This window comes from Sphingomonas anseongensis (assembly GCF_023516495.1).
Taxonomy (GTDB): domain Bacteria; phylum Pseudomonadota; class Alphaproteobacteria; order Sphingomonadales; family Sphingomonadaceae; genus Sphingomicrobium; species Sphingomicrobium anseongensis.
The window spans coordinates 55,348-110,434 of sequence record NZ_JAMGBC010000001.1 but is presented as its reverse complement, the minus strand read 5'-3'; the positions used below and the strand labels follow the sequence as shown (position 1 = coordinate 110,434).

Genomic DNA, 55,087 nt, shown 5'->3' with positions numbered 1-55,087 from the left:
GCTTCTGGCCAAACCGCGTGATGCGCTTCGGATCACTCAGCAATTGCTGAGGCATGGGACGAGCGAGGAGATCATCGAGCGGATGGAGCTTGAGAGCAGCCACTTTTCCGAGCGGCTCCAGTCGGCCGAAGTCAGGGACTCCATCGCCGCCTTTTTCGAAGCTCGCCGGAGCGCTTCCGCTCACTGAGAAAGGTAGACGACCTTCGACTTGGTGATCGTAATCGACGGTCCCTGGAAGAAGAGGAAATCGGTCGGCTGCGAATAGCTGACCGTTATCGTCTTCGTTCCCGCGCCCGCGTTAGTGGTGATTGTTGGAGTAGCCCAGGTGCCATTGCCCACACCGAACTTGTGCGACGTGATCTGGGCTTGCAGCTGGGTGTCGGTCGGAGTCGGGAAGATGGTCGCCGCCCGGGCCGCTTCTCCCAGCGCCTGCTGAATGCCGGCATTCGCCTGGAACATGAGCGCGACCTGGAACATGCCCCAGATCATCACGATCAGCGCGGGCACGGCGATCGCGAACTCCAGCGCTGCCGCGCCCCGGCTGTTCCTCAGAAGCTTGCGAAGCCGGGTCTTCATTGCGTGCGCACTCCTGCGGTCGCGCGGACCGTCACGGTGCCGTTGGAGTTGGCCCCAGGGAAGAACCTGGTGCCGAACAGGGGCGTGAAGCTCTGCGACACGGTCACCTGCACGTAGCGCGCGTACGGATCCGTCGCGTTGGCACACGTTCCGGTATCATAGTCGAGGTGGACGCCGTCGGCGTTGCATTCGAGCCAGGAGTTGACCGTGGCGGCCGAACCCGTTCCGGCTGCCGTCTGAGCCTCCGCCTGGTAAACGGAATTGTTCGTGGTCTTGTAGTCGGACACCTGGATCAGCTCGATCGTGTGCTGGGCGGCCTGCTCGACCTGAAGCTTGGTCGAATAGGACCGACTGAGGTCGACAGTCCCCACAAGCAGGGTCGCGAGCACCGGCGTCACCAGTGCCATTTCGATCAGCGAGTTGCCTCGCTCGTCTCCCCAGATCCGCATCATGCCACCAACTTCACGATCTTGTTCGTGACCGTCTGGTTGGCGCTGCAACCGGTCGTGCTGTTCTGGAGGTTGGTGTTGCCCGAGAAGGTGGCGGTGTAGGCGACCACCATGGCGCACTTGGTCATGTTCCCGGAGCTTCCCGTGAACGTCACGTTCCCCTTCGGGAAATACATAGCTCCGTCGTAGTTCGACGTGTTGTTGCCGTTGATCTCGTTCGTATTGTCGGTCGTCGCGTTCGACGCCTGGATGAACAGCATCTTCGAGTAGGTGCCGCTCGTCGGAGCGACCAGCTGGACGATCGAATTGCCGTTCGTCTTGATGCTTCCAGGCGTGGTTCCGGTCAGGATGATCGTCACCCCGGTGCCGGTGACGGTCACGCCGCCCGCGACGCTGAAGTCGGTGCTGTCGAGAAAATAGGTCCCGGCGGCAAGATTGTAGGTCTTGTTGCCGGTGAAGGAGAAATCCTTGTAGCAGCCGGGCGTCAGGTTCGTGCTGCCCCCGGTCACCTGCTTGTTGCAGGTCATTCCGCTGGTGCTGGTGGGATATTTCCCCGCGAACGGATCCGGCATCGCCGAATGGTGCGGCCGCAGCGACGTGACCCCGGTGATCGCGCTCGGAAGCGTGCCGACCCCGGCAACGACCGGAGCGATGAAGTTGTAGCTGGCGCCGTTGGTGGCAACGGCGGGATTCGCATTTGCGTTGGAGATTCCGCCGCAGCCCAGGTTCGCGCTCGAGCTGCCGCCGATGTTGATTCCGGCGCCGCCGCTCTTCTTCAGCGCAACCAGGCAATATTGGCCGTCATCAACCATCGCCGCGGTCGCGCTGGCAGTGATCAGGGGCGCCGACGACACGAACAGCGACGAAAAGCCAAGGGTCTTCTGGACCCGAAGGGTCACCTGCACCGCATAGGAATAGGTGCCTACCGTTGGATATGCGATCTGCGGGTAGCCGCTCGCAAGGGTGATACCCGTCTTGTTGTTGTTGGCGAGATCGCCATTGACCGCGGCGGGAACGGCCGAATCCTGAAGCTTGGCATAGACGCCGGCAAATGCCGCGGAATCCGCCGCACGCTGGAGCTCGCGCTTCCACACGACCCACTGGATCGTGTCCGTCGCCAGGCCTGCGGCGCCGACCACGAACGGAAGCGCCGCGCCGGCAATGATGAGCGCGTTGCCGCGGCGGTCTCTCCACAGCTTTCCAAGGAATCGGATCATATTGGCGTCCCCAGGCCCAATTTCAGCTTTGGCGACGTCTATCGCCCCTCAAGGTGATCAAATCGTGCAGGTGAATGGTTAACAGCAGGTAACCCCTACTCCGCAAAGGACCGGCTTGAACGCTAGCGTGTTACACCTATAATACAGTTGAAGGCGCTTGCATGGGCGGCGCGCGGCGGTGAAAGTCGCCAGGACGCCAGGCGAGCACGAGAAAGGGCAGACGAACATGGCCAAGGAAGCCACTGAAACCGCGACCAAGCTCAAGCTCGACCCGCCGGAAGCTCTGCAGGCAGTCGCTCCAGCCGAGGCGGCCGGCCTGGTGCCGCTCAAGGCCGAGGAAACGACCGAGCTCGACAAGAGGGTCGCCGACTTCGTCAACGAGCTCGCCAGTCTCGATTCCAACAGCCCCGAATTCGGCAAGAAGGTCGACCAGCTGACCGCGATGGGCCGCAAGGAGATCGCCGAGGCGGCCGGAGCGTCGAACCGCTTCCTCGACCGACCGGTCAAGGCTATCGACAAGGACACCGGGATCGGAGCCGACCTGACCGAGCTTCGACGGACCGTCGAATCGCTCGACCCGAAGGAAGCCACGAAGACCCGCAAGCTCCTTGGGATCATCCCGTTCGGGAACAGGGTCGACCGCTATTTCGACAAGTATCGCAGCTCGCAGACGCACATCTCGAAGATCCTGAGCAGCCTCGGCAACGGCAAGGACGAGCTGCTGATGGACAATGCGGCCATCGACACCGAGCGAGCGAACCTGTGGAAGACGATGCACAAGCTCGAGCAGATGGTTCACATCTCGAAGACGCTCGACCAGCAGCTCGAGGACAAGGCCAACGACCTCGACGCCACGGATCCGGCCAAGGCCAAGGCGATCCGCGAAACCGCCCTCTTCTACACTCGGCAGCGCACGACGGACCTGCTGACCCAGATGGCTGTGACGGTGCAGGGCTATCTGGCGCTCGACCTCGTCAAGAAGAACAATGTCGAGCTGGTGAAGGGAGTCGACCGGGCGTCGACCACCACAGTCGCAGCGCTTCGCACCGCGGTGACGGTCGCCCAGGCTCTCACCAACCAGAAGTTGGTGCTCGAGCAGATCGGCGCCCTGAACACGACCACTGCCGGGATGATCGACACGACCGGCGAAATGCTCAAGACCCAGACGGGAGCGATCCACGAGCAGGCTGCAAGCTCGACCATCCCGCTGGAGACGCTGCAGCGAGCGTTCCAGAACATCTATGACACGATGGACCAGATCGACCGCTTCAAGCTCCAGGCGCTCGACAACATGAAGCAGACGGTCAGCACGCTTTCGAGCGAGGTCGAGAAGTCGAGAGGCTATATCGCCCGAGCCGAAGGCGTGGAGAAGGGCCGGCTGGCAGGAACCACCTCGCCGCTGACTCCGATCGAGGCGAAGTGACGGACGTAAATACCAAAGTTGAACGGGCGCTCGCGCGCTTCGACAGGGTTACCCGGGCGCTCGACGAGCGCGACGGCGCTTCGCGTGAGGCGGCGAAGCGCGAACGGCAAAGGCTGAACCGCGATCTGGGCAAGAGGTTGGCCCGCGTGGGAGTCGCGATCGGCGTCATCAGCGTCATCGCCATCGGGGTAGGATTGATCATTCCGATCGGGATGTTCGGCTTCCTTGCGGCGGTCGGCCTGGCCATCGGAATCGCAGCGCTTCTTGCGTTCATGCCCGGCGAGCGCACTGCGAAAGCGCCGACAGCCGACCTGCCCAACGGGCAGATGGTGCAGCGCTTCGATTCCTATCTCTACCGCTCTCGCGCGGTGCTTCCGGCGCCTGCCCGGGCAGAGATCGATGCGATCAGCGCGCGGCTTCCGTCGCTCAAGCAGTCACTCGACCGGGTGGAGACCCTCGACCCGAAGGCGCAGGACGCGCGGCGGCTGATGTCCATCCACCTTCCCGGCCTGATTGACCGCTATCTGAACGTGCCGCCGGAGTTTCGACGCCAGGCGGATGGCGAAGGCCTGACCGTCGACCAGCGCTTGGTGGAAGGCCTGTCCGCCGCCCGGACGGCACTCGACGAAATCTCTCAGGAGCTTGCGCGCAACGACCTCAATGCCTTCGAGACGCAGGGCCGCTTCATCAAATCGCGCTACGGCGAGGAGCCGATCGAAGGCTGAAAACACAGCCGCTAGGCGCTTGGGCAAGTTCAGGAAAAGCTTGCAGGGCGAGCGTTGCGAGGGCAGTCCATCGGCGTAAGCTTCAGGGGGGCTGCTGAATGTCGTTGCGATCGCTGCGACTGCGCGCGTACCGGCAGCTCGAACCCACTGCCTGGACGAGCAAAGGACTGTCGCCGACCAACTGGGTCCTGGCGTCCCTGATCCTCATCGCGGTGATGAACGCGATCCTCGAAACCGAGCCGCTGGTAGCGGCCGGCCGCGAGCGCATGTTCGACGATCTCGAAGTCATCGTCGCAAGCATCTTCTCAGTGGAATATGCAGCCCGCGTGTGGACGGTGGTCGAAAATCCGGCCTTCGCTCAATATCGCTTCCCGCGCCTTCGCTACATGGTCTCGGCGATCGCGATCATCGACCTTGCGGCAATCCTGCCCGCCTTCTTCGCCTTCGGCGGCGCGTCGAGCGTGGTCCTCCGCTTCTTCCGGGTGTTCCGGATGATCCGGCTCGCCAAGCTCGGCAGGACATCGCGCGCATGGCGGACGATCCGCGAGGCAATCTACGAGCGGCGCTATGAATTCGGCTTGGTCCTCGGCCTAGTCGCGGTCGCCGTGCTCATTTCCGGATCGCTCCTCTATTGGGCGGAAGCTGACGCCCAGCCCGACAAGTTCGGAAGCATTCCACGGGCGCTCTGGTGGGCGATCGTTACACTGACGACGATCGGCTATGGCGACGCCTACCCGATCACGCCGCTCGGCAAGGCCTTGGCTGCACTTATCGCGCTAACGGGAGTCATGCTGATAGCGCTTCCCACCGGCCTCTTCGCCGCATCATTCACCGAGGGAATCGAGAGGCACCGCGACCGCGCCGACCGCCGCGAAGGCCCCGATGCCTAACCGTCGGAGCCTCGAGCAATGACCGCGCAGGCGGCGATCAGGGCGAGGTTCCAGACACGCTGGCCGGGGATGAAGCTTCCCAAGCGCCTGCCGCCGTTCAATACCGCCACTTACCGCATCTTCTCGGCGATCTGGATCGCCGCCCTGCTTCTGGCGGTATTCGGTCCTACGCTCGCGCTGTACGACCGCTACACCTCGCCCGGCGACAATTCGCAGCTGATGCTCGGCGCTCGCGCCGGCTTCGCAGTCGCTCCCCAGGATGCGACCAAGGTACGCTTCACGGTAGGGCCGGAAGCGCGCGCGGCAGGTCTTCGCAAGGGCGACGACATCGTCGCCATCTACGGCCTCCCGCTGCCGGACAAGATGCCGGTGACCGAGCAAGTCCTCGCGCAGCGCGCAGACGACCCTGCCTATATCGCGATGGGCAACCTGCTCTACGGGACTGAAAAATTGCCGTTCCCGCTGACGGTGCACTCGACAAACGGCAAGGTGCACGAAGTCACCGTCACCACCAGCGAGGACCACATCAGGGCCGCTTCGAGCGAGCATGGCGTGCCTCCCGTTCTCCTGAGCTTCATCGATGTCGTCCACGTCATCTTCTACCCGTTCCTGATCTGGGCCGCGTGGATCCTGCATCGGCGAAACTCCCGCGATGCCATCAGCTCGATCCTCTCGCTCGCGATCCTGCTGATGATCGGGTCCGAGCTTCCGGCGTCAAACTTCCTGTCCAGCATCGGCGTGCCGAGGCCGGTTCACGTCGCCATGTACGACATTGGCAACGTCCTTCTGATCGCCGGAATCCTGCTGTTTCCGCATGGCAACCTATCGCCCAGGCTGGCCGCGCTCGTCGGCATATCGCCGCTGCTGCTGGCGCTGTCGGGGCGGCTGTACGAAGCCTATTTCCTGATGCTCCTGATCATCGCGGTTCTGATCCAGATCCGCTGCCTGAGGACGACGGAGGCCCAGGACCTGAAGCAGCAGATCCGCTGGGCGCTGTTCGGCTTCACCGGCTACGCGACGTTCAAGGCGATTTCCTATCTCGCGGACGTCTTCAAATATTCGACCGGGAGCTTCGGCGGCCAGCTCGGCTTCGAGCTCACCGCCGGGCTCAGCTTCGGGCTGTCGATGCTGGTCTTCCAGCTGGGGCTTCTCGTCGCGCTGATCCGCTACCGGCTCTACGACGCCGAAGCGATCATCAGCCGGACCGCGACTGCGGCGATCCTGACGTTCGCGATCGGAGGCACGTTCGCCGCGGTCATGGAGGGGATCATAACCGGGCTGCAGTTCCTCTACCCGGAGAGCGAAGCCAGCCAGACGATCGCGGCGATGGGCGGAGCGGTGGTGGCAGCGGTGTTCATCGAGCCGGTCAACCGAAAGACGCACGCCTGGGTCGAGCGGCGATTCCACAAGGCGCTCCTGGAGATCCGCGAGAAGGTGCCCGAGCTGATGCGCGACACGCGCGATTCGGCGACCCTGGACGACTTTCTCGACGGTGTCCTCGAGCGGCTGGTGACGGGAGTTTTGTCGGTGCGCGGAGCGGTGATCCTTGAAGGCCAGGTCCGGCAGACGGTCGGGATCACGGCTACCGAGGTCATGCGTTGGCACGAGGAGAAGAAGCCGGAGTTCGACCACAATGTGCTCGACTGCATTCCTGGGGATCATGTGTTCCCGCTGCGGCTGGAGGTCGAGATCAGCACCGGTGCCTTCGGCTGGCTGCTAATCGGGCCGCGTCCCGACGGCACAATCCCCGGCGAGGACGAGCAGGAAGAGCTGGAGAAGATCGCGCATACGTTGGGCCGGTCGATCCGGATCGTGCTCAGCCGCGAACAGGACCGGGAAGAGATGCTTCGGCTGGTCAGGATACAGAGCGAGCGAATCGACCGGATCGAGCAGTTGCTGAAGCTCAAGCACCAATAAGGGACAGGGCCGGTCGCGGCTTTCATTGACCGGGGCATTCGGCGCTAATAATCTGATTAAATTCAGGGAGTCGGGCATGTCGCGTTTAATTCTAGCCGTCGCGTTATTGGCAGCTTCCCCAGTGATTCCGGTGCTTCCATCGCAGGCTGCAGTTGCCGCGGACACTGCGCCAAAGTGCGCGGACACCACGCAGAAAAAGGCGAAGCGGTCGATGTTCGGCAGCATCCTAGGCAGCGTTGCCGGCGGCGTGCTCGGATCCGTCGGCGGAACTGCCGGCGCGGTCGCGGTCGCGGCTCTCCCTGCGGCATCCTACCTCGGCGACGAATTGCTCAAGATGCTCGACTGCAAGGAGCAGCAGCAGGCGGCCAAGGCGACCGATGAGGCCATTCGCGGCGGGGTCGGCACCGAAAGCGCTTGGCAGAGCGAGACTCGGGCCAACGTCCACGGATCGTCCAAGGTCACCGGGCAGGAGCAACTCGCCGACGGCGGCCAGTGCCTGACGGTGACCGACGTGGTGATCGTCGACGGCGAAGAAACCACCGTTCCAAAGAAGATGTGCAAATCGCCCGGCCAGTCCGGTTACGTGAAGGTGTGATGCGCAGGGCGTTCCTGTCGGCCGCGGCCTGCGGGTTGCTGATGTCGACTGCGGCGCCGGGGGCGACGATCGATCCCGACAACCCAAGCTGCCCGACGCAGCTCAACTGGTCGACCTATCGCCAGATGAAATTCACGCTCGAACCCGTTGAGGGCAAGCGGATCCTGAAGGCCGAGGGGATGATTGACGACGGGGTCGCGGCGCGGCTGCAGGACGCGCTGAAAGCGAATGCTCCGATCGATGAAATCTGGATCCGCTCGCCGGGGGGCAACGCCCGGGCCGGGAACGAAGCGGGCAAGGTCGTTCGCGCCGCCGGAATTCCAACGCGCATCCCCAATGGCTGGGCCTGCTTCTCCGCCTGCAACTTCTTGTTCATGGGTGGCGCGGTGCGCTATGTCGATCCGGAGGGACTGTTCGTCGTCCACATGTTCACGCACCTGGGAAACAAGGAAGCGGTGCGCGAGGAGCTCAAGCAGGGAACGGACGAGGCGCTCGGCCTCATCGGCGATGTCGAGCAGGATTCGGCGCTGCTTGCGAGCGAGGACAACGATTTCCTCATTCGGATGGGCGTGTCGCGCAAGCTCCTTACCGACGTGATGTACCAACAGAAGGCGATTGGAGATTCGAAGGACAAGTCCACGCGGCGTTGCCTCACCCCGCAAGAAGCGGTGAAGTACAACGTCGCGAACGCTCAATGATCGAACGCTTGAGAAGGAACCGGGGCATGAAAACTACTCAGCTGTTTAAGATCGGGGCTGCCGCACTGGCATTCGCCGCATCATCGGCGTCGCTGGCGACCGTGTTGGTCGTTCGCGCGCAAGGGCCGTCGGCAAAGGTCTATCCGCCGGGGAAGGCGCTTCCTGAAAGCGCGAAGATCCAGCTCCAGCCTGGCGACAGCGTCATGCTGCTCAACACCAACGGAGCGCGCACGCTTCGCGGCCCGGGCACCTTCGCGGTCGCGGCCACCGGCGGCGGTTTGGCCGAAGCCGCCAACCGCCGGGCGCGCTTCAGCGCGATGCGCAGCGGCGAAGTGCCGCTCAATCCCAGCCCGTGGAACGTGGACATCACGCAGAGCGGAAAGCTTTGCGTGGCCAACCCGTCCAAGCTCACGCTGTGGCGTCCTCAGAAGGAGGACGGAATCAAGCTGACCATCAGGGGCGGTTCGGGCGAGCAGACGATCGACTGGCCCGCCGGCACGGATACGATTGCCTGGCCGGCATCGCTGCCGGTGACCACCGGAGCGGAATACCAGCTGAGCCAGCCCGAAAGCGGCGATACGGCGCGGGTAACTTTCGTCACTCTCAACAGCCCGCCGGGTGACACGATCGGGACCGCGCAGTCGCTCATCGCCAATGGCTGCGAGAACCAGCTGGACGTGCTGGTCGACGGGGCTCCCAGCGCCGACTGACGAGGCTCAGCCGCCGACGATCCCTTCGCGGCTGAGACGTTCCATTTCGGCTGGCGAAACGCCGAGTTCCTGAAGTACCTCGCCCGTATGCTGGCCGAGCGCCGGCGGCGGCAGGTCCGAATCCAGACGCTCGCCGTCCATTCTGACGGGTGAGCCGACCATCGGCGTTCCGGCAATCGTCCGAACCATCGCCCGGTGCTGCGCCTGCACGTCCGCGAGCGCCTGGCTGATCGTGTTGATCGGACCGGCGGGGATTCCGGCCTCCTCCAGCCGATCGAGCCATTCGGCCGCCGGTTTGCGGCTTATGCACTCGGCAACGGCGGCGACCATTTCCTTCCGGTGAGCTACCCGCGCGCTGTTATTGGCGAAGCGCTCGTCCTCCACCCAGCCGGAATGGCCGCAGAGCGCCGCCAGGCGAGCGAACTGGCGGTCGTTGCCGACGGCGATGATGATGCGTTGGTCGGACGCTTCGAAGGTCTGGTAGGGCACGATATTCGGGTGTGTATTCCCCTGTCTCGGCGGGTCCTCACCGCCGATCAGGGCATTCGATGCCTGGTTCGCCAGCATCGCCAGCTGAGTGTCGAACAGCGCCATGTCGATATGCGCGCCCTCCTCCGTTTTCTCGCGACGGTAGAGCGCGGAGAGGATTGCGACTGCCGTGTACATGCCGGTGAACAAATCGGCGACCGCAACGCCTACCCGCAGGGGCTCGCCTCCGGGCTCATCGTCGGGCTTGCCGGTGATGCTCATGAGGCCGCCCATGCCCTGGATTATGTAATCGTATCCCGCGCGGGCGGCATAGGGGCCGTCCTGGCCGAAACCGGTGATCGAGGCGACGATGAGTCGCGGATTGAGCGTTCGCAGCGACGCAGCGTCGAGGCCGAACCTGGCCAGGCCGCCGACCTTGAAATTTTCGACGACCACATCGGCCTGGCCGGCAAGTTTCCGGACCAGCGCCGCGCCCTCTTCACTAGCGAAATCGATGGCGGCGGAGCGCTTGCCGCGGTTGGCGGAGAGGAAATACGCGGCGACCTTGTGGCCGTTGAGCTCGTGCCAGGGCGGGCCCCAGTGGCGGGTGTCGTCGCCTGCGCCCGGCCGCTCGATCTTGATCACGTCGGCGCCGAGGTCGGCGAGAAGCTGCGTGCACCACGGACCCGCGAGAACCCGGCTGAGATCGAGGACCCGGACGCCCGCGAGCGGAGCGTTCACCGCTGCCGCCTTGACCAGGGCCGCCTGTCGGCGAGGATCGCCTGTGCCGCGTTGTGGCCTGGCGCCCCTGTCACCCCCCCGCCGGGATGCGCTCCCGACCCACACAAATAGAGGCCCTTTAACGGCATCCGGTAATCGGCCGCGCCGAGCATCGGCCGGGCGCTGAACAATTGGTCGAGGCCCATCTTGCCGTGGAAGATGTCACCGCCGATCAGGCCGAAGCGGCGCTCGAGGTCCAGGGGAGAGTGGATCTGGCGGCCGAGCACCGACTTCGCGAACCCCGGAGCGTGCGAATCCACCGTCGCGATGATGGCGTCGGCAGCGGCCTCACGCTCCTTGTCCCAGCTCCTGTCCGGGCCGAGATCGTAGCGGAAATGCTGGCAGAAGAGCGACGCCACATGCTTGCCCTTCGGCGCAAGGCTCGGATCCAACGTCGAGGGGATCAGCATCTCGATCACCGGCTTCTTCGACCAGCCGTTCACCCGCGCATCGACATAGGCGCGGTCCATGTAAGCGAGGCTTGGCGCCATGATGATTCCGGCGGTGAGATGGTCGCCCTTCTTGGGAAGGACGGTGAACTTGGGAAGCTCCGACAACGCGACGTTCATTCGGAAGGTCGCGCTTTCGCACTTCCACGCGTGCATTCGCGAAGCGACGTCAGGCTCCACGGCTCCATCGGGCACGAGCCGGTCGAACAGGAGCTTGGGATTGACGCCGGCAACGACGATCGGCGCCCGCACCGCCTTGCCGCCGGCGACGACGCCCACCGCGCGGCCGCGCTCGACGATCAGCTCCTCGACCGGCGTGTTGAGGACGATGTCGACGCCCTTTTCGCGGCATGCGCGGGCCATTGCCTGGGTGATTGAGCCCATTCCACCGATCGCGTGTCCCCAAGCGCCCTCCACTCCCGCAGCCTCACCAAATAGGTGATGAAGCAGAACGTAGGCTGTACCGGAATCGTAAGGTGAGGCGAAGTTTCCGACGACCCCGTCGAAGCCGAACAGCGCCTTTGCCAAATCGCCCTTGAAGTGGCGGTCGAGGATCTCGCCTTCGCTCTTCATGGCGAAATCGAACACCGTCCGGGTTTCGGCCAGCGACAGGCCCGCCATGTCGCGGCCGAGGCTCAGCAGCTTGGGCAAGGCGCTGACCTTGCGCCCGACGTTCGGCGGCGCTCGAAGCAGCCACTTCTTGAGCAGCCGGACTACGATCTCGAGCTCGGCGATATACCGGTCGTACCCTTCAGCATCCGCCGGATTGAGCCGCTTGATCTCCTTACGGGTCAGGCCGCCGCGGCCCGCCAGAAGGTAATCGTCGTCGCCGGGCAGGAAATTGTCGCGCTTCCTGAGCACAACCTTCAGCCCGTGCCGTTCCAGCTCCATGTCACGGATGACCTTGGGCTGCAGAAGGCTGACCGTGTAGCTGGCCGCGGAGTTCCTGAACCCGGGGAGGAACTCGTCGGTGACCGCAGCGCCGCCGATCCGATCCGAGGCCTCGAGGATGGTGACCTTCAGCCCCTTGCGGGCGAGGTAGAATGCGCAGGTAAGGCCATTGTGCCCGGCGCCGATGATGATCGCGTGCTGGCTCAACGCATCAGCACCAATTCTTCGGCCATCGTCGGGTGCAGGGCGATCGTGGCGTCGAAATCGGACTTCTTCAGCCCCGCCTTCACCGCAATTGCCGCCGCCTGCAGGATTTCAGGAGCGTCGGGGCCGATCATGTGGACTCCGACGATCCGGTCGCTGCCCTCATCGACCACGAGCTTGTAGAGCGAGCGCTCGTTGCGCCCCGCGAGGACATTCTTCATCGCGCGGAAGTCGGACGTATAGGTCCGCACCACCCCAAGCGCCTCCCGAGCCTGCCCTTCCGTCATTCCGACCGAGGCGATCGGGGGATGGCTAAAGACGGCGGATGGAATGCAATCATAATCGACGCGGGTCGGGGCGTTGCCGAAGAAGGTGTCGGCGAAGGCCTGCCCCTCGCGAATGGCAACCGGAGTCAGCTGAACGCGATTTGTCACGTCGCCGACCGCGAAGATGGAATCCACCGAAGACCGGTTGTCGTGGTCCACCTTGACGGCGCCATGATGGCCCAGCTCGACGCCGACGTCCTCACAGCCCAGGCCTTGGGTGTTCGGCAGGCGGCCTGCGGCGATCAACAGCTGGTCGGCCTCGATATTGTCGCAGCCGGTCATCGTCAGCTTCAGGCGGCCATTTGCGAGCTTTTCGATCTTGTCGATCCGCGCGTTGAACTTGAAGTCGATGCCCTTGCGGATCGAAATCTGGATGAGCCGATCGACGATCTGCTGGTCATAGCCGCGAAGGAGAACGTCGGTCCGGTTCACGAGGGTGACCCTCGATCCCAGCTCGTTGAAGATGCCGGCGAATTCATTGGCGATATAGCCCCCGCCGACGATGACGATGCGCTTGGGCACCTCCTCCAGATGGAAGGTCTCGTTGGAGCTGATCGCATGCTCGATCCCAGGGATGTCGAGCATCTGCGGTCGGGCGCCCGTCGCAATCAGGATCTTGCCGGCGGTGATGTCTCTTCCGGAGGCCAGCCGGACCGAGTTCGGCCCGGTGATCACGGCGCGCTCGTGGAAGATTTCGACCTCGTGATTGTTCAGCGTGTCCGTGTAGGCGCCTTCAATGCGCGTCACTTCGGCGAGCACATTGTCGCGAAGCACCTGCCAATTGAAGGTCTTCTTCGGAATGTCCCAGCCGAACATCGCGGCGTCATTGATGTCTTCGGCGAATTGCGAGCCGAAAACGAGCAGCTTCTTGGGAACGCAGCCGCGGATCACGCATGTGCCGCCGACTCGAAATTCTTCGGCGACGGCCACCCGAGCGCCGTGCGCCGCGGCGATGCGCGAAGCGCGCACCCCGCCCGATCCGGCACCGATCACGAAGAGGTCGAAGTCTGCCATCTACAGTGCCGCTCTTTCCATCAGTGCCCGCGTCGACGGGTCCAGATCGTCGTCCCCGTCCCCTTCCGCAAGGTCGCGCGCGATTGCCTTGCCCAGCTCCACTCCGAACTGGTCGAATGGGTTGATGCCCAGTAGGACGGCGCTGGCGAAGGTCCTGTGCTCATAGAAGGCTAGCAGAGCGCCGAGGCTGCGGGCGTCCAGCCGGTCGAGGAGGATCGTCGAGCTCGGGCGGTTGCCCTCATAGTTTCGGTGCGGATCGTCGCTCCTTTGCCCGCGCATCAGCGCCGCGCCCTGGGCGAAGGCGTTGAGGAGAAGCTGGCGGTGATGATCGGGAAGAGCGCTGTCGTCGCGAATGACGGCGAGGAATTCCACAGGGATCAGCGCCGTCCCCTGGTGGAGCAGCTGGAAGACGGCGTGCTGGGCGTCTGTCCCGACACCGCCCCAAACGACCGGAGCAGTCGGACGGCCGACGGGCTCGCCCGCCGCCGTGACCGACTTGCCGTTCGATTCCATCTCCAGCTGCTGGAGGTAGGGGACCAGGAGGCGAAGGCGCTCGTCGTAGGGGATGACTGCGCGAGTCCGGGCGCCGAGCTTTTGCGTGTAAAGAAGGTCGGCGAAGGCGGCGATCAGAGGCACGTTCTCGGCGGGCGCAGAGTAGCGGAAATGCCGGTCCATCTCGGCCGCCCCTTCGAGAAGCTCCTCGAAGCTGTCCCAGCCGAGCGCGAGAGCGGGGGAGACGGACACCGCGCTCCACAGCGAATAGCGGCCGCCGACGCCTTCGGAGAATTGCAGGATCCGGCTTTCGTCGACGCCGGCGTCGAGCGCGGCCTGGGGCGCGGCGGTGACGGCGATCAAGCGGCCGTACGGATCGTCGACACCGCCGCGGCTGAGCCATTCGAGGGCGGCGGAGAGGTTGGATAGCGTCTCGGCGGTCGTGAAGGTCTTCGATGCCGCGACGATGAGGGTTGTCGCGGGGTCGAGATCTTCAATTGCCCTGTCGAAGGCGTTGGGATCGATGTTGGAGAGGAATCGGAGCTTCAGCGCGGACGTGCGGGTGCAGAGCGCATCGACCAGAAGCTCCGGGCCGAGGACCGAGCCGCCGATACCGATATGAAGAACGCCGCTGATATCGCCGAAAGCGCCAGCTTCGATGGCGTCAATTACCGCGCGCATCCGCAGGCGCCGGACGGCGGCGAGCTGAACCGCTTCGGGATTGCCAGAGCCGCGCTCAGCCGGGTGGTCGGCGGAACGCCCCTCGGTAGGATTCACCTCCCCGCCCGCGAAGAACGCCTCCCGTGCCTCGTCGAACTTCTGCCGGATGGAAAGTTCGACGAACCTGTCGAGCAGCGGCTGACTGAGATGGGTCTTCGACCAGTCGAAGGTGATGCCGCCCAGGGTCCAGCAGAAATGGTGGAGCCGTTCGGGGTCCGAGCGAAAGAGGTCGTCGAGCCGCTCGACCGGCTGCGCATCGATGCTCTTCCACGGGTCCGTCGCCATTGGCGAGCGTCATACCGGCGGCGCGCGATATTGCCATAGCTTGACGTTCAGCCCCCGCACCTCAAGAAGCGCGCGATGAACCGATCGCGATCCCGCAAGACCGCCAAATCCGAGCGTGGAAGCCTGTTTCGCTTCGTCCTGACGGTCGCGGTCATCGCCTGGCTGTTCAGGAGCCTGGTGTTCGCTCCGTTCAGCATCCCGTCGGGCTCGATGCTTCCGGCGCTCTACATCGGCGATTACCTGGTCGTCGCGAAGTGGCCCTACGGACTGTCCCGCTACAGCTTCCCCTTGCAATTCCCTCCGATCAAGGGCCGCGTGTTCGCGAGCCTCCCGGAGCGCGGCGACGTTGTCGTGTTCGTGCCGCCCGGCAGGGAGAGCGAGGATTATGTGAAGCGCCTGATCGGTCTTCCCGGAGACACAGTCGCGGTCCGCGACGGCGTCGTCATCCTCAACGGCAAGCCGGTAGCTCGAGGGCAGATGGGCTCCACCAGCATCCCTGTTTCCGCCAACAGCCCCTGCCGCCGGATCGCTCCGCAAGGCGCGCCGGTCACACCGTCTCAAGGGGCTCAATGCGTGTACCGAAGCTATGTGGAGACCCTCCCCAACGGAGCGAGCTATCGCGTGCTCGATCAGGTGGAAGGCACGATGGCGGACAATTTCGGCCCGGTCAGAATCCCGGCCGGCCACGCCTTCCTTATGGGCGACAATCGCGACGATAGCCTCGACAGCCGCTTCTCCGAGGCGGAGGGCGGGATCGGCTTCGTACCGCTGGAGAATATCGTTGGACGGGCGACGATGATCTTCTGGTCGACCGACGGAAGCTCGAGCTATCTCAAGCCGTGGACCTGGTTCACCGCCCTTCGCGGCGGCCGGATCGGCGACGGTCTGTCCCCGAACAGCAAATGAGCGAAGACATCGCCCACTTCATCGCCTCCCTCGGCCATGAGCCGAAGGACACCTCACTGTTCGAGGCCGCGCTGACCCATTCGAGCAAGCGCGGCGCCAATTACGAGCGGCTGGAATTCCTCGGCGACCGGGTGCTCGGCCTGGTCGTGGCCCGCTGGCTCTACGAGCGCTTTCCCGACGAGCCCGAAGGCAATCTGTCGCGACGGTTCAACACGTTGGTCGACCGCGTCACCTGCAGCGACATCGGCCGCGAAATGGGTCTGCCCGCCGTCATCCGCCTGGGCAAGCAGGCACGAGACGACAATGCGAACTGGAGCGACAATGTCGTCGGCGACGTGGTCGAGGCGCTGATCGGGGCCATCTATCTCGAGGGCGGGCTGGATGCAGCGGAAGCGCTGATCCGGGCGCGATGGGCGCCACTGATCGAAGGACAGCAGCGCGCGCCGAAGCATGCGAAGTCGGCGCTGCAGGAGTTGGCCGCCGCGCGCGAACTGCCCAACCCCAATTATGAGGTGGTTTCGCGAACGGGGCTGCACCACGCGCCGCGATTCACCGTCCGCGTATCGATCCAGGGCCTGGGAGAGGCCGAGGCCGAAGGATCGAGCAAGCAGGAAGCGGAAACCGAGGCGGCGAAAGCTTTGTTGTCGAAGCTGCAATGAGCGATTCACAAACACGATCGGGCTTCGCGGCGGTCATCGGCGCGCCCAACGCTGGCAAGTCGACTCTGGTCAATGCGCTGGTCGGCCAGAAGGTCGCTATCGTCAGCGCCAAGGCGCAGACGACCCGAGCGCGCTTGATGGGCATTGCCATCGAGGGCGAGACCCAGATCCTGCTGGTCGACACGCCCGGCATCTTCCAGCCGAAGCGTCGTCTGGACCGGGCGATGGTGCAGGCGGCATGGAGCGGCGCCGAAGACGCGGACTTGATCCTTTTGGTTGTCGACGCATCGGCGCGCATCGGCGCGGAGGTCGAGCGAGCGATCGCGGGCCTCGAGAAGCGGCAGCATCCTCTGTTCGTCGCGCTCAACAAGATCGACCTGGTGAAAAAGGACCAACTGCTAGGGCTGGCCACCTCGCTGACCGAGCGGTTGAACCCCGAGCAGGTCTTCATGATCAGCGCAGCCCAGGGCGACGGCGTCGCCGACGTGAAGGTGGCGCTTGCGCAAGCCATGCCGGCCGGCCCTTGGCTATACCCGGCGGATGAGGTGTCCGACGCGACGGACCGGATGATCGCTTCCGAGCTGACCCGCGAGCAGATCTACGAGCAGCTTCACCAGGAGCTGCCCTACGCGTCGGTGGTCGAGACCGAGACGTGGGAGGACCGGCCGGACGGATCGACCGAAATCCGCCAGCAGATCCTGGTCGAGCGCGACAGCCAGAAGGCGATCGTCATCGGCAAGGGCGGGCGGCGGCTGAAGGAGATCGGGCAGAACGCCCGCGAGGCCATCTCCCAGCACCTCGGCCGAAAGGTGCATTTGTTCCTGCACGTGAAGGTGAACCCCAAATGGGGTGAGGACCGTTCCGTCTTTCGGGAAATGGGCCTGGAGTGGTCTGACTAGCCGAGGATCTCGTCCACCCAGGCAGGCACCAGCTCGCCCGCGGGCCCCGTACGGCTTTCGTCGAACAGAAAGCTTCCAAGGCTGGGCTCCAGGTTCATCTCCAGCGTTCGGGCGCCGCTATAGCTCGCGGTCTGGACGAAACCTGCCGCGGGATAGACGGCCCCGGAGGTCCCGATCGACACGAACAGGTCGCAGCGTCGAAGCGCCTCGTCGATCCGCTCCATCTCGTAGGGCATTTCGCCGAACCACACGATGTCGGGGCGGACCAATCCGGCAGTTCCGCAGCCCGGGCATTCCGCGCTCATTCCCATGGGGCCGCTCCACCCGAACCGCTCATTGCAGCGAAGGCACCAGCCGCTGGTGAGCTCGCCGTGCATATGGAGCAGGCGCTTCGACCCTGCCCGCTCGTGAAGGTCGTCGACGTTCTGGGTGACGAGCAGGAGCTCGCCCGGCCATTGCTCATCCAGCCGAGCCAGCGCCTTGTGCGCCGCATTGGGCTCGACCGTGCGCAGCTTCTCACGCCGGGCATCGTAGAAGCCATGCACGAGATCCGGATCGCGGGCGAAAGCCTCCGGCGTGGCGACGTCCTCCACCCTGTGTCCTTCCCATAGGCCATCGGGGCCGCGGAAAGTGGCAAGCCCGCTCTCGGCGGACACTCCGGCGCCGGTCAGGATCACGATGTTGTGGATATCGTCCGCCATTCCTCCTGCCGCTTAGCAGAGCGCGCGCCTTGCGCGACTCGCCCGTCCATGATTGTCTTCGCCATCAGGGGGAGCCAAGCCATGACCATCAAATCCGCAGCCGCAATCGCCGCGGCGCTGTCGATCGCTGCCTGCACCCAGCAGGCGCCCAAGGCTGACACCGACGGGATCAAGCTTCAGATCCAGCAGCAGGAGGCGCGGTGGAACGAGGCTTACAACAAGCACGACGCGGCCGGGCTAGCCGCGATGTACGCGGACGACGGAGCGCTGGCTAATGCCGGCTCGGACCTGGTCCGGGGCAAGGAGGCACTTCAGAAAGCGACGGCGCAATTCGCATCGGATCCGCACCTGAAGGTCGCGTTCGAGGCCAACCGCATCCAGGTCGCTCAGTCGGGCGACCTTGCCTATTCGCGCGGGCATTACACGCTGACGATGACCAATCCGGCGACGAAGAAGCCCGAGATGACGACCGGATATTATCTCACCGTCTGGCAGAAGCAGTCGGACGGAAGCTGGAAGGCCGTTGAAGACTTTACGGCGCCGGGTGCACCGCAGGTCGCGCAGAGGGCGACCGCGCTGCCGTAAGCGGGCCGGAACGACAGTTGGGGACGGCAGGACGCCGAACCAACGGTCTCCTGTATCGTTCTTTAAACAACAAGAAATACAGGAGAAAATCGATGAACGACCGCGACCGCATGATCGATGAAGATCGGACCGAAGGCAGCATGAAGCAAACCGGCGGCCGGATGAAGGAAGGCGCCGGAGCGCTGTTCGGCGACGAGAAATTGAAGCGCGAAGGCCAGGCCGACCAGGCCGAGGGCAAGCTCCAGAACGCTTGGGGCAGCATCAAGGACGAAGCGCGCGACCTCACGGACGATCGCGACGACGATATCTAATGCTTGAACACGCAAGCTGAACGTAGGGCGGAGGCGCAAGCTTCCGCCCTATTTTCTTGAGCGCTATTGTCGCCGCGATGGCGCGCGGGAACATCCGTATCGGAATCGGCGGCTGGACCTATCCGCCGTGGCGCGGGGCCTTTTATCCGCCCGACCTGCCGCAGAAGCGTGAACTCGAATATGCATCGCGACAGGTCGGAGCGATCGAGATCAACGCGACTTTCTATGGCCGGCAAAGCCCGAAGCGCTGGGAGAAGTGGGCGGAGACAGTACCGGCGGGCTTCCAGTTCGCGGTGAAAGGCTCGCGCTTCTGCGTGATGCGGTCAAACCTGGCCGAAGGTGCGGAAGGCATCGGCAATTTCTTCTCCCAGGGATTTGCAGCGTTAGGCCCGAAACTTGGGCCGATCCTTTGGCAATTTCACCCTCGCCGAAAATTCGCGCCGGGAGACATCGCCGCCTTCGTCGAGCTACTACCCAGGGAAATCGATGGAACTGCTCTTCGACACGCCATCGAACCTCGGCACGACAGCTTTCGCGACGAGCGCTTCTACGAGCTATGCCGCGCTCGGAATATTGCGATCGTGTTCGCAGATTCGAACGAATACCCATGTGTAGAGGCCGACACGGCGGACTTCGCCTACGCCCGATTGCAATGCATGAACGCGGAAATTCCCACCGGTTATTCCGACGAAAAGCTGGATGAATTCGCGAAACGCGCGAAGCGATGGGCGGACGGCCGGGACGCCTACATATTCATGATCAACGGAGCCAAGGTTCGGGCGCCAGCGGCCGCGCTGGCCCTGCAGGAGCGGCTCGGCTAACAAACCGGCGATGGCCACTGTCCGCATCAGCCTGTTCGCCCCGAATGGCCGCATGGGCCAGGCGATTGCGGCTGCGGCCGCCGAAACCCGGGGTTTCGAAATTGCCGACGATGGCGATGTTCTGATCGACTTCTCGGCACCCGACGCGCTCGGCGCCAGCCTGTCAAAGGCCGTTGAGGCCGGCATCCCGATCCTCATAGGAACGACCGGCCTCGGACCCGACGCAGACCGGCTGATCGCCGATGCTTCGAAGAAGATCGCAGTGCTTCGAGCTGCAAACACGTCGCTCGGCGTTGCAGTGCTGCTCGACCTCGTCGAGCGCGCCGGCAAGGCGCTAGGGCCCGATTGGGACATTGAGATCGTCGAAATGCACCACCGAATGAAGGCGGACGCGCCTTCGGGGACCGCGCTCGCTCTGGGCGAAGCCGCCGTAAAGGGGCGCGGCACGCCGCTCAATGCGGAGCGAGGACGCGACGGCACCGGTCTCAAGAGGCAGGAGGGCGCTATCGGTTTCGCGTCCATTCGCGGCGGAACGGTCGCGGGCGAGCATGACGTGATCTTCGCCGGAGCGGACGAGCGGCTGATCCTGTCGCACCGCGCTGAAAGCCGGATGATCTTCGCCCGCGGAGCGCTTGCGGCGGCTCGCTTCCTCGCGGGCAAGCCTGCAGGCCTCTATTCGATGCGCGACGTCATCCAATCGCTGTGAAAAAGGCGGAAGTTTTCGAATTCTTCCGTCGTCTGGCGGAGGATAATCCTTCCCCGACGACCGAGCTCGAATCCGGCAATCCCTATCAGTTGCTGGTCGCGGTGGTGCTTTCCGCCCAGGCGACCGACGCGAGCGTGAACATCGCCTGCCGGCCGCTGTTCGAGAAAGTGCGCACGCCGGCCCAGATGGTCGCGCTCGGCGAGGATGACCTGCGCGACGCGATCAAGACGATCGGCCTGTTCAACACGAAGTCGAAGAACGTGATTGCCTTATCCGAGGCACTGATCCGCGATCACGGCGGCGAGGTGCCGCGCACCCGCGAGGACCTCCAGAAGCTTCCGGGCGTCGGGCGTAAGACAGCGAACGTGGTGCTGAACACCGCGTTCGGCGAGGAGACCTTCGCGGTCGACACGCACGTGTTCCGCGTCGGGAATCGGACCGGCCTCGCACCCGGAAAGACGCCCGAAGAGGTCGAAGCGAAGCTCGAGAAGATCGTCCCGCAGCCGTTCCGCCGAGACGCCCACCACTGGCTCATCCTTCACGGACGCTACACCTGCAAGGCGCGGACTCCAGAATGCTGGCGGTGCCCCGTGATCGACCTGTGCCGCTACGAGCCGAAGACCCCGGCGCCGAAGGCACGAGCGAAGCCAGGCACGTCTGGGGGACGTGCCGCTTAGCTCGTCCACACCCGCTCGAAGCGCGAACCGAGAGTCGTCAGAAGCTCATACTGGCTGAGCCTGGAGGCTTCGGACGCCGTCGGAAGGTCGTAGTCGAGCTCGACCCAGTCGCCTTCCTTCAGGTCGGGCGATGCATCGCAGCCGAGCGCGACGAGATCCATCGACACTCGGCCAAGCACTGGGAGAGCGAATTCAGCCGCGAAGGCGGAGCCGCTCGACGAGAATCCGCGAAGATAGCCGTCCGCATAGCCGACGTTGATGATGACGGCCTCAGTCTGCGCGGAGGCCATGAAAGTGGCGCCGTAGCCGCAGCTTTCGCCGGCATGGATCGTGCGCCTCTGGACGACCTGCGCATCGACGCGCGCGACCTGGCGGATCTGTCCTTCCGCCTCGCTCCTTGGGACGCCTCCATAGAGGGCGAGGCCGGGGCGGACGAGGTCGAAGCTGTAGTCCCGGCCGAGGCAGATGCCGGCCGAATTGGCAATCGCGTAGCGCCTCGCCGGAACTGCAGCCGCGATTTCGCGAAATATCGAAAGCTGTCGGCCATTCATCGGCGAATCCTCGTCCGCGCAGGCGAGGTGGCTGTGCAGGGTGTCGATCGACAGGCCGTCGAGGACGCCGATCTCGTCCGGACTGAGGCCGAGCCGGTTCATCCCGGTGTCGATCATAACGTCGCACGCTCGATCCGGAGCGATCTCCTTCCAGCGTCCGACCTGGGTAACGCTATTGAGCACGGGCCGCGCATTCGACTGTCGCGCGGCCTCCGAATCTTCGGCGGCGACGCCGTGCAGGACGACCAACGCACTGTCATCGGGCACCGGCCCCAGCGCCTCGGCCTCGGCGTAGGTGGAAACGAAGAAGGTGCGGCACCCCGCCTCGTGGAAAGCACGCATCGTTTCCGCGGCGCCGATGCCATAGCCGTCGGCCTTGATTGCCGCGCCGGCGGGAACGCCCGCGCGATCTTCGAGCCAGCGGAAATTGTGCTTGAGCGCGGCTCGATCGAGCCTCAGGCGAAGCGGGCGATGCATCGCGGCGGACTAGCGGCCAGCTTGCTTTGCGTCGAGGTTGGCCTTCGCCTGGCCCCAATTCCGGCCGTCAAATTGCTCAACCGCCAGCTCCAGCGGCTCATCGAGGCAATGTGCGTTGACGCTCCACGCGTCCGGATGCGAGCGCGGCTGGTAGAAGCTCTTCACTCCGCAATTGCCGCAAAAGAGATGCTCGGCGGTGCCCGTCCCGAAGCGGTAGCTCTTCAGCGCGTCCCGGCCGCTGATCAGCTCGAACTCAGTGTGCGGAACGACGATGTGAAGGAAGCCGGTCATGCTGCACACCGAGCAGTTGCAGTCGAGCGCGGGAACCGGCGGCTCCGGAAGCTCCGCCTCGAACCGAACCGCTCCGCAATGGCAACCACCTGAGGCTTTCATACCCTAGACGTAATGCGGTTCGGGTCTCTCGCGAAGCTCTTCGTAATGGACCAGCGCCGGAATGGGGCCGAGCGGCACCGCCCGCCCGCCTCGGAACGCCCACTCGCCGCGGTCGCAATCCCCGGCGCGGACATAGCCGTTGATGTAAAAACGGCGCTTGTGGTTCGAGCGGTTGCTGCCCGAGCCATGCACCAGATAAGGGCTCCAGAGAGCTACGTCGCCGGGCTCCAGCATCAGGTCGATGGCGTCCGCTCCGGACAGCCCGACCGCTTCGAGAGCCTCGTCCTGGAGCGGCGTTCCGAGCGCCTTCTTCGAGCAGTCCATTCCAAGGTCGCCGCGAAGGTGGCTCCTCGGGATGAACCGCATGCCCCCGGATTCAGGCCCATGCGGGTCGATGGCGAGACCGGTCTGCACATAGGAATCGGCGAGGTTGCGGTAGGCCGACGCCGGACGGCGGGAACGGCTGTCCTGGTGCCAGGCGAAGTCGCCAAGCGAACCGGGGGCCTTCCAGTGAACCTGGTTGATGATTTGCTTGAGGTTCGGGCCGATCAGTGGCTCGAGGATGGCGGCAATCCTGCGGTCGAGGCGGACCCGGTCGAGCACCGGCTGATGGTAGGATGGCCATTGAACCATCCTCACCAGCGGCTCGCCGGCTGCCGACTCAGCGACATTGTAGAACAGATTGCCGTGCCGGAAGCTTCGGCCATGGCCGATCCCTTCCGCATATAATTGGTCGCTGGCAGCAGCGATCTTCGCGACCTCGTCCGGCGAAAAGAGCCCGCGAATGACGGCATATCCTTCGCTCAGGAACGCAGCCACATGTGCTTGCTCGACCTCGGCGCCGCGAAGCCTAAGCGGCTGAGGGTAACCCATGACTCGCCTCCACCCCTGCGATCAGGATAATGGAAGCATTTGAGATTGCCAGTTTTTTTCGGCTATTCGACGGTGACGCTCTTGGCGAGGTTGCGCGGCTGGTCGACGTCGGTGCCTTTTAGCACCGCCGTGTGATAGGCCAGAAGCTGCACGGGGACGGCATAAACGATCGGCGCGATGAGCGGGTGGACCTTCGGCATTTCGATGGTCGCGATGCAGCCATCGCCGGCTTCCTCGATGCCCTCGGAATCGCTGATCAGCACGATCTTTCCGCCTCGGGCGCGGACCTCCTGCATGTTGCTGACAGTCTTCTCGAAAAGCGGGCCGGACGGGGCGAGCACGATCACCGGCACGTCCTCGTCGATGAGCGCGATCGGCCCGTGCTTCATCTCGCCGGCGGCGTAGCCCTCGGCGTGGATGTAGCTGATCTCCTTGAGCTTCAGCGCCCCTTCCAAGGCCATCGGATAATAGGGCCCGCGGCCAAGGTAGAGGACGTCGCGCGCCGGAGCGATGAGGTGCGCCATGGCTGCAATGTCGTCGTCGTGGCCAAGCGCCGCGTTGAGCGCTGCGGGCACCTGCTGAAGGTCCGCCACAATCGACCTTTCATCCTTTGCGCCGATCTGTCCCCGCTTGCAGGCGAAGTTGGCCGCGAGCGCGGCGAGCACTGCCAGCTGGCAGGTGAAGGCTTTGGTCGACGCGACCCCGATTTCCGGCCCCGCGTGGGTCGGAAGCAAGAGGTCCGCCTCGCGAGCCATCGAGCTGGTGGGAACGTTGACGACGACCGCGATTCGCTGCTGCTGCACCTTTGCGTGGCGGAGCGCTGCCAACGTGTCGGCGGTCTCGCCCGACTGGCTGACGAACAAGGCAAGGCCGCCCGGCTGCAGTACCGGGTCGCGGTAACGGAACTCGGACGCGACATCGATGTCGACGGGCACCCGGGCAAACTGCTCGATCCAATATTTTGCGACGAGGCCAGCATAATAGCTGGTGCCGCAGGCGACGATCGTCAGCCGGTCCACCGCACCCAGGTCGAAGTCGACGTCCGGAAGAGCGACCTCGCCTTCGAACGGGCGGATGTAGCTTTGGAGGGTCTGGGCAACCACGACCGGCTGCTCGAAGATCTCCTTCTGCATGTAGTGGGCGTAATTGCCCTTATCGATCGGCGCGGACTGCGCGCCGGATTCGACGATGGCGCGCTCCACGGGCGCATTGTCGCGGTCGAAGATCTGGATGCTGTCGCGGCGAACGACCGCCCAATCGCCCTCCTCGAGATAGGCGATCCGCTGGGTCCAAGGCGCAACCGCGATCGCGTCCGAACCCAGGTAATTCTCGCCCTCGCCGTAGCCGACGGTCAGCGGCGCACCCATGCGCGCGCCGACGATGAGGTCGGGATGGTCGCGGAACAGGAAGGCGATTGCAAAGGCGCCCACCAGCCGGGGAAGGACTGCGGCGACCGCCTCCTCGGGCGAAGCGCCGTTCTCCACCTCGCGGGCAACGAGATGGCCGACAACTTCGGTGTCGGTCTCGCTTTCGAACTTGCGTCCTTGCGCCATCAGCTCGTTACGGAGCGGCTTGAAGTTTTCGATGATCCCGTTGTGGACCAGGGCCACCGGACCGACGATGTGCGGATGGGCATTGCCGACCGTCGGTGCCCCGTGGGTCGCCCAGCGCGTGTGCGCGATCCCGACCGAGCCCCGAAGCGGGTCTGAGCCCAGCTCGCGCTTGAGGTTGTCGAGCTTACCCTCCGCCCGGCGCCGGCTGAACTCGCCATCGACGATCGTGCAGATTCCGGCGGAATCGTAGCCGCGATATTCGAGCCGCTTCAAGCCATCGAACAGCCGTCCGGCGACCTCCTTATTGCCGACGATTCCAACGATTCCGCACATTACAGGGCCGCTCCTTTGACCGCTTCTCGTCGCGCGCTATGCATCATCAAGCGCCGGTCGAACAGCAGGCGCAAAGGGGGAATCATGAACAGGTCCCTGCTGATGCTGGCAAGCGCCGGCCTTCTGGTCGTGGCCGGCTGCCGTAACGCCGAAGACGGCCGGGCGGATGCACCGCCCGCCTCCTATTATGACAACAGCGGCCACGAGGACGCGTGGAGCGGCGGGGCGCGAATGGTCCCGATCTCGACGCCAAAGGGCAATTTCCGTGTGTGGGTGAAGAGAGTCGGAAACAATCCCCACCTCAAGCTCCTGCTCCTGCATGGCGGTCCGGGCGCGACCCACGAATATTTCGAGGCTTTCGACAGCTTCCTGCCCAAGGAAGGGGTCGAATATTATTATTACGACCAGCTCGGCTCCGGCTTCAGCGACCAGCCGGACGACGACGATCTGTGGACGATCCCCCGCTTCGTGTCGGAGGTCGACCAGGTGCGCGCGGCGATCGGCGGAACGAAGGACAATTTCTGTCTGCTGGGCCACAGCTGGGGTGGAATCCTGGCGATGGAATATGCGCTCGCGCACCAGGATCAGGTCAAATGCCTGATCATCTCGAACATGATGGCCTCGATCCCCGCCTATAACGATTATGCGCGCCAGGTCCTCGAGCCGCAGATGGACCAGGCAGCGCTCAAGCGGATTCTCGACATGGAGAAGACCGGCAAGACCGAGCAGCCCGATTACATGGGCCTGTTGGTGCCAAACTGGTATTCGCAGCACATCCTCAGGCGGCCGGCGGATCAATGGCCGGACCCGGTAAACCGCGGCTTCGGCCACCTCAATCGTCACATCTATGTGCTGATGCAGGGCCCGAGCGAAATGGGCGCGAGCGGCCGGCTCGAGCGCTGGGACAGGTTCGCCGACCTGAAGCGGATCACGGTGCCGACGCTGGTGATCTCCGGCAAATACGACACGATGGACCCGGCCTATATGGCGGCAATGGCCAGGCAGCTTCCGAAGGGCGAGCTCGCGGCGACCAACGGCGGCCACATGGCCTTCTATGACGACCAGCCGACCTATTTTGCCAAGCTGACCGCGTTCCTCCGCAAGTTCAAATAGCGGGCGTTATTCCGCGGCTTTCCTCGTCATCCGCTCGCGGAAGCGACGGGCCCAGCCGGCGATGCCCTTCTGCTCGCTGCGCTCGACGGCGAGGCTGTCCGGCTCGACGTCGCTGGTGATCACCGACCCGGCGCCGACGATTGCGCCCGCGCCAATCGTGACGGGCGCCACCAGCGCGGTGTTGGAGCCGATGAACGCGCCTTCGCCGATGACCGTCCGGTATTTGCCGAATCCGTCATAATTGCAGGTGATGGTCCCAGCGCCGATGTTCGCGCCCTGCCCCACTTCGGTATCGCCGACATATGAGAGATGATTGACCTTGGCTCCGGGGCCGACCGTCGCCTTCTTGAGCTCGACGAAATTGCCGACCTTCGACTTCTCGCCAAGCGTCGTTCCCGGCCTGATCCGGGCGAAGGGACCGATCACTGCGCGAGCGCCGATGATCGCGCCTTCGATGTGGCTGAAGGCCTTGATCGCCGCTCCGTCGGCGACCTCGACGCCGGGGCCAAAGACCACGTGAGGTTCGACAGTGACGTCGCGGCCCAGCTTCGTATCGAAGGCGAACCAGACGCTCTCGGGGTCGATCAGGGTCGCGCCTTCGTGAAGGACCTCCTCGCGACGGCGGCGCTGCCACTCCAGCTCGAGGTGAGCGAGCTCGGCGCGGCTGTTGACGCCCGCGGTTTCGTAGGGGTCGCCCTCGATCACGACCGCCTCGCGCCCTTCGGCGGCAGCGATGTTGACGATGTCCGGCAGGTAATATTCACCGGCGGCGTTGTCGTTCGTGACCTCGCCTAGCCAGCGGAACAGGTCGCCGCAGCGCACCGCCATCATGCCCGAATTGCACAGCCGGACAGCGCGTTCGTCATCGGTCGCATCGCGATATTCGACCATCTTCGCGATCGTGTCGCCTTTGCCGAGGATGATCCGGCCGTACGCGCCGGGATCGTCGGGCTGCGATGCGAGGACGACCACTCCCGGTCCATCGTCGCCGTCGAGCCGCTCGAGCATGCGCTTCAAGGTGTCGGCTTTGACGAATGGGGTGTCGCCGTAGAGCACCAGCACCGCGCCGTCATAGCCTTCGAGCGCTTCCCGGGCCTGAAGGACGGCGTGGCCGGTCCCCTTCTGCTCGGCCTGGTGGACGACCGTCGCTCCGCACCCGTCGAGCGCCTGTTCGACCTGATCGCGGCCCTTGCCGACGACGACTACGCGCTTGCTCGCCCCGATTCCGTCCACGCGGTCGAGCAGGTGAAGGAGCAAAGGCCGCGAGGCGATCGGGTGAAGGACCTTGTGGGTGTCGGAGCGCATCCGGGTGCCCTGCCCGGCGGCGAGGATCACGACGGCAAATCTTGGGACCACATTCATCTCGCAATGGTGAATGGCACGGGCAACGGGACAGCGCCAGTAGCCCCTGAAACGGAAAGGGCGGCCATGGCGGCCGCCCTTTGGGAAAGTAGACGATGTTTCGACCCCTAGAAGGCGGTCATGTAGGCCTCGTTACCGACGAAGCCCATCTTCTCGACGTGCGCGCGCTTGGTCACCGCGAGCACCTGGTCGACCAGCTCGTAGCGGGCGTTGGGCTCGGGCTGCAGGTGGAGCTCCGGAATGGGGTCCATCTGCTGCGTGGCGTCGAGATAAGCACGAAGCTGCTGCTGCGACACGGGCGAGCCGTTCCACAAGATCTGGTTCGTCGCGGTAATGACGACCTTGTTCTTGGTCGGCATGATCGGCGGCGGCGGGCTGCTGTTGTCCTGCGGCAGGTCCAGCTTCACCGCGTGAGTCTGGACCGGCAGGGTGATGATGAACATGATCAAGAGCACCAGCAGGACGTCGATCAGCGGCGTCACGTTGATGTCGAGCATCGGTTCACCCGATGGGTTGTCGGTGGTTGTCTGCGTCGACACTGCGGGGAACTCCTACATTCGCACGCCGGCGTTCGGCGGCGGTTCGGAAATGAATCCGATGCGCGCAAACCCGGCCTGCTGCATGGTGATGATTGCCGCGCCGATGCACTTGTACGGCGTGTTGATATCGCCGCGGATGTGCGCTTCCGGCATCGTTTCCTCGGTGAGATTCTCAACGCCGCCAACCTTGGCGATTTGGTCCTTCAGCTTCTTGACCGCGCGGTCGAGCAGGTCCTTGCTGTTGACCTTCTGAAGGTTCCAATAGACCTCGCAACCGCCCTTGCCGTCGCCCCTGACCGACAGCGAGACGTTCTCGGGCTTGGTCGTCGTGGGCTCGTAGCTGACGTTCGGAAGCTTGACGGGAACGGTCTGGATAACGACCGGAACCGTGATCAGGAAGATGATCAGGAGCACCAGCATGACGTCCGCCAGAGGGACGACGTTGATGTCCGACAGGGCTTCTTCTTCGCCTTCGGCTGGCCCTACAGTTACTGCCATTCGTCGTGTGCCTTCATGTTGATCGGGCGATCGGTTGCCGGACCGGGAGGGCCCCGGTCCGGCTCACGTCCGATTTAGACGGTCGGGGTCTCTGCGCCCGTCTGGGTGGCTCCGGTGCGGACCGGCTGACGGCCGCCGGGGTTGCCGGCAGTGGTGGTCGCGCCGGTGCGCGGGGCCGAGGCCTTGGCATCGCCGAAGCGCGGCTTGACCGAACCGCCGGACATCAGGAAGCCGTGAAGGTCGTTCGTGAAGGCCGCGAGGTCCTCCATGATCGACTTGTTGCGGCGAATCAGCCAGTTGTACGCAAGCACCGCCGGAACCGCGACGACCAGGCCGAGAGCGGTCATGATCAGCGCCTCGCCGACCGGGCCGGCGACGGCGTCGATCGACGCCTGACCGGCCATGCCGATCTTGATGAGCGCGCGGTAGATGCCGATGACGGTACCGAACAGGCCGATGAACGGAGCGGTCGAACCAACCGTCGCGAGGAAGGCAAGGCCTTCGCCGAGGCGGGCGCCGATCGATCCCTGGCTACGCGCCAGGCTGTTCGCCATCCAGTCGTGCTGGTCGATGGGGTCGGTAAGCTTGCCGTGCTGCTCCTGTGCGAGAAGCGCATCGTCGACGATCGCGCGATACGCGCTCTTGCTGTCGAGCTTGGTGGATGCTTCGCGAAGGCTTGGCGAGTTCCAGAAGCCGGATCGCACCTTGCGGCCCTGGTTGATGATCTTCTGCTGCTGCATCAGCTTGGTGAACAGAATGTAGAAAGAGAAGATCGACATGCCCACCAGGATGATGAACACCGACCAAGCAATGATACCGCCCTGCTCGAGAGCCGGCAGCAAACCATAAGGGTTTGCGCCTGCTGTGGGGGCTGCTGCGGGAGTTGCCATGTTCGTCTACTTTCCTCTTTTGAAATGCTGGAACGAGTTGATCACTGGAGCTGCCAGACGATCGTCTGTGTGTACGTATCGGTCGTTGCCTGTCCGTTGCTCAGCTTTGCCGGAGTAAACCGGGCGCGGCTGGTGAGGACGCGGCAGGTGGCATTGTCGAGCGACCGAGAGCCGCTCGAGGAGATGACGGAACAGCCGGTAACCCGGCCGGTCTCGCCGATGGTGAGACGAACCGTCGTCCGCCCCGTCTCCTCATTGCGCATCGCGTCGGGCGGATAATCGTCGCCCGAGAACAGGCCCTGAAGGTTGCCCCTCGCGCTCTGCGCCTTCGTCACCTTCGCGGGCGGCGGGGCGGGCGGAGCCGGCGGAGCCTGTGGAGTGATGACCGGCTGCGGAGTCGGCGTCGTGACGATCGGCGCCGTCGTCATCTGTGTCTGGACGATCGGCCTCATCGCCACCGGCGGAGGCGGTACGTCCGGCACGTTCTTGGGCGGCGGTGGCGGCGGTTGTTCGGGCGGCGGCGGCGCCTCCTCGACGTCGAACGTCTTCAGATTCTCGCTCGCCTTCTTGATGACGTTGTAAGCAAGGCCGGTGACGATCGCATAACCCAGCGTGAACTGGATGACGGCGACGACAATGATCGCCAGCGTGCGGTTGCCACTAAGCTCTCTTCTTTGGGCGTAAGCCATTAACCCACATTTCTCCCTCGAGACGCCGTGAACTCCACGGTCGAACCGGGCCTCCCCCCAGAGCAGCCCTGTCGCCAAGTTAGGAAACTGACCATGTATTAAAGTCTCATGGGCAGCAAGCGCGCCTCCTTATTGAGCGTTCAAGTGCGGTGCAAGAGCTTTTGTTCCACGCCGGCAGGCGCAGGCTCAAATCTGGGGCGCGCTGCCTGCGAACGAGGCAATCTCGACTCCCACGGCCTTAGCGTCCGCGTAGATATCGGGCTTGCCCGTGGTGACCCGCAGCGCCTTCACTCCGCGCATCGCCGCAAGTCGTTGATAAATAGCCTCGGCAAGGGTTTCCTGGAGGTTGTAGCGGCGCGCTCCGGCGAGCTCGATTACCTGCTGTCGGACGTGGTCATAATCCCACGCGCCGCCCGGATCATCGGCTTCCGGAGCGGTCAAATCGTCCAGCCAGACCTCGACAGTGATTAATAGCCTTTGGGGCGAGCCGACCTCGAACTCGTGAAATCCGATATCGGCCATGACCTCGAGTGATTCGAGGACGATCTTGGCGCTACGCGGGCGGAGGCGATCGGGAACGAGTCCGCTGAGCTTTGGCTGGTCCATCATGACTCCAGGAATTGCACGTCGCGCTCCGGTGGCTCGAACCGCAGCCCGGAGTCGATGGTGAGCACTTCGCCGGTCACGGCCGTCGCGGCAACCAGATAATCGATCGCTGCGATGACGTGCTCCGCCGTCACTCCGCGATGGAGCGGGTTGCGCTCGTGCATCGCCTGGAAATTGTCCTCTGTCTGTCCGGGAGATCTCAGCATCAGCGCGGGGGCGATGGCGTTGACGCGAATGCCCCTGGAGGCGAGCGCCCGCGCGGACAGCTCCGTCGCCCCCTGAAGCGCTTGCTTGGACAGCGTGTAGCTGAGGTAATCCGGGTTGGGAGCGGAAAGCTTGGAATCCAGGACGTTGACCGCGAGCGCGTCCCCGCCGTGGTGACGCGCGGCCAGGGCCTCCGTCAGAAGCAGCGGTGCGCGCACATTGACGTGCATGTGCTTGTCGAGCTCGTCGGGGCTAAACTCGCCAAACCCATCCCAGGCGAAGCGCGCCGCGTTATTGACCAGCAGCCGCACGGGCGGAAGGCCTTCGGCCGCGGCGAAGACGCGGTCCGCGCAATCCACGTCCGAGAGATCGGCGGCGACCTTGTGCGCCCCGGCCGCGACCTCATCCTCGGCTTTGTGGACGTGCGCAACCACGGTCCAGCCGCGCTCAAGCAGTGCCTTGACGATATCCGCGCCCACGCGCTTGGCGGCGCCAGTCACGATCGCGGTTCGCTGCTCGTTCATGGGCTCCTGTTGTCATTCCGGCCGCGACGACGCAATCCAGAGGGATGCCGGAGACCCGCCCGCCGATCGAGCTGAACGGAGTGAGCCTGGCGGAGCTCCAGCGGCTAATCGACGAGCGAAGGCTTCCGCCGGTGGACAAATGGGATCCGCCTTTGTGCGGACATTCGGGAATGCGCATCGCCCGCGACGGGACTTGGTTCCACGACGGATCGCCGATCGGGCGCCCGGCGATGGTGCGGCTGTTCTCGACGATCCTGAGGCGCGAGCGCGACGGCACGCATGTGTTGGTCACGCCGGTCGAGAAGCTGGGCATCGACGTCGAGTCGACGGCCTTCCGAGCGGTCGAGATGCACTGTGAAGGCCACGGCCGCGAGCGGCGAATCGCGCTCAAGCTCAACAGCGGCGACGCAGTCATCGTCGGTCCCAAGCACCGGCTGTCGGTGGTCGAGGCTGGCCGTGGCCCGTCACCTCGAGTGGACGTCAGGCACGGCCTTGAAGCGGAGCTGTCGCGCACACTCTATTACGAGCTTGCAGAAATCGCCCTGGCGGAAGGCGAGGACCCGCCCGGCGTGTGGAGCGACGGCTGCTTCTTTCCGCTGGAACCGAAGTGACACTTGCCGAGCGAATTCGCGACGCACTCGCCGAGCCGGCGAAGCTTCCGCCGCTCCCGGGCGATCTGCCAGAGCAGCGCGCGCTCGCAAGCCTGCCCGCGGCCGTTCTCATAGCGATCACCGACCGCGCCGATCCCGGCGTGATTCTCACCGTCCGGCGAGAGCATTTGCGTACCCACGCCGGCCAGATCGCCTTTCCCGGGGGCCGCCTCGACGAGGGCGAGGAGCCGGTCGCTGCGGCGCTCCGTGAGGCACACGAAGAGCTCGGGCTCGACCCGGCGCTGGTGGAGCTTGCCGGCCGGCTTGACGAATATCGCACGGTCACGGGCTATGTCGTGACGCCCGTCATCGGGGTGGTTCCTCCAGAACTTCCGCTGCGGCCGCACGAGCATGAAGTGGCCGACTGGTTCGAAGCGCCGCTCGCCTACCTGCTCGATGCCACCAACCAGCAAGTCGAGACTGCGGTTTTCGCCGGGCTCGAGCGCCGCTACTGGCAGATCGGATGGAACGGCAGGCGAATCTGGGGGGCGACGGCCGCGATGCTGGTTAACCTGTCTCGGCGGCTGCAATGGATGTGAAGCTCGACGCCAAACGTTGGCGGAAGCGGCGCGGCATGGCCAAGCTGCTCGATGCGCTCGGTTCCGACGAGGGCCTGACTCGCTATGTCGGCGGCGCGGTTCGAGACGAGCTTCTTCGCCTGCCAGTCAGCGATGTCGACCTGGCGACGCGGCTTCGCCCGGAGGAGGTGGTCGAGCGGCTCCAGGCCGCCGGGATCAAGGCCGTGCCGACGGGAATCGAGCACGGTACAGTCACCGCAGTCAGCGACGGCCATCCCTATGAAGTGACGACCCTGCGGCGCGACATCGAGACGTTCGGGCGGCACGCGACGGTCGCTTTCTCCGACAATTGGGAAGAGGACGCAGCCCGGCGCGACTTCACGATCAACGCGCTGATGGCCGATCCGGTCAGCGGGGAAATCTTCGATTATTTCGGCGGGCTTGCCGACCTCGAAGTCCGGCGGGTGCGGTTCATCGGCGACCCGTTCGAGCGGATCGCCGAGGATCACCTCCGCATCCTCCGCTTCTTTCGCTTTCACGCTCGCTTCGGGCGCGGCGAGCCGGACGAGGCGGCGCTCGGCGCTTGCACCGAGCGGGCGAAGGACCTGATGGCCCTGTCTCGCGAGCGGATAGCGGACGAGCTGTTGAAGCTTCTCTCGGTGGACGAGCCCGTGGCGACGGTGCGGGTCATGCTCGAGCGCAAGATCCTCAACCCGGTCCTCCCTGAGATTGGCGAAACGGCATGGGCGGCGCTCGATGCTCTCATCCGCGCGGAAATCGAGGCCGCGATCGAAGGCGAGCCGCTTCGCCGCCTCGCCGCCCTTCTCCCGCGCAATCCTGAGATCGCCGCCGCCGTCACGGCGCGGCTTAAGCTTTCCAACCGGGCCAGGAAGCGGGTCGCCTGCGCGGTGGAGCCGGCCCGCCACGATCCTTATGAGACTGCCTATCGCCTCAGCACAGAATGCGCCGTCGACCGCCTCCTCCTTGCCGGCCAGCCGCAAGAGGCGCGGACAATCGAACAGTGGAGCCCGCCGCGTCTCCCGGTCACCGGCGGCGCGCTCATCAAGCGCGGGCTCACGGAAGGCCCGGACGTCTCGCGCACGTTGCGGCACATCGAGGACCGCTGGATCGAGAGTGGATTTCCCGGCGGAAGCGAGCTGGAAGCGATCGTTTCCGACGCCCTTGCCGCCAACTCCCGTTAACCAGCCTTCAATTCGCCGCAGGTAAACCGCTCACGGTTAATTGCGCGGTCACCATCTCCGGATGTGGGCCGCGACCGTGGAGGCGAAGAAGTGGGGCTGCGCCTTGCCAGTGTTGCTGCCGTCGCAGCCGCCTTCGCGGCTGTCGCCGGCGCGCGCGCCGAAGCCGCGACCGTCAACGCGCAGGTACAGGCCAAGGTCGTCAAGCCGCTCGCCATCGAGAAACGCCAGGATTTCGATCTCGGGACCATCGTTCTGGGGCCGGGCAACTGGTCGGGAGCGGTCGTCCGCCTGTCTCAGGGCGGAGTCCTCACCTGCCCCGCGAACGTCACCTGCTCCGGAGCGACCCAGGTTGCGATATACAATGTCGCCGGAACCAACTCGCAAACCGTGGTGATGAACGTCCCCAACGTCACTCTCGTGAACCAGTCGGATTCGAGCAAGACGCTGACCCTCGTACCGGACAGCAAGCCGTCGGTGACTCTGACCAATTCGGGAAACCCCGGCACCAACGTGCCGATCGGCGGCTCGGTTACCGTGAACTGGACGACGGCGGGCGGAACCTATGTCGGGACGTTCAACGTAACCGCGGATTATCAATAGCCGGCCGCCGCTTGCCCCGCGACCTCGCCTTTTCCACCCGTTTCTGACCGGACCTGACCTTCAACAGGTCCTGGCGTGAGATTATGCCGACGACCCGGCGGCTTTCGTGATCGACGATCGGGACTCGCCCGACACCCGATTCCACCATCATGTCCGCCACCTGGCCGCACGGCGTGTCCGGGAAAGCATATTGGGTCGATGCGTCCGACAGGGCTTCCGCGAGGCGCCCCTCGCTTCGCTTCGCAATCTGCCAGCGAAGCGCATCGGTTCGCGATACGAGCCCGACCAGCCGCTCGGCCGGGTCAACGACGGGATACGAGCGGTGCTCGGCCTGCTGCTCGAAGAAGCGGACTGCGTCGCCGATCGTCATATCGCCGGGGAGGGTCGCAGGATCGCGGGTCATCAGCTGCCCGGCCTGTTGGAACTCCAGCGCATCGATCGAATATTCCTGCAGGATGTGCCGGCCGCGGCGCGCGATCTTCTCGGTGAGGATCGACCGGCGCATCATCAGGACGCTCACCGCGTAAGCGGTCGCCGAGGCGGCGATGGTTTCTGGAAGCGCGCCCATATGGTTCGTCAGCTCCGCTGCAAACAGCGCTCCGGTGAGCGGCGCCCGCATCGCTCCGCTCATGATCCCCGCCATACCGACCATCGCCCAAAAGCCCGGGTCACCGGGCAAGACCTGGCCGAACAGGAAACCGGCCGCTCCCCCGATGATCAGCAACGGTGCGAGGATTCCGCCCGAGGTCCCCGAACCAAGCGCGACGAGCCACACGGCCGCCTTGATCACCAGCAAGGCGACGACGAGCCGGACCGCGACATTTCCGTCGAGCAGCGCCTGGATATTTCCATATCCCGCGCCAAGCACATGGACGTTGACCAGTCCCCCGAGGGCAACGCCCACCGCACCGATTGCCGGCCACCACATCCAATGGACGGGCAGCCGGTGGAACCCGTCCTCTACCGCGTAGAGGAGCACCGACAGAAGCGCCGCCAGAACACCCGTGGCGAGGCCGAGGCCGGCCGCGATGGCGACCGCGGAGCTGCCGGGCGGAGTCGGCGCCGCAAAGGGAAACATCGGGCCGCCGCCGATGAGTAGCGGCCGCCAGGCAAGCGAAACGAGAACGGCGACGACCACCGGTACGAAGCTTCGCGGCTTCCATTCGAACAGGAGCACCTCGACGGCCAGCATGACAGCGGCAATCGGAGTTCCGAAAATTCCCGTCATTCCTGCCGTCGCACCCGCGACGAGGAGCGTCTTGCGTTCGGCGGCGCTCAGGCGGAACATCTGGGCGAACAGCGAGCCGATGGCTCCGCCTGTCATGATGATCGGCCCCTCGGCGCCGAACGGCCCACCGCTTCCGATCGAAACCGCCGAGGAAATCGGCTTGAGAAGAGCCACCTTCGGCGACAGCCGGCTTTCACCGAACAGGATCGTTTCAATTGCTTCCGGGATTCCGTGGCCGCGGATCTTGTCGGATCCGAAGCGCGCCATCAGGCCGACGATGAGTCCACCCGCGACAGGGACAATCACGATCAGTGCGATGCTGTCCGAGACGATGTCCGTAGAGTCCGCCGACAGCCGTCCGTACCAGAACAGGTTCGTGGCGAGGGCTATCAGCTTCAGCAGGACCCATGCGCCAATGGCCCCGCCAGTGCCCGCCACGATGGCCATCGCGGCAAGAAGGAGCATCCGGTAGTCGGCGCTATGGTCGGCGAGACGCCGGGGCGGAGAGTTTGCTGAAATGCTGGCCATAGCGCTGCGTTCACGGCATTTCGCCGCACGTTGCAACTCGCCCTGCGAGCTTTTCGGTTTTCGACGCGCTATCCGCGGCTTCGGCGGCGGGATTTCCAAAATTCCAGAGCCGCGCTGTCGTCGAGGGGCCTGGCAAAGTAAAAGCCCTGGCCGCTTGAACAGCCCAGCGTCGCGAGGGTCGTCGCAAGCTCCACGGTTTCGATGCCCTCTGCAGTGGTCGACATCCCGAGCGCGTCGGCGAGGCTGAGGATGGCTCGGACGATGGCGACGGAGTCGCTGTCCACCATCATTCCGGAAACGAAGCTCTTGTCGATCTTAAGGACGTCGATCGGGAGCCGCTGCAAATAAGCGAGGTTCGAATAGCCGGTCCCGAAATCGTCCATCGCCACCGTCGTGCGCAGCGCCTTCAGGGCCTCGAAGACGCGGGTCGCCCTGCCGGGATCCTGGATGATCGCGCTTTCCGTAAGCTCCAGCGTCAGCCGGTCACCGCTCACGCCGCTCGAGCGCAACGCCTCGGCAACCATGCCCGAGACGTCGTCGCGGGCGACCTGGATCGCCGAAAGATTGACTGCGACATAGGCGGGCAGCGGCGCGCCGGCGTCCTTGTCCCAATCTGCCAGGGTGTGAAGCGCCTTGTGCATCGCCCACCGGCCGAGCTGCAGGATCAAGCCCGATTCCTCGGCAACCGGGATGAATTCGATAGGCGAGATTTCCCCGCGGTCGGGGTGATTCCACCGCGCCAGCGCCTCGAAGCCGGCGACTTCGCCCGACTTCAGGTCAATCAGCGGCTGGTAGAAGAGGTTGAGCTGGTCCTTGTCGAGCGCGCGGCGAAGCTCAGTTTCAATGGAAAAGCGATGGCGCGCGAGGCTTGCCTCCTTCGGCTCGTAGATTTGCGGCCTGCCGGTCTGCTTTGCCTGCTTGACTGCGAACTGGGCGTTCCGGAACAGCTCCTCCGAATCCTGGTCGCGCTGCATCAAAGCGACACCGATCGCGCACTCCACTCTTATGTCGAGCTCGCTGATGTGGAAGGGCGCGTTCATCACGTCCTGGATGCGCTCGGCGGCGGTCAGTGCATCCTCGATTCCGCGGCGAAGCGATACCAAAATCCCGAATTCGTTGCCTCCAGTCCGGGCCAGCACGTCGCCGCCCCGCAGCGCCGACATCAACCGCCGGGCGAAGGTGATCAAAAGCTCGTCGCCGGCGATGCTTCCGACGCTTTCGTTGATCCGGCTGAAGCGCAGAACGTCGACCACCAGCACGGCGTGGCGGTGCTCCTCGACGTCGTTCGAACCCGTCCGCTCGATCTCTTCGGTAAACGCGACCCGGTTCGGAAGACCGGTCAGGCTGTCGCGAAGCATCTCCGCACGAAGAGCGTTTTCCGCCTGTACCTCGACGGTCCGGTCGACGACGCTGACCAGGCAGCGCGGGGTCCCGTCCGCCAGCGCGCCGACAGGGGCCAGTTTGATCTTCAGAAAGCGACTGCTCGGCCCGTCACCGTCAACCAGGTCCAGTTCGTCGGCGGCGTCTCCCTTGGCGTCGAGGTATGCGCGAATGAACGCACCACCTTCGCCCTCGGCATATTGCCGAAATACGTCCGCGAACTCGCCATGCGAACCGTGACAGCCGGCCAGCTCGAAGAAACGGCGGTTGACGGCGAGCACCCAAAGCTTGTCCGCGTTGAGCGTGAAGATTCCGGCAGCTATCGGAAGCGCCTCAAGGAATCCGGCGTCGTCGGACCCGGCGCGCATGGGCACAGCCCCGGGCGAATCGCTCCGGCGCGTTCGGGCCTGCATCCCGCTACGCTGTTCGGCTAGCTGCATCGCCGCGGGTATGAAGGAACCGGGGTTAATTCAAAGTATCCGAAGCCCCGAAATCCCAGTTGTTAACCGGGGTCAATTTTCTTGGTTCAACGCCTAGGAAAAACGGTTGCTTCGAGGGAATCCGACGGGGGGCATCCGGCCCGCCGCTCCACGCGCCGCCCTCCACGGGCTCAGGTCGGTCTCGGTGCGGGTTCGGCCGCTTTCGCCGCCGAGGCTCCAGCTCAGGCCGTCGCTCTCGCGGAATGCGACCGCATCCGACAGGCCGCCGTCGCGGTAGCGCTGGAGCATGACGCCCTGCCCTCTCGCCAGCTCCGGAAGGTCCGACAAGGGGAAGACGAGGAGCTTGCGGTTCTCACCGACGACCGCGACCGAATCGGCGCCCGCGGGAAGCGGGCGAATCAGCGCCAGCCTTGACCCTGTGCGCAGGTTGACGAGCTGCTTGCCCTTGCGCGTCTCGGCGAGCGTGGATTCGGCTGCGGCGATGAAGCCGCGGCCGTCCGACGATGCGACGAGCAGCTTCATCGCCGGGGAGGCGACCAGCAGGTTCACGATCTCCACGTCCGGATCGAGGTCGATCTGCAGCCGGACCGGCTCGCCGAAGCCGCGGCCACCCGGAAGCTTGTCGCCGCCAAGCGTATAGACGCGGCCGTTGTCGGCGAAGAGCGCGAGCTTGTCCGTCGTCTGCGCGTGGAAATGGATGAACGGCCCGTCGCCTTCGCGCCATTTCAGTTGCTCGATCTCCTCAAGCGCCACATGGCCTTTCATCGCCCGGATCCAGCCCCGCTGGGACAGGATGACGGTGATCGGCTCCTTTTCGATCATCGCCGACCAGTCGATCTCGCGAGCTACGGCGGATTCCTCGATCCGCGTTCGGCGATTATCGCCGAACTTGGCCTTGACCGAAGCGAGGTCTTTCTTGAGCCGGGTTCGTTGCCGAGCCGGGCTTTCGACCAGTTTTGAGAGCTCGTCGCGCTCCAGCCGCAGAGCATCCCGCTCGCGCCCGATCTCCATCTCCTCGAGCTTGCGCAGGCTCCTCAACCGCATGTTGAGGATCGCTTCGGCCTGCCGGTCCGAAAGCCCGAATTCCTCCATCAGGATGGGCTTGGGCTCGTCCTCGGTCCGGATGATTGCGATCACGCGGTCGAGGTTGAGGAAAGCGACCAGGAAGCCTTCAAGGAGCTCCAGCCTGTCGTCGATCTTTCCGATCCTTACCTGGCTTTTGCGGACAAGCACCTGGAACTGGAATTCGAGCCAGGCGGTGAGCGTCTCCCTCAAGCTCATCACGAGCGGCGTGCGGGTGGAATCGAGGACGTTGAGGTTGAGCGGGAAGCGCACCTCCAAATCGGTGAGCCTGTAGAGACTTTCGAGCAGCAGATCGGGGTCGACCGTTCGGCTCCTGGGCTCGAGGATCAGCCGGACTTCCTCGGCGCTCTCATCCTTGACGTCGGAAAGGATCGGCAGCTTCTTTTCCGCGATCAAGGCGGCGATCTGTTCGATCAGCTTGCCCTTCTGCACCCCATACGGGATTTCGCTGACCAGAAGGTACCAGCCCCCGCCCTTTTCCTTTTCCTGAGTGATCGAGGCGCGAAGCCGGAACGAGCCGCGGCCGGTGGCATAAGCCTCCGCGACTGACTCGCGGCTGTCGACGAGAACGCCGCCGGTGGGAAAGTCCGGTCCCGCGACGAAATCCATAAGCGCCGAATGTTCGGCCTTCGGATCGTCTATCAGGTGGATCGCGGCGTCGATCAGCTCGCTGACATTGTGCGGCGGGATCGACGTCGCCATTCCCACCGCAATTCCGCTCGACCCGTTGGCGAGGAGGTTGGGGAACAGGCCCGGGAAAACCTCCGGCTCCTCCTCTTCCCCATTGTACGTTGCCCGGAAGTCGACGGTTCCTTCGTCAACGCCGCCCATCAGCTGCATCGCGACTGCGGTCAGTCTGGCTTCCGTGTAGCGATAGGCGGCGGCGTTATCCCCATCGATGTTGCCGAAATTCCCCTGGCCGTCCACCAGAGGGTAGCGAAGCGCGAAATCCTGGGCGAGCCGGACCATCGCGTCGTAGACGGAGGCGTCGCCGTGCGGGTGATATTTGCCGATCACGTCGCCGACGACGCGCGCCGACTTCTTGTAGGCTCCGGCCGGGTCCAGCCGGAGCAGGCGCATGGCCCACAATAGACGACGGTGGACGGGCTTCAGCCCGTCACGGACGTCTGGGAGCGAGCGAGCGGTGATCGTCGATAGTGCATAGACGAGATAGCGCTCCGAGAGGGCGGCATCGAACGGCGTTTCAATGAAGGAATCGGTCTGAGCTTCGGCCATTGCCGCTCGCTAGCAAGGCGGGCGGACGCTTGCCACATTGTTTGCCGATTGCGGTGACGCCGAGCGTCAGCGATCGGGTCTTCGGTCGATCCCGATCGGGTCCCATGCCGTCGGGTCGGACCCGCTGGTGACTCCGGTGTCTATGATGATCCCGTCGTCGCCGAGAAGCGCTGACTCGTCGATGCCCTCGTCATCCTCGTCCTGATCATCCTCATCGCTCCCGCTGCCGAGCCACGGGATCACCTCGTCGCGGAACGACAGCCCTGGTGGCGTCGGCGTCGGCGTCGGAGTCGGGGTCGGGGTCGGCGTTGGCGTCGGAGTGGGCGTCGGAGTCGGGGTCGGCGTCGGTGTCGGCGTCGGCGTCGGCGTCGGCGTTGGCGTCGGAGTGGGCGTTGGCGTGGGCGTCGGCGTCGGCGTCGGAGTCGGAGTCGGCGTGGGCGTCGGCGTTGGTGTCGGCGTCGGAGTGGGTGTCGGTGTCGGTGTCGGCGTCGGCGTTGGAGTCGGCGTCGGCGTGGGCGTCGGAGTCGGAGTGGGTGCCGGGGTCGGCGTCGGCGTCGGAGTTGGCGTGGGCGTCGGAGTTGGCGTCGGTGTCGGGGTCCCTGTCGACGTCGGAGTGGGGGTCGGCGTCGGCGTCGGCGTGGGCGTCGGCGTCGGCGTCGGCGTTGGAGTCGGTGTCGGCGTCGGCGTCGGAGTTGGTGTGGGCGTCGGCGTCGGCGTCGGTGTGGGCGTCGGCGTCGGCGTCGGAGTTGGTGTGGGCGTCGGCGTCGGAGTTGGTGTGGGCGTCGGCGTCGGCGTCGGTGTGGGCGTCGGCGTCGGTGTGGGCGTCGGCGTCGGCGTCGGGGTTGGCGTCGGTGTCGGCGTGGGCGTCGGCGTCGGCGTTGGAGTCGGTGTCGGCGTCGGCGTCGGAGTTGGTGTGGGCGTCGGCGTCGGTGTGGGCGTCGGCGTCGGTGTCGGCGTCGGCGTCGGCGTCGGTGTCGGCGTCGGCGTCGGAGTCGGGGTTGGCGTCGGTGTCGGCGTCGGAGTCGGCGTCGGCGTTGGAGTCGGTGTCGGCGTCGGCGTCGGAGTTGGTGTGGGCGTCGGCGTCGGTGTGGGCGTCGGCGTCGGTGTCGGTGTCGGCGTCGGCGTCGGCGTCGGTGTCGGCGTCGGCGTCGGAGTTGGTGTGGGCGTCGGCGTCGGTGTGGGCGTCGGCGTCGGCGTGGGCGTCGGAGTCGGCGTCGGCGTCGGTGTCGGCGTCGGCGTCGGAGTTGGTGTGGGCGTCGGCGTCGGCGTGGGCGTCGGTGTCGGCGTCGGCGTCGGGGTTGGCGTGGGTGTCGGCGTCGGCGTCGGCGTCGGAGTCGGCGTCGGCGTCGGAGTCGGAGTGGGTGTCGGCGTCGGAGTGGGCGTCGGAGTTGGCGTCGGAGTTGGCGTCGGTGTCGGTGTCGGCGTCGGAGTGGGCGTCGGTGTCGGAGTGGGCGTCGGCGTCGGTGTCGGCGTCGGCGTCGGAGTTGGCGTGGGCGTGGGCGTCGGCGTCGGTGTCGGCGTTGGTGTCGGCGTCGGTGTTGGTGTCGGCGTCGGTGTCGGTGTCGGCGTCGGGTTAGCGTTCCCCTGATCACCGCCGTTGCCGTTGTTGCCGTTGCAGGGATTACCGTTGCCGGTGGCGCACGGATTGCCGGGTGGCACGCCGCCGGGCGGACCATTGCCATTGCCGGCGCCCGGATCGGACGGCGGTCCGTTGCCATTACCGTTACCGGGGTCGGTCGGGGGGCCGTTGCCGCTGTCGCCCGGTGGAGGCGGCGGCGGAGGCGGAGGCGGCGTTTCGCCCCCGGAATTGCCTTGCTCGCCGCTGTTGCCGTTGTTGCCGTTGCACGGATTGCCGTTGCCGGTGGCGCACGGGTTGCCGGGGGGAACCCCGCCCGGAGGTCCCACGTCGGCCGGTGGACCTTGATCTGGCGGTGGATCGGCATCTGCTGGAGGCCCAGCACCTTCCGGCGGTCCCGCATCGGCGGGAGGCCCCGCGTCGGCTGGAGGTCCAGCGTCGGCTGGAGGTCCAGCGTCGGTCGGAGGTCCAGCGTCGGTCGGAGGTCCAGAACCTTCCGGCGGTCCGGCGTCTGCGGGCGGCCCTGCGTCGGCCGGCGGTCCAGCGTCGGCGGGAGGTCCAGCACCTTCCGGCGGTCCGGCGTCGGCTGGCGACCCTGCGTCTGCGGGCGGCCCTGCGTCGGCTGGCGGCCCTGCGTCGGCCGGCGGTCCTGCGTCGGCGGGAGGTCCAGCGTCGGCCGGCGGTCCTGCGTCGGCGGGAGGTCCAGCGTTGGCGGGTGGTCCTGCGTCGGCCGGCGGCCCCGAACCTTCAGGCGGCCCTGCATCGGCGGGCGGTCCGGCGTCGGCGGGAGGTCCCGAACCTTCGGGCGGCCCTGCATCGGCGGGCGGTCCGGCGTCGGCGGGAGGTCCCGAACCTTCGGGCGGTCCAGCGTCGGCGGGCGGACCTGTATCGGGCGGCGGCCCTGCATCGGCTGGCGGACCTGCATCGGCCGGCGGACCTGCATCGGCGGGCGGACCTGCATCGGCTGGCGGACCTGCATCGGCGGGCGGACCTGCATCGGCTGGTGGGCCGGGGTCAGCGGGAGGTCCAGCCGGAGGTGCTACGTCAGACGACGGGCCTGCGTCGGCCGGAGGCCCGGCGTCGGGCGGTGGCTGCTTGCCGTTCGAGCTGGCGGATTCCGGCGGAGGACCTGGTGCCCCGCCGCCGCTCGAGGTGATGACGATCGCGCCATCTTCGACCTTGACCTGGTCGACTGGCGGTGTGGTCGATCCCGAAAGCAGCAGTTCGCCGGGGTCCGTCGCTTGGCCAGGAGGGGCGGCAGGCGGGAGGCTTCCCGTCAGTTGTCCCGGTGTTTCGGACTTGTCTGGCTTCCCCTGATTTCCCGGATCGACGGCGACGTCGAACGTTCCCTGGTCGACGACGACCGGACCGCCCGCGGCGGGCCCCATTCCTGCGCCCGGCGGCGGGCCGACCGGCCCGTTTCCGGGACCCGAGTTGGGCGCGCCCGGGGAATCCCGCGGCGAGTCAGCAATTGTCGGCACGGAATTGGTGCCGGTGGTCCGCTGATTCAAATACGGCAATGAGACTGGAGCCGAACTGCGCGGCGCCCCCGGAGGCAGCGGTACAGGAGCAGCAACCACCGGATTGGTCGCGAGCGCGGCAACGGCGCAGGCGCAGAGGAACAAAGCTCCGCGCCGGGCCCGCATGCCCATCCCTTTTGCGTCGTTGTAAGCCAAGCCCCGCGCGCCCCTTTTCCCGGTATGACGCGAATGCAACCATTTTGGTGGTTGTCCGCAGGCCAACAGCGAATCGGCTCGACGCGCAAGCGGTTTCGGTTAGGAAGCTGTTCTATAACGGGATTTTAATAGTTAACGTTACCGGCTGTTTACCATGTCGTGTGAACGACTCGGGCGTCGCCCCGCTAACTATCGTTAGTTGGATGAGCCACGATCGGACGGTAACCCATTAGCAGTTCGGGAGATCTGCAGTGGCTGCGTACCGCTTGTATGAAATGGATGGTGCAGGGCGATTTTCCACCGCCGACTGGATTGAAGCGGAAGACGACGAGCGGGCAATTGCCGCCGTTACGTCCAAAATGGCGTCAGCTCCCTTCGAGCTTTGGCAGGGAAACCGTCTGGTGGCGCGAAGCGCTTCCGGGACGACGGAACAGCGCGCGGACTAGTTGTCGTCGAAGTAGCGCTGACCGCGCGCCTTCATCGCGCCCTCCAGCAACCGTTCGGAGGTTTCTTCCGCGGCACCCGGAGTCAGCCTGACGTCCACATTGTCAGGCCCCGTCTGCCGGACAACGCCCTCTTCCGCATCAACACGGCTGGCTTCGTCATAGATCTGGTCATCGGGGTTCGTCATTGCCGGAAGAACGGCTGACCGTCCTCTCAATGTCCTCAACCCGGCGCGCGCCAGCAACGGCTGAAGCGTCAGTTACGCTCTTCGAGCCGCTCCAGCCGTGCCCGCACGAGCGCAATTGCCTGGGCAACGGCCTCCTCGACCGACAGATTGCTCGTGTCCAGGACGATTGAGCCAGGGGCTTGTGCGAGAGGCGCTGAATCGCGGTTGGTGTCTCGCGCGTCGCGGGCCTTCAGGTCGCACAACACCTCATCGAAATGCGCCGGCATTCCCCGCGCCAGGAGCTCGCGCACCCGCCGCTGCGCACGCACTTCTTCGGTGGCAGTTACGAACAGCTTGGCAGTTGCATCCGGAGCGATGACGGTTCCTATGTCGCGACCGTCGAGGACGGCCCCGCCCGGCTGCGCGGCAAACGCTTTCTGGCGCTCGAGCAAGGCCTCGCGGACAGCCGGATAGGCGGAAATCTTCGACGCTATCCTCGACACCGGCTCGCTTCGAAGCTCGGGGTCTTCCAGGTTGGATCCAATGTCCTCGCACGCCCGCACCGCCTCGAACTCGCTGTTGGGATCGCCGCCCCAGCGCCACAGGTTCAGGGCGGCGGCGCGATACAAGGCGCCCGTGTCCATGTGCGGCAACTGGAAATGCGCTGCGATCGCTCGTGCGATGGTTCCCTTCCCGCTGGCGGCGGGGCCGTCGACCGCGATCACGATCGGCCGCGGCAGGCGCTCGTTCGATGCGACACGGTTATTCAAGGGACGGCGCTTTGACAGCGCCAAATGCCTATGGCAAGGCGCCCGCCGAACGCGACCAAGGCTCTTTCGAGCCGGCGCCGAACACCCTTTGAATGGAGCTTAGGACCCGATGGTCAAACCTGAGTGGGGCACCAAGCGGACTTGCCCCAAGTGCGCGACCCGATTCTACGACCTCGGCAACGAGGACCCGGTGCATTGCATCGAATGCGGCACCGAATGGGTCCCCGAGCCCGTGCTGAAGTCCAAGCAGCCGATGCCGTTCGAGCCGCAGGCCGAGGCTAAGGAAAAGAAGGACGAGGATCTCGAGGCCGAAGAGCTCGCCATCGACGAGGATGAGGAGCCCAGCGCAGACGACGAAGTCGACCTTGCCACCGACGACGACGATCTGGGCGTCAAGAAGGCCGGCGAAGACGAGGAAAGCTGATCAGATTTCCCGTTTGCGCCGCTGAGAACATCGCTTAAAGGCGCTTGGGAACGGGGCCGTAGCTCAGCTGGGAGAGCGTCGCAATGGCATTGCGAAGGTCAGGGGTTCGATCCCCCTCGGCTCCACCACCCCTCGAAAAGACCGCTGATTTCAAGCACATAGGCTTGCCATTACTGCGCAGGTAGCGCGGCCTGCTGCAGCTGGGCTTGCGTGAGGCGCGCCGACGCCGGGATCTCCGCAAGAAGCCATTCGCGAAATCGCTTGATCTTCGGCACCATGCGCCGCTCGGGTGGATAGACCAGCCAATAAGCCCAGCCGCGCGTCGAGATGCGGTCGGCGAAGAGCATCACCAGCCGGCCTTCGGCAATATCGTTCTGCCAGAAGAAGGGCGTGAGAAGGGCTATTCCTAGCCCGGCCATCGCCGCGTGCCCCTCGTTGGCCTGGTTGTCCAAACGGACTCCGCGCCTCTTCGCCACGCCGTCGGCGGCAAGGCCGGCGTCGGAAAACCATTGCGCCCACCAGTCGTCCTCCGGAGTGATGAGGTTGAGGTCGAACAGGTCCCTGGGCTCGATCTTCCGGCCGAGCGATGCTTCGGCCTTGGCGATGAATTCGGCACTCGCCATCGGAGTGAATTCCGACTGGACCAGGAGGTGCCTCTCCAGTCCCTCCCAATTGCCAGTGCCGCCGCGGATTCCAACGTCGGCGTCGCCCGAGCGAAGGTCCATGACCTCGTTGCCGGTAGTCATCCGAACCGCCAGATCCGGATGCTCCATCTGGAAGGCACCGAGGCGCCAGGCGAGCCAGGTGTTGGCAAAGGTGACCGTCGTCGTGATGGTGAGCAGCGATTCATCCTCCGCGCGGTGGGCGGCGAAGGCTGCTTCAATCGAGTCGAACGCTTGGCTCAACGGAGGCAGGAGCCGGGTGCCGAGCGGAGTTAGCCGGACCCGCCCGCGCTCGCGGGTGAAGAGTTGGGCGCCCAGCCGCTCCTCGAGCGCCTTTACTTGGTAGGAGACTGCCGCCTGGGTCATCCCAAGCTCCGCCGCGGCTGCGGTGAAATTCTCGTTCCGGGCAGCCGCCTCGAAGGTGCGGACGGCAGTCAGCGGAGGCAGCTTGCGCATGGCCGCTGCATAAGCTGAGTTTATCGCCCGTGTCGAGCGTTTGATTGGCGAAACGAGACTGGTGCCCGTAGATATTGTTGCACCGCCGGCGGAGAAACTCCCTCCCCTCCCCAGCCCCTCTTCGCCGGCGGAAGCAACAGGAGTTAGCTCGACATGACTTATAGCCTAGCCCGCCGGCTGTTCGTCGAGAACGGCCCGGCCGATCAAGCCGCCATCGTCGCCGCAGGCCGCCCCTCGGTCCGCTTCCTCGCCTGGCGCAAGCTCGACACGCAGCGCCGGCTCGAGGCCGTCGAAAAGGCGATGGCCGCGCCCGCCAACGACTGCATCGACGACCTTCCACTGGCCCTTTGAAGGAGATGGTGACCATGATGGACGAAATCTTCGACCGCTCCTACCAGGACGGCCGCGCTCAGCTGAACGCCGGGCTTGCTCGGCTCTTCCACCGCACCGGGACGGCGGCCCTGACCGCATTCGAGGTGCTCAACCGCATCGAGTTCCAGGCTCCCTGGCTTGAGCTTAAGCGCAAAGGGCGTCGTGCCTGAACGGAGGTGAGGAGCGCGGCCGCACGCACCGCGCTCCTTTTCCTCAAGCTTTTAGCAGACGAGGCTTTGTCAAAGAAAATCAGCGGCTTGTCGAACAGGCATGTTGCAAGCCCGATCCTCTCCCCTAGGGTCCAGGCTTGCCGATTCGCAGCCTTCCGGGGGAATCTTCTTCGTGATTCATCGTTCGTTGTTTTCGTGCGCCAGCAGCATCGCCGTCGCAATCTCGCTCGCATTTGCCCCGGCGCCCGCCTCCGCCGCAGCGCCGGCGACAGCCGCTGCGCAGACGCAGACCAACGGATGGGGAGTCCGGCTCACCGACGTCACCCCGGACCCGGCGATCCGCTACGGCACTCTGCCCAACGGAATGAAATATGCGATCATGCGCAACTCGACGCCGAAGGGCGCCGCGTCGCTGCGACTGCAATTCGCGTTCGGATCGCTCGGCGAGAAGGAGAACGAGCGGGGGCTCGCGCACTTCATCGAGCACATGGCCTTCAACGGCACCACCCATGTTCCGGAAGGGGACATGATCAAGATCCTGGAGCGCCAGGGCCTCGCCTTCGGCCCGGACACCAACGCCGTCACCGGCTTCGACAGCACCACGTACATGCTCGATGTCCCCAGGACCGATGACGAGCACGTCGACACGGCCCTTTTCCTGCTCCGCGAAGTCGCCGGCGAAGTGAAGTTCGACCCTGCGGCGGTCGAGCGCGAGCGCGGAGTCGTGCTCGGCGAGAGGCGGGCGCGAGACAGCTTCCAGCTCCGCCAGCTTATCGACGTGCTTGGCTTCGACCTTCCCTCGACGCCGTATCCCAACCGGATTCCAATCGGGACCGAGGAGGTTATCAAGACTGCGTCCGCGGACACCGTTCGGGCGCTCTATCACCGCTATTACCGGCCGGAGAACGCGACGCTCGTCTTCGTCGGCGATGCCGATCCGGCGCTGATCGAAGCGAAAATCAAGAAATCCTTCGGCGACTGGAAGGAGGTCGGACCCGCCGGCGGCGAGCTGCCGCGCGGGACCGTCGATCTTTCGCGCAAGGCTGACTTCGACACATTCATCGACCCTGCCGTTCCGACGACCGTCGACGTGACCATCATGCGCGAGTGGCAGAAGCCCGTCGATACGATCGCTTATAGGCAGCAGAAGGTGCTCGAAGCGCTGGCGACCGGGATCGTCAACCGCCGCCTGGCACGGCTTTCGAACGCTTCCAATACGCCGCTTCTGGGCGGAGCGATGATCGTCCAGGACCAGAAGGACACCGCCCGGGTCACGACGCTGAAGCTCGCGGCCAAGGACGGCGCGTGGAAGGACGCGGTGAGCGCGGCCGAGCAGGAGGTTCGCCGTGCGCTCCAGTACGGAGTGACCGCGGGAGAGCTCAAGACGGAGCTGGCCGCCACCGAGACCGCTCTTCGTACTGCCGCGGAGCAGGAAGGCACCCGCAACAACAAGGCGCTTGCGGACGCAATCGTCGGCACGGTGGACGAGGATAAGTTCGTCACCACGCCGACCTTTCGCTACGCAATGTTCCAGAAGATGGCGGCGTCGATCACTCCGGCGCAGATCGGTGCGACGCTGAAGTCGCTGTGGACCGGAAGCCCTCCGCTGGTTCACCTCAGCTCGAAGCAGGAGGTTCCGATCGCGGAACTTGCGAGCGCGTTCGACTCAAGCCGGGCCGTGGCTGTTGCCGCTCCGGCCGATGCCGCGACCGCCGCGTTTGCGTATGACAGCTTCGGAACACCCGGAAAGGTGGTCCAGGACAAAAGGATCGCCGACCTTGGCGTCCGCACCGTCCGCTTCGCGAACAACGTACGCCTCAACATCAAGAAGACGGATTTCGACGCCGGCAAGGTGCTCTTCATCGTGCGGCTCGGCGACGGTGTTCTCGACTTGCCCAAGGACAAGCCGGGGCTGAATGTGATGCTTTCGTCCATGTCGGCTCTTGCCGGCCTGAAGAAGCACTCGTTCGAAGAGTTGAAGGAGCTGGGCGCTGGCAGGGTCCTGTCGTTCGGCACAGGCGTTACCGACGATGCGTTCGTCGCTAGCGGAGCTACCACTCCCAAGGACCTGGCGCTCCAGATGAAGGTCAGCGCGGCATACCTGCTCGACCCGGGCTTCAGGCCCGAGGCGGAGAGCAAGTGGCGCAACGCCGTGCCGGTGCTCGAGAAGCAGGTAGACTCGCAGCCGCAGGCGGTTGCCGCCCTTCGACTTCCGGTCCTGCTCGCTGACGGCGACCAGCGGTTCGGAATGCCTTCGGGCGACATTCTGTCGAAGCGCAGCTTCGATGAGGCTCGGGCCGCACTGGCTCCGGCAATCGCGTCCGGCGCGGTCGAGATCACCGTCGTCGGCGACGCTGACGAGCAGGCGGTGATCGATGCCGTCGCCGCATCGTTCGGAGCGGTGGGTCCGCGCAAGCTGGAGAAGAGTCCGCTCGCCGGAGCGACGAAGGCGGCCTTCCGGAGCGAGCGCTCGCCGATCAGCCTCACGCACGACGGCGCGGTGGACCAGGCGCTGGTCGAAGCCGCGTGGCCGACCGACGACGACCACGACTTCCGAAAGGAGGTCGCGATGGACCTGCTGACGCAAACGCTCGACGTGATGCTCACCGAAAAGGTGCGCGAGTCACTAGGCGACAGCTATGGAGTTAGCCTTCAGAACATGATGTCGGACGCCTTCCCGGGCTTCGGCTATCTGTCCGCGAGCGCGGTCGTCGCTCCGGACAAGATGGACGAGGTGGAGAAGGCGATCGCGGAAACCGCCGCCGAGCTTCGCGACAAGCCTGTGGACGCCGACGTTCTCGCCCGCGCACGCAATCCGGAGCTCGACAAGATCGACCGGCAGATGCGCGAGAACGGTTTCTGGCTCGGAGCGCTGTCGAAGAGCCAGAGCGATCCCGAGCGGCTCGACCGGATCCGCCAGCGCAAGGCGATCCTTCAGTCGATTACGGCAGCGGACCTGCAGAAGCTGGCGAAAGAATATCTGCAGCCCAACCGGCTCCAGACCGCCCGAATCGTCAGCAGCAAGCTCGCGGCGGCTGCGACGCCGGGGACGACGGGCAAGTAGCGTCAATTGCGATGGGGCGGCGGCTCGCCTATAGCCGCCGTCCCATCCAATCTTGCTGGAGCGCATCACCCCACATGGCTCGTCGCCGTCAGATCTACGAAGGCAAGGCCAAGATCCTCTACGAGGGTCCCGAGCCAGGTACCCTGATCCAGTACTTCAAGGACGATGCAACGGCGTTCAACGCGCAGAAGCGCGGGACGATCAACGGCAAGGGTGTGCTGAACAACCGGATTTCCGAGCATATCTTCACCGCGCTCGCGGCGATCGGAGTCCCGACCCACTTCATCCGCCGTCTGAACATGCGCGAGCAGCTGATCCGGCAGGTCGAGATCATCCCCATCGAGGTGGTTGTCCGCAACGTTGCCGCCGGCTCGATCTCGAAGCGCCTCGGGATCGATGAAGGCACGCAGCTGCCGCGGACCATCATCGAATATTATTACAAGGACGATGCGCTCGGCGATCCGATGATCTCCGACGAGCATATCGCCTGCTTCGGCTGGGCGACCCAGGAAGAAATGAACGACATCGCCGACATGGCGATCCGCGTGAACGACTTCCTGTCGGGCATGTTCGCGGCGATCGGAATCCGGCTGATCGACTTCAAGCTGGAGTTCGGCCGGGTCTGGGACGGCGACTATGCGCGGATCATCCTCGCCGACGAGATCAGCCCCGACGGCTGCCGCCTGTGGGACCTCAAGTCCAATGAGAAGCTAGACAAGGACCGGTTCCGCCTGGACCTCGGCAAGGTCGCGGAGGCATACCAGGAAATCGCCCGCCGCCTCGGCTTGATGCCAGAGGGCGAGGAAGAGAACGCCGTCCTCGATTTCGACAGCCATCGCCGCAAGCGCGGGCGCTAGACTACCTCAGCCTTCGATCACTTCGAAGTGCGTGACCTCGGGCTCTAGCTCGAGCAGGAAGCCGGGATCGAAGTCGTAATATTTGGCCTTGGTCAGCGCGTCGCCGGCGAAGCGGCGGATCGCGTCGAGGTCCTGCCACAACGTGAACATCTCCACGTGGACCACGTCGCCGTCGCGCCGGTGGAGGCACCAGGCGCCGCGATTGCCCTCGGTCGAGCGATAGTCGGCGAGGCCCACCTCCTTCATCAGGCGCAGATATTCGTCGGCCTTGTCGACGGGAATTCGGCCGTGCCAGCGTCGTGCAATCATCGTGACGTCCTCTTGCTTGACGTCCCCTAAGCCCGCATCTGCCCTATCAATGCAGCGCGTCCGTGTCGTCACCCTCAATGCAGCGCTTGGCCCGCTCGATTACCGGGTTCCCGACGGGATGAACGTCGAGCCCGGCTCAGTCGTCGTCGCGCCGCTGGGGCCCCGACAGCTGATCGGCGTCGTCTGGGAGCCGGAGCGGCTTCAGACCGAAGAAGTGGGTGACAACCGGCTAAGGCCGCTGGTCTCCGTCATGACCGTTCCGCCGGTTCCGGACCCCGTTCGGCGTCTGGTCGAATGGACGAGCGATTATTACCTGGCGCCGCCGGCATCGGTCCTTCGGATGGTCCTTCCATCCTCGGCAGCTCTCGAAGGCCCGCGCCAGCTTACCGAATATGCGCCGACCGGCCAGACGCCGGAGCGCCTGACCCCGCAGCGCAAGAAGGCGCTTGCCGGCATCGAAGGGCGGCAAGGGACGATCCGCGAGCTCGCCGATCATGCCGGAGTGAGCGATTCGGTAATGCGCGGCCTGATGAACGCCGGCGCTCTTGGGCCGGTGCAGGTTACCGCCGACCGGCCGCTCGCCTGCCCGGACCCGGACCACTCGCCGCCGGACCTCAATGAGGAGCAGCGCGAGGCCGCGGCGTCGCTTGCCGAGGCGATCGGCAACGGCTTCGACCCGGTCTTGCTCGACGGCGTGACGGGGTCAGGAAAAACCGAGGTCTATTTCGAAGCGATCGCCGAGTGCCTCAGGCAGGGCAAGCAGGCGCTGGTCCTGCTTCCGGAGATCGCGCTGACCGAGCCCTTCCTCAAGCGGTTCGAGGCGCGGTTCGGGTGCGAGCCGGTCGCCTGGCATTCCGACCTCCGCTCGTCGCAGCGCCGCCGGGCGTGGCGCGGGATCGCATCGGGCGAAGCGAAGGTGACCGTCGGCGCCCGCTCCGCGCTGTTCCTGCCCTATCCCAACCTCGGCCTGATCGTCGTCGACGAGGCCCACGAGCCGAGCTTCAAGCAGGAGGACGGGGTCCAGTATCACGCCCGCGACACGGCGGTGATGCGCGCCAAGTTCGAGGACATTCCGATCGTCCTTTCGACCGCAACACCCCCGATCGAGAGTCGCCACATGGTGGAGATCGGGCGCTATCGCGAGCTCACGCTGGCGAGCCGCTTCGCCGGGGCGAGCCTGCCTGAAATGCGGGCAATCGACCTTACGCAGGACCCGCCGCCACGCGGCCGCTGGCTGGCGCCGACGCTCGTCAACGAGCTTCAGGCAAATCTGGAGCGAGGGGAGCAGTCTTTGCTGTTCCTCAACCGACGCGGCTTCGCTCCCCTGACTCTGTGCCGCAACTGCGGCCATCGCTTTCAATGTCCGAATTGCACCGCCTGGATGGTCGAGCACCGGCTGATGCACCGGCTCGCCTGCCATCATTGCGGCCACGTGATGCCGCCGCCGAAGGCCTGCCCCGAATGCGGCGAGGAGGACAGCCTGGTCGCCTGCGGGCCTGGAGTGGAGCGGATCGCCGACGAGGTCGCCGAGCTATTCCCTGACGCTCGGACGGCGGTCGTCACGTCGGACACGATCTGGTCGCCCCTCCGTGCGGCAGAGTTCGTCGGGGCGATGGAAGCGGGAGCGATTGACGTCGTCATCGGCACTCAGCTCGTCACCAAGGGCTATCATTTCCCGAACCTGACGCTGGTCGGAGTGGTCGATGCAGACCTTGGCCTTCAAGGCGGCGACCTTCGAGCGGCGGAGCGAAGCTTCCAGCAGATCCAGCAGGTCGCCGGGCGAGCCGGGCGCGGCGACAAGCCCGGCCGCGTCCTGGTCCAGACCCACGACCCCGATGCGCCGGTGATCGCGGCGCTCGTCTCCGGCGACGGGCCCGGCTTTTATGAAGCCGAGACCGATGCACGGCGAGAGGCCGCCATGCCGCCGTTCGGACGGCTCGCCGCAATCGTCGTTTCCGCCGAAGACCCCTCCGAAGCCGAAGGCGTAGCTCGAAGGATCGGCATTGCAGCGCCGCAAGTGGAAGGGATGGCGGTTTTCGGCCCCGCCCCTGCCCCGCTGGCGATGCTTCGCGGGCGGCACCGGCAGCGCCTGCTCGTCCACGCGGCGCGAATGCTCGACGTCCAGGACGTCATCCGCGACTGGCTGGCCGGCGTCGAATGGGGGCCCAAGGTGCGGGTCAGCGTCGACGTCGATCCCTACAGCTTCCTCTAGACTCCGGCTCCGTTGCTGCCCTAGCCCTTTGGCGTGCCGTGACGATTGGGGGGTTCAATGATCGCGCGCATGGTCCTGCTATTAGCAGCGCTGCTTACCTTTCCGGCTGTGGCTTCGGCCGAATGGCAGCAGGCGAAGACGCGACACTTCATCATCTACGCTGACTGGGATTCGCCGAGTCTTCGCGATTACGCCGCCAAGCTGGAGCGCTTCGATCAGGCCGTCCGAAGCGCCCGGAAGATGCAGGATCCACAACTGAGCGATGCCGGCCGCTTGACGATCTACGTGTTCAAGGACCCCGCGACCCTCGCGTATTTCACCGAGACCGGCACCGGCACCCTGGGCTTCTATACCTCGAGAGCTTCCGGCGCTTTCGCTTACGTCGCACGCTACAAGCCGCATGGACCGGGCGACTACAGTTCGGACATCCTTTTCTTCCACGAATATGCGCATCACCTGATGTTCCAGAGCTCGACCGACTATTACCCGCCGTGGCTCGTCGAAGGCTTCGCCGAGCTTCTTGCGACGGCAATTGTCGATGAGGATGGGACGGTGACTTTCGGATCGGCGGCAAACCACCGGTCCGCCGGAGTTTTTGCGCCGGACCACGATTTCCCGATCTCCGCGATGGTGGGGGACGCCGACCGCAGGTTGAACGGCTGGGAATCCGAGCTCCTCTATTCACGCGGGTGGCTGCTCACCCACTATCTGACCTTCGAGCCGTCACGGAAGGGCCAGATCGATCGTTATGTCGACGGCATCCGCTCCGGAATGACACCGCTCGATTCAGCGAAGGCTGCATTTGGCGACCTGCTTCAGCTCGATCGCGACCTGGACTCTTACGCTCGGCGAGGGTCGCTCACCGGAACGGTGGTTCACATCGATCCTTCGAAGATCGGCGCAATCGACATCCGCCAGCTCAGCGACGCCGAAGCCGCCATCCTTCCCGTGCGAATGGAATCGGACATGGGCGCGAACAAGGTGACCGCTGACCGAATTGCCGGGAAGGCCCGCAGGATCGCAGGCCGTTATCCAAACGTCGCTTTCGTGCAGTCGAGCCTCGCACAGGCGGAACATGACGCGCGAAACTACGCCGCCGCCAACACAGCAGCCGATCACGCGCTTGCCGCTGATCCGAACAACGTTCGGGCGCTGATCTACAAGGGCCGGGCCCTGATGCAGCTGGCGAAGGCCAACCCTGCGGCGGCGAACTGGAACGACATTCGCGGCTGGTTCATCCGCGCCAACCATCTCGACCCGGAAAATCCCGAGCCGCTGATGCTCAACTTCCGCACCTACGAGGAAGGCGGTTCTGCGCCGACTTCGAGCGCTGTCCAGGGGCTTCTCTATGCGCTGGTGCTTGCA

At 65.0% G+C, this 55,087-nt stretch carries 57 protein-coding genes and 1 tRNA gene (2 of these 58 running past the window's edge); 31 read left to right on the top strand and 27 right to left on the bottom strand.

Annotated elements, in window-relative coordinates:
• On the top strand, window positions 1–187 hold the end of the coding sequence (locus LZ519_RS00575; RefSeq protein WP_249866809.1) for an enoyl-CoA hydratase. 581 nt of this gene lie to the left of the window's left edge; the window shows 187 of its 768 coding nt (coding positions 582–768); its start codon lies off the left edge, out of view; the stop codon is at window positions 185–187.
• Here LZ519_RS00575 and LZ519_RS00570 read toward each other — a convergent pair.
• The 3 genes from LZ519_RS00570 to LZ519_RS00560 are packed head-to-tail and all read right to left on the bottom strand — an operon-like array spanning window position 181 to window position 2,242.
• Window positions 181–576 carry a TadE/TadG family type IV pilus assembly protein gene (locus LZ519_RS00570; protein WP_249866808.1) on the bottom strand — a complete coding sequence of 132 codons (396 nt, stop codon included), beginning with the start codon at window positions 574–576 and terminating at the stop codon, window positions 181–183. The genes LZ519_RS00575 and LZ519_RS00570 overlap by 7 nt on opposite strands.
• Complete coding sequence (locus LZ519_RS00565; RefSeq protein ID WP_249866807.1) at window positions 573–1,028, bottom strand: TadE/TadG family type IV pilus assembly protein; 456 nt, start codon at window positions 1,026–1,028, stop codon at window positions 573–575. Before LZ519_RS00565 ends, LZ519_RS00570 begins: the two co-directional genes overlap by 4 nt.
• Window positions 1,025–2,242 (bottom strand): pilus assembly protein TadG-related protein, encoded by a 1,218-nt coding sequence (locus tag LZ519_RS00560; protein WP_249866806.1) that lies wholly within the window; start codon window positions 2,240–2,242, stop codon window positions 1,025–1,027. Before LZ519_RS00560 ends, LZ519_RS00565 begins: the two co-directional genes overlap by 4 nt.
• Window positions 2,243–2,468: 226 nt before the next feature.
• Here LZ519_RS00560 and LZ519_RS00555 point away from each other — a divergent pair, with 226 nt between their 5' ends.
• The 7 genes from LZ519_RS00555 to LZ519_RS00525 all read left to right on the top strand — a co-directional run bounded on the left by LZ519_RS00555 (window position 2,469) and on the right by LZ519_RS00525 (window position 9,200).
• Window positions 2,469–3,665 (top strand): toxic anion resistance protein, encoded by a 1,197-nt coding sequence (locus LZ519_RS00555; RefSeq protein WP_249866805.1) that lies wholly within the window; start codon window positions 2,469–2,471, stop codon window positions 3,663–3,665.
• The gene (locus LZ519_RS00550; protein ID WP_249866804.1) at window positions 3,662–4,390 is read left to right on the top strand and encodes a hypothetical protein; all 729 of its coding nucleotides are present in this window, start codon (window positions 3,662–3,664) and stop codon (window positions 4,388–4,390) included. Before LZ519_RS00555 ends, LZ519_RS00550 begins: the two co-directional genes overlap by 4 nt.
• A gap of 98 nt (window positions 4,391–4,488) precedes the next feature.
• The gene (locus LZ519_RS00545; RefSeq protein ID WP_249866803.1) at window positions 4,489–5,280 is read left to right on the top strand and encodes an ion transporter; all 792 of its coding nucleotides are present in this window, start codon (window positions 4,489–4,491) and stop codon (window positions 5,278–5,280) included.
• A gap of 18 nt (window positions 5,281–5,298) precedes the next feature.
• On the top strand, window positions 5,299–7,197 hold the full coding sequence (locus tag LZ519_RS00540; protein WP_249866802.1) for a hypothetical protein: 1,899 nt from the start codon (window positions 5,299–5,301) through the stop codon (window positions 7,195–7,197).
• 211 nt (window positions 7,198–7,408) lie between these two features.
• Complete coding sequence (locus tag LZ519_RS00535; RefSeq protein WP_249866801.1) at window positions 7,409–7,792, top strand: hypothetical protein; 384 nt, start codon at window positions 7,409–7,411, stop codon at window positions 7,790–7,792.
• Window positions 7,792–8,490 (top strand): COG3904 family protein, encoded by a 699-nt coding sequence (locus LZ519_RS00530; protein WP_249866800.1) that lies wholly within the window; start codon window positions 7,792–7,794, stop codon window positions 8,488–8,490. Before LZ519_RS00535 ends, LZ519_RS00530 begins: the two co-directional genes overlap by 1 nt.
• 26 nt (window positions 8,491–8,516) lie before the next feature.
• Window positions 8,517–9,200, top strand: coding sequence for a hypothetical protein (locus LZ519_RS00525; RefSeq protein ID WP_249866799.1), 684 nt, complete (start codon window positions 8,517–8,519; stop codon window positions 9,198–9,200).
• Between the two features lie 6 nt (window positions 9,201–9,206).
• Here the strand turns inward: LZ519_RS00525 and LZ519_RS00520 are convergent, their stop codons facing one another.
• Genes LZ519_RS00520 through pgi form a run of 4 tightly spaced genes read right to left on the bottom strand, consistent with a single transcriptional unit; the run spans window position 9,207 to window position 14,829 of the window.
• On the bottom strand, window positions 9,207–10,409 hold the full coding sequence (locus LZ519_RS00520) for a CaiB/BaiF CoA transferase family protein (protein ID WP_249866798.1): 1,203 nt from the start codon (window positions 10,407–10,409) through the stop codon (window positions 9,207–9,209).
• Window positions 10,406–11,995, bottom strand: coding sequence for a phytoene desaturase family protein (locus tag LZ519_RS00515; RefSeq protein ID WP_249866797.1), 1,590 nt, complete (start codon window positions 11,993–11,995; stop codon window positions 10,406–10,408). The genes LZ519_RS00520 and LZ519_RS00515 overlap by 4 nt, the downstream gene beginning before the upstream one ends.
• On the bottom strand, window positions 11,992–13,332 hold the full coding sequence (gorA, locus tag LZ519_RS00510; protein WP_249866796.1) for a glutathione-disulfide reductase: 1,341 nt from the start codon (window positions 13,330–13,332) through the stop codon (window positions 11,992–11,994). The genes LZ519_RS00515 and gorA overlap by 4 nt, the downstream gene beginning before the upstream one ends.
• Window positions 13,333–14,829: a glucose-6-phosphate isomerase gene (pgi, locus tag LZ519_RS00505; RefSeq protein WP_249866795.1), complete on the bottom strand. Its 1,497-nt coding sequence runs from the start codon at window positions 14,827–14,829 to the stop codon at window positions 13,333–13,335.
• A gap of 75 nt (window positions 14,830–14,904) precedes the next feature.
• On the opposite strand from pgi, the gene lepB reads away from it, so the two are divergent.
• The 3 genes from lepB to era are packed head-to-tail and all read left to right on the top strand — an operon-like array spanning window position 14,905 to window position 17,293.
• A complete protein-coding gene (lepB, locus tag LZ519_RS00500) occupies window positions 14,905–15,735 on the top strand; it encodes a signal peptidase I (protein WP_249866794.1) in 831 nt (276 codons plus the stop codon).
• A complete protein-coding gene (gene rnc, locus LZ519_RS00495; RefSeq protein WP_249866793.1) occupies window positions 15,732–16,394 on the top strand; it encodes a ribonuclease III in 663 nt (220 codons plus the stop codon). The genes lepB and rnc overlap by 4 nt, the downstream gene beginning before the upstream one ends.
• A complete protein-coding gene (era, locus tag LZ519_RS00490; RefSeq protein ID WP_249866792.1) occupies window positions 16,391–17,293 on the top strand; it encodes a GTPase Era in 903 nt (300 codons plus the stop codon). The genes rnc and era overlap by 4 nt, the downstream gene beginning before the upstream one ends.
• On the opposite strand, the gene LZ519_RS00485 is transcribed toward era, so the two are convergent.
• Window positions 17,290–17,994, bottom strand: a complete 705-nt coding sequence (locus tag LZ519_RS00485) for an NAD-dependent deacylase (RefSeq protein WP_249866791.1) — start codon at window positions 17,992–17,994, stop codon at window positions 17,290–17,292. The genes era and LZ519_RS00485 overlap by 4 nt on opposite strands.
• Before the next feature lie 81 nt (window positions 17,995–18,075).
• Here LZ519_RS00485 and LZ519_RS00480 point away from each other — a divergent pair, with 81 nt between their 5' ends.
• The 5 genes from LZ519_RS00480 to nth all read left to right on the top strand — a co-directional run bounded on the left by LZ519_RS00480 (window position 18,076) and on the right by nth (window position 21,094).
• Window positions 18,076–18,579 carry a YybH family protein gene (locus tag LZ519_RS00480; protein ID WP_249866790.1) on the top strand — a complete coding sequence of 168 codons (504 nt, stop codon included), beginning with the start codon at window positions 18,076–18,078 and terminating at the stop codon, window positions 18,577–18,579.
• Between the two features lie 92 nt (window positions 18,580–18,671).
• The gene (locus LZ519_RS00475) at window positions 18,672–18,890 is read left to right on the top strand and encodes a CsbD family protein (RefSeq protein ID WP_249866789.1); all 219 of its coding nucleotides are present in this window, start codon (window positions 18,672–18,674) and stop codon (window positions 18,888–18,890) included.
• 77 nt (window positions 18,891–18,967) lie between these two features.
• Window positions 18,968–19,711 carry a DUF72 domain-containing protein gene (locus LZ519_RS00470; protein WP_249866788.1) on the top strand — a complete coding sequence of 248 codons (744 nt, stop codon included), beginning with the start codon at window positions 18,968–18,970 and terminating at the stop codon, window positions 19,709–19,711.
• A 10-nt stretch (window positions 19,712–19,721) separates the two neighbouring features.
• A complete protein-coding gene (gene dapB, locus LZ519_RS00465; RefSeq protein WP_249866787.1) occupies window positions 19,722–20,417 on the top strand; it encodes a 4-hydroxy-tetrahydrodipicolinate reductase in 696 nt (231 codons plus the stop codon).
• Window positions 20,414–21,094 carry an endonuclease III gene (gene nth, locus LZ519_RS00460; RefSeq protein WP_249866786.1) on the top strand — a complete coding sequence of 227 codons (681 nt, stop codon included), beginning with the start codon at window positions 20,414–20,416 and terminating at the stop codon, window positions 21,092–21,094. The genes dapB and nth overlap by 4 nt, the downstream gene beginning before the upstream one ends.
• On the opposite strand, the gene alr is transcribed toward nth, so the two are convergent.
• The 4 genes from alr to glmS form a co-directional block, all read right to left on the bottom strand.
• On the bottom strand, window positions 21,091–22,122 hold the full coding sequence (gene alr / locus LZ519_RS00455; RefSeq protein WP_249866785.1) for an alanine racemase: 1,032 nt from the start codon (window positions 22,120–22,122) through the stop codon (window positions 21,091–21,093). The two genes, nth and alr, sit on opposite strands and share 4 nt — an antisense overlap.
• A gap of 9 nt (window positions 22,123–22,131) precedes the next feature.
• Entirely contained in the window at window positions 22,132–22,515 is a 384-nt protein-coding gene (locus LZ519_RS00450) for a GFA family protein (RefSeq protein ID WP_249866784.1), read from the bottom strand.
• Between the two features lie 3 nt (window positions 22,516–22,518).
• Window positions 22,519–23,388 carry a phytanoyl-CoA dioxygenase family protein gene (locus LZ519_RS00445; RefSeq protein ID WP_249866783.1) on the bottom strand — a complete coding sequence of 290 codons (870 nt, stop codon included), beginning with the start codon at window positions 23,386–23,388 and terminating at the stop codon, window positions 22,519–22,521.
• Between the two features lie 62 nt (window positions 23,389–23,450).
• Window positions 23,451–25,274, bottom strand: a complete 1,824-nt coding sequence (gene glmS, locus LZ519_RS00440; protein WP_249866782.1) for a glutamine--fructose-6-phosphate transaminase (isomerizing) — start codon at window positions 25,272–25,274, stop codon at window positions 23,451–23,453.
• Window positions 25,275–25,358: 84 nt separating this feature from the next.
• Between glmS and LZ519_RS00435 the strand changes: the two genes are divergently transcribed.
• On the top strand, window positions 25,359–26,387 hold the full coding sequence (locus LZ519_RS00435) for a proline iminopeptidase-family hydrolase (RefSeq protein WP_249866781.1): 1,029 nt from the start codon (window positions 25,359–25,361) through the stop codon (window positions 26,385–26,387).
• 6 nt (window positions 26,388–26,393) lie between these two features.
• Here LZ519_RS00435 and glmU read toward each other — a convergent pair whose 3' ends face one another.
• The 7 genes from glmU to LZ519_RS00400 form a co-directional block, all read right to left on the bottom strand.
• A complete protein-coding gene (gene glmU, locus LZ519_RS00430; RefSeq protein WP_249866780.1) occupies window positions 26,394–27,749 on the bottom strand; it encodes a bifunctional UDP-N-acetylglucosamine diphosphorylase/glucosamine-1-phosphate N-acetyltransferase GlmU in 1,356 nt (451 codons plus the stop codon).
• A 107-nt stretch (window positions 27,750–27,856) separates the two neighbouring features.
• Window positions 27,857–28,246 (bottom strand): ExbD/TolR family protein, encoded by a 390-nt coding sequence (locus tag LZ519_RS00425; RefSeq protein ID WP_249868816.1) that lies wholly within the window; start codon window positions 28,244–28,246, stop codon window positions 27,857–27,859.
• Window positions 28,247–28,300: 54 nt separating this feature from the next.
• The gene (locus LZ519_RS00420; protein ID WP_249866779.1) at window positions 28,301–28,786 is read right to left on the bottom strand and encodes an ExbD/TolR family protein; all 486 of its coding nucleotides are present in this window, start codon (window positions 28,784–28,786) and stop codon (window positions 28,301–28,303) included.
• A gap of 74 nt (window positions 28,787–28,860) precedes the next feature.
• Window positions 28,861–29,676 (bottom strand): MotA/TolQ/ExbB proton channel family protein, encoded by an 816-nt coding sequence (locus LZ519_RS00415; protein WP_249866778.1) that lies wholly within the window; start codon window positions 29,674–29,676, stop codon window positions 28,861–28,863.
• A 41-nt stretch (window positions 29,677–29,717) separates the two neighbouring features.
• A complete protein-coding gene (locus LZ519_RS00410; RefSeq protein WP_249866777.1) occupies window positions 29,718–30,365 on the bottom strand; it encodes an energy transducer TonB in 648 nt (215 codons plus the stop codon).
• Window positions 30,366–30,551: 186 nt separating this feature from the next.
• Entirely contained in the window at window positions 30,552–30,974 is a 423-nt protein-coding gene (locus tag LZ519_RS00405; RefSeq protein WP_249866776.1) for a dihydroneopterin aldolase, read from the bottom strand.
• Entirely contained in the window at window positions 30,971–31,699 is a 729-nt protein-coding gene (locus LZ519_RS00400; RefSeq protein WP_249866775.1) for an SDR family oxidoreductase, read from the bottom strand. The genes LZ519_RS00405 and LZ519_RS00400 overlap by 4 nt, the downstream gene beginning before the upstream one ends.
• A gap of 44 nt (window positions 31,700–31,743) precedes the next feature.
• Here LZ519_RS00400 and LZ519_RS00395 point away from each other — a divergent pair, with 44 nt between their 5' ends.
• The 4 genes from LZ519_RS00395 (at window position 31,744) to LZ519_RS00380 (ending at window position 34,669) form a co-directional block, all read left to right on the top strand.
• Window positions 31,744–32,310 (top strand): DUF1285 domain-containing protein, encoded by a 567-nt coding sequence (locus LZ519_RS00395; RefSeq protein WP_249866774.1) that lies wholly within the window; start codon window positions 31,744–31,746, stop codon window positions 32,308–32,310.
• Window positions 32,307–32,888 carry a CoA pyrophosphatase gene (locus tag LZ519_RS00390; protein ID WP_249866773.1) on the top strand — a complete coding sequence of 194 codons (582 nt, stop codon included), beginning with the start codon at window positions 32,307–32,309 and terminating at the stop codon, window positions 32,886–32,888. The genes LZ519_RS00395 and LZ519_RS00390 overlap by 4 nt, the downstream gene beginning before the upstream one ends.
• A 35-nt stretch (window positions 32,889–32,923) precedes the next feature.
• Window positions 32,924–34,069, top strand: a complete 1,146-nt coding sequence (locus LZ519_RS00385) for a CCA tRNA nucleotidyltransferase (RefSeq protein ID WP_249866772.1) — start codon at window positions 32,924–32,926, stop codon at window positions 34,067–34,069.
• 90 nt (window positions 34,070–34,159) lie between these two features.
• Complete coding sequence (locus LZ519_RS00380) at window positions 34,160–34,669, top strand: DUF4402 domain-containing protein (RefSeq protein WP_249866771.1); 510 nt, start codon at window positions 34,160–34,162, stop codon at window positions 34,667–34,669.
• On the opposite strand, the gene LZ519_RS00375 is transcribed toward LZ519_RS00380, so the two are convergent.
• The 4 genes from LZ519_RS00375 to LZ519_RS00360 form a co-directional block, all read right to left on the bottom strand.
• On the bottom strand, window positions 34,644–36,425 hold the full coding sequence (locus tag LZ519_RS00375) for a chloride channel protein (protein ID WP_249866770.1): 1,782 nt from the start codon (window positions 36,423–36,425) through the stop codon (window positions 34,644–34,646). The genes LZ519_RS00380 and LZ519_RS00375 overlap by 26 nt on opposite strands.
• A gap of 68 nt (window positions 36,426–36,493) precedes the next feature.
• Entirely contained in the window at window positions 36,494–38,173 is a 1,680-nt protein-coding gene (locus LZ519_RS00370; protein ID WP_249866769.1) for a putative bifunctional diguanylate cyclase/phosphodiesterase, read from the bottom strand.
• Window positions 38,174–38,338: 165 nt separating this feature from the next.
• Window positions 38,339–40,564 (bottom strand): DNA topoisomerase IV subunit A, encoded by a 2,226-nt coding sequence (parC, locus tag LZ519_RS00365; protein ID WP_249866768.1) that lies wholly within the window; start codon window positions 40,562–40,564, stop codon window positions 38,339–38,341.
• Window positions 40,565–40,630: 66 nt separating this feature from the next.
• Window positions 40,631–40,807, bottom strand: coding sequence for a hypothetical protein (locus LZ519_RS00360; RefSeq protein ID WP_249866767.1), 177 nt, complete (start codon window positions 40,805–40,807; stop codon window positions 40,631–40,633).
• Window positions 40,808–40,883: 76 nt separating this feature from the next.
• Between LZ519_RS00360 and LZ519_RS00355 the strand changes: the two genes are divergently transcribed.
• Window positions 40,884–42,152, top strand: coding sequence for a hypothetical protein (locus tag LZ519_RS00355; RefSeq protein WP_249866766.1), 1,269 nt, complete (start codon window positions 40,884–40,886; stop codon window positions 42,150–42,152).
• Window positions 42,153–44,067: 1,915 nt separating this feature from the next.
• Entirely contained in the window at window positions 44,068–44,262 is a 195-nt protein-coding gene (locus LZ519_RS00350) for a hypothetical protein (RefSeq protein ID WP_249866765.1), read from the top strand.
• Here the strand turns inward: LZ519_RS00350 and LZ519_RS00345 are convergent.
• Together LZ519_RS00345 and cmk are read right to left on the bottom strand one after the other, a co-directional pair.
• On the bottom strand, window positions 44,259–44,447 hold the full coding sequence (locus LZ519_RS00345; RefSeq protein WP_249866764.1) for a hypothetical protein: 189 nt from the start codon (window positions 44,445–44,447) through the stop codon (window positions 44,259–44,261). The two genes, LZ519_RS00350 and LZ519_RS00345, sit on opposite strands and share 4 nt — an antisense overlap.
• Before the next feature lie 68 nt (window positions 44,448–44,515).
• A complete protein-coding gene (gene cmk, locus LZ519_RS00340; protein WP_249868815.1) occupies window positions 44,516–45,154 on the bottom strand; it encodes a (d)CMP kinase in 639 nt (212 codons plus the stop codon).
• 151 nt (window positions 45,155–45,305) lie between these two features.
• Between cmk and LZ519_RS00335 the strand changes: the two genes are divergently transcribed.
• Together LZ519_RS00335 and LZ519_RS00330 are read left to right on the top strand one after the other, a co-directional pair.
• Window positions 45,306–45,620, top strand: coding sequence for a TIGR02300 family protein (locus tag LZ519_RS00335; RefSeq protein WP_249866763.1), 315 nt, complete (start codon window positions 45,306–45,308; stop codon window positions 45,618–45,620).
• Between the two features lie 52 nt (window positions 45,621–45,672).
• Window positions 45,673–45,748, top strand: a tRNA-Ala gene (locus LZ519_RS00330).
• 42 nt (window positions 45,749–45,790) lie between these two features.
• Here LZ519_RS00330 and LZ519_RS00325 read toward each other — a convergent pair.
• Window positions 45,791–46,738 carry a LysR substrate-binding domain-containing protein gene (locus LZ519_RS00325; RefSeq protein ID WP_249866762.1) on the bottom strand — a complete coding sequence of 316 codons (948 nt, stop codon included), beginning with the start codon at window positions 46,736–46,738 and terminating at the stop codon, window positions 45,791–45,793.
• Between the two features lie 153 nt (window positions 46,739–46,891).
• Here LZ519_RS00325 and LZ519_RS00320 point away from each other — a divergent pair, with 153 nt between their 5' ends.
• The 4 genes from LZ519_RS00320 (at window position 46,892) to purC (ending at window position 51,201) form a co-directional block, all read left to right on the top strand.
• Window positions 46,892–47,089, top strand: coding sequence for a hypothetical protein (locus LZ519_RS00320; RefSeq protein ID WP_249866761.1), 198 nt, complete (start codon window positions 46,892–46,894; stop codon window positions 47,087–47,089).
• Window positions 47,090–47,103: 14 nt separating this feature from the next.
• A complete protein-coding gene (locus LZ519_RS00315; protein WP_249866760.1) occupies window positions 47,104–47,280 on the top strand; it encodes a hypothetical protein in 177 nt (58 codons plus the stop codon).
• A gap of 172 nt (window positions 47,281–47,452) precedes the next feature.
• Window positions 47,453–50,344: a M16 family metallopeptidase gene (locus tag LZ519_RS00310; protein WP_249866759.1), complete on the top strand. Its 2,892-nt coding sequence runs from the start codon at window positions 47,453–47,455 to the stop codon at window positions 50,342–50,344.
• 74 nt (window positions 50,345–50,418) lie between these two features.
• A complete protein-coding gene (gene purC, locus LZ519_RS00305; protein WP_249866758.1) occupies window positions 50,419–51,201 on the top strand; it encodes a phosphoribosylaminoimidazolesuccinocarboxamide synthase in 783 nt (260 codons plus the stop codon).
• A 6-nt stretch (window positions 51,202–51,207) separates the two neighbouring features.
• On the opposite strand, the gene LZ519_RS00300 is transcribed toward purC, so the two are convergent.
• A complete protein-coding gene (locus LZ519_RS00300) occupies window positions 51,208–51,510 on the bottom strand; it encodes a hypothetical protein (RefSeq protein WP_249866757.1) in 303 nt (100 codons plus the stop codon).
• A gap of 16 nt (window positions 51,511–51,526) precedes the next feature.
• Between LZ519_RS00300 and LZ519_RS00295 the strand changes: the two genes are divergently transcribed.
• Both LZ519_RS00295 and LZ519_RS00290 read left to right on the top strand, forming a co-directional pair.
• A complete protein-coding gene (locus tag LZ519_RS00295) occupies window positions 51,527–53,722 on the top strand; it encodes a primosomal protein N' (RefSeq protein WP_283937263.1) in 2,196 nt (731 codons plus the stop codon).
• Window positions 53,723–53,779: 57 nt separating this feature from the next.
• Window positions 53,780–55,087, top strand: partial view of a tetratricopeptide repeat protein gene (locus LZ519_RS00290; RefSeq protein ID WP_249866755.1) — the 5' portion only. The gene runs 222 nt beyond the window's last position; only the first 1,308 of its 1,530 coding nucleotides appear in the window; the start codon lies at window positions 53,780–53,782; its stop codon lies off the right edge, out of view.

Excerpts from the sequence above, each read along its gene's own strand:
- LZ519_RS00445 (WP_249866783.1), bottom strand. The coding sequence starts at position 23,388 with ATGGGTTACCCTCAGCCGCTTAGGCTTCGCGGCGCCGAGGTCGAGCAA.
- parC (WP_249866768.1), bottom strand. The coding sequence starts at position 40,564 with ATGGCCGAAGCTCAGACCGATTCCTTCATTGAAACGCCGTTCGATGCC.
- glmS (WP_249866782.1), bottom strand. The coding sequence starts at position 25,274 with ATGTGCGGAATCGTTGGAATCGTCGGCAATAAGGAGGTCGCCGGACGG.
- glmU (WP_249866780.1), bottom strand. The coding sequence starts at position 27,749 with ATGAATGTGGTCCCAAGATTTGCCGTCGTGATCCTCGCCGCCGGGCAG.
- era (WP_249866792.1), top strand. The coding sequence starts at position 16,391 with ATGAGCGATTCACAAACACGATCGGGCTTCGCGGCGGTCATCGGCGCG.
- LZ519_RS00335 (WP_249866763.1), top strand. The coding sequence starts at position 45,306 with ATGGTCAAACCTGAGTGGGGCACCAAGCGGACTTGCCCCAAGTGCGCG.
- gorA (WP_249866796.1), bottom strand. The coding sequence starts at position 13,332 with ATGGCAGACTTCGACCTCTTCGTGATCGGTGCCGGATCGGGCGGGGTG.
- LZ519_RS00480 (WP_249866790.1), top strand. The coding sequence starts at position 18,076 with ATGACCATCAAATCCGCAGCCGCAATCGCCGCGGCGCTGTCGATCGCT.
- LZ519_RS00475 (WP_249866789.1), top strand. The coding sequence starts at position 18,672 with ATGAACGACCGCGACCGCATGATCGATGAAGATCGGACCGAAGGCAGC.
- LZ519_RS00320 (WP_249866761.1), top strand. The coding sequence starts at position 46,892 with ATGACTTATAGCCTAGCCCGCCGGCTGTTCGTCGAGAACGGCCCGGCC.
- LZ519_RS00565 (WP_249866807.1), bottom strand. The coding sequence starts at position 1,028 with ATGATGCGGATCTGGGGAGACGAGCGAGGCAACTCGCTGATCGAAATG.
- LZ519_RS00400 (WP_249866775.1), bottom strand. The coding sequence starts at position 31,699 with ATGAACGAGCAGCGAACCGCGATCGTGACTGGCGCCGCCAAGCGCGTG.
- LZ519_RS00410 (WP_249866777.1), bottom strand. The coding sequence starts at position 30,365 with ATGGCTTACGCCCAAAGAAGAGAGCTTAGTGGCAACCGCACGCTGGCG.
- LZ519_RS00370 (WP_249866769.1), bottom strand. The coding sequence starts at position 38,173 with ATGCGCGCCGGGTCCGACGACGCCGGATTCCTTGAGGCGCTTCCGATA.
- LZ519_RS00470 (WP_249866788.1), top strand. The coding sequence starts at position 18,968 with ATGGCGCGCGGGAACATCCGTATCGGAATCGGCGGCTGGACCTATCCG.
- LZ519_RS00395 (WP_249866774.1), top strand. The coding sequence starts at position 31,744 with ATGCCGGAGACCCGCCCGCCGATCGAGCTGAACGGAGTGAGCCTGGCG.
- purC (WP_249866758.1), top strand. The coding sequence starts at position 50,419 with ATGGCTCGTCGCCGTCAGATCTACGAAGGCAAGGCCAAGATCCTCTAC.
- LZ519_RS00315 (WP_249866760.1), top strand. The coding sequence starts at position 47,104 with ATGATGGACGAAATCTTCGACCGCTCCTACCAGGACGGCCGCGCTCAG.
- LZ519_RS00545 (WP_249866803.1), top strand. The coding sequence starts at position 4,489 with ATGTCGTTGCGATCGCTGCGACTGCGCGCGTACCGGCAGCTCGAACCC.
- rnc (WP_249866793.1), top strand. The coding sequence starts at position 15,732 with ATGAGCGAAGACATCGCCCACTTCATCGCCTCCCTCGGCCATGAGCCG.
- alr (WP_249866785.1), bottom strand. The coding sequence starts at position 22,122 with ATGCATCGCCCGCTTCGCCTGAGGCTCGATCGAGCCGCGCTCAAGCAC.
- LZ519_RS00555 (WP_249866805.1), top strand. The coding sequence starts at position 2,469 with ATGGCCAAGGAAGCCACTGAAACCGCGACCAAGCTCAAGCTCGACCCG.
- pgi (WP_249866795.1), bottom strand. The coding sequence starts at position 14,829 with ATGGCGACGGACCCGTGGAAGAGCATCGATGCGCAGCCGGTCGAGCGG.
- LZ519_RS00535 (WP_249866801.1), top strand. The coding sequence starts at position 7,409 with ATGTTCGGCAGCATCCTAGGCAGCGTTGCCGGCGGCGTGCTCGGATCC.
- LZ519_RS00405 (WP_249866776.1), bottom strand. The coding sequence starts at position 30,974 with ATGATGGACCAGCCAAAGCTCAGCGGACTCGTTCCCGATCGCCTCCGC.
- LZ519_RS00525 (WP_249866799.1), top strand. The coding sequence starts at position 8,517 with ATGAAAACTACTCAGCTGTTTAAGATCGGGGCTGCCGCACTGGCATTC.
- LZ519_RS00385 (WP_249866772.1), top strand. The coding sequence starts at position 32,924 with ATGGCCAAGCTGCTCGATGCGCTCGGTTCCGACGAGGGCCTGACTCGC.
- LZ519_RS00425 (WP_249868816.1), bottom strand. The coding sequence starts at position 28,246 with ATGCTCGACATCAACGTGACGCCGCTGATCGACGTCCTGCTGGTGCTC.
- LZ519_RS00375 (WP_249866770.1), bottom strand. The coding sequence starts at position 36,425 with ATGGCCAGCATTTCAGCAAACTCTCCGCCCCGGCGTCTCGCCGACCAT.
- LZ519_RS00560 (WP_249866806.1), bottom strand. The coding sequence starts at position 2,242 with ATGATCCGATTCCTTGGAAAGCTGTGGAGAGACCGCCGCGGCAACGCG.
- LZ519_RS00570 (WP_249866808.1), bottom strand. The coding sequence starts at position 576 with ATGAAGACCCGGCTTCGCAAGCTTCTGAGGAACAGCCGGGGCGCGGCA.
- LZ519_RS00420 (WP_249866779.1), bottom strand. The coding sequence starts at position 28,786 with ATGGCAGTAACTGTAGGGCCAGCCGAAGGCGAAGAAGAAGCCCTGTCG.
- LZ519_RS00345 (WP_249866764.1), bottom strand. The coding sequence starts at position 44,447 with ATGACGAACCCCGATGACCAGATCTATGACGAAGCCAGCCGTGTTGAT.
- LZ519_RS00485 (WP_249866791.1), bottom strand. The coding sequence starts at position 17,994 with ATGGCGGACGATATCCACAACATCGTGATCCTGACCGGCGCCGGAGTG.
- LZ519_RS00415 (WP_249866778.1), bottom strand. The coding sequence starts at position 29,676 with ATGGCAACTCCCGCAGCAGCCCCCACAGCAGGCGCAAACCCTTATGGT.
- LZ519_RS00300 (WP_249866757.1), bottom strand. The coding sequence starts at position 51,510 with ATGATTGCACGACGCTGGCACGGCCGAATTCCCGTCGACAAGGCCGAC.
- dapB (WP_249866787.1), top strand. The coding sequence starts at position 19,722 with ATGGCCACTGTCCGCATCAGCCTGTTCGCCCCGAATGGCCGCATGGGC.
- LZ519_RS00530 (WP_249866800.1), top strand. The coding sequence starts at position 7,792 with ATGCGCAGGGCGTTCCTGTCGGCCGCGGCCTGCGGGTTGCTGATGTCG.
- LZ519_RS00450 (WP_249866784.1), bottom strand. The coding sequence starts at position 22,515 with ATGAAAGCCTCAGGTGGTTGCCATTGCGGAGCGGTTCGGTTCGAGGCG.
- LZ519_RS00325 (WP_249866762.1), bottom strand. The coding sequence starts at position 46,738 with ATGCGCAAGCTGCCTCCGCTGACTGCCGTCCGCACCTTCGAGGCGGCT.
- LZ519_RS00435 (WP_249866781.1), top strand. The coding sequence starts at position 25,359 with ATGAACAGGTCCCTGCTGATGCTGGCAAGCGCCGGCCTTCTGGTCGTG.
- LZ519_RS00540 (WP_249866802.1), top strand. The coding sequence starts at position 5,299 with ATGACCGCGCAGGCGGCGATCAGGGCGAGGTTCCAGACACGCTGGCCG.
- lepB (WP_249866794.1), top strand. The coding sequence starts at position 14,905 with ATGAACCGATCGCGATCCCGCAAGACCGCCAAATCCGAGCGTGGAAGC.